The sequence below is a fragment of the Microcoleus sp. BR0-C5 genome (assembly GCF_036705045.1).
Taxonomy (GTDB): Bacteria; Cyanobacteriota; Cyanobacteriia; order Cyanobacteriales; family Microcoleaceae; genus Microcoleus.
In genome coordinates this window covers 27,655-85,325 of sequence record NZ_JAUBTR010000008.1, presented here as the reverse complement: position 1 = coordinate 85,325, position 57,671 = coordinate 27,655, and the positions used below count along the sequence as shown (strand labels likewise).

At 45.1% G+C, this 57,671-nt stretch carries 48 protein-coding genes and 1 pseudogene (1 of these 49 running past the window's edge); 21 read left to right on the top strand and 28 right to left on the bottom strand.

Features of this window, described 5'->3' with window-relative positions:
• On the bottom strand, window positions 1-437 hold the 5' end (the start) of the coding sequence (locus QUB08_RS05945; RefSeq protein WP_333223894.1) for a calcium-binding protein. It extends 925 nt beyond the left edge of the window; only the first 437 of its 1,362 coding nucleotides appear in the window; the start codon lies at window positions 435-437; its stop codon lies beyond the left edge, outside the window.
• Window positions 438-781: 344 nt separating this feature from the next.
• Here QUB08_RS05945 and QUB08_RS05935 point away from each other — a divergent pair, with 344 nt between their 5' ends.
• The 3 genes from QUB08_RS05935 to QUB08_RS05925 all read left to right on the top strand — a co-directional run bounded on the left by QUB08_RS05935 (window position 782) and on the right by QUB08_RS05925 (window position 3,466).
• Window positions 782-1,318 carry a GNAT family N-acetyltransferase gene (locus tag QUB08_RS05935; protein WP_333223893.1) on the top strand — a complete coding sequence of 179 codons (537 nt, stop codon included), beginning with the start codon at window positions 782-784 and terminating at the stop codon, window positions 1,316-1,318.
• A 436-nt stretch (window positions 1,319-1,754) separates the two neighbouring features.
• Window positions 1,755-2,501, top strand: coding sequence for a HEAT repeat domain-containing protein (locus QUB08_RS05930; protein WP_333223892.1), 747 nt, complete (start codon window positions 1,755-1,757; stop codon window positions 2,499-2,501).
• 41 nt (window positions 2,502-2,542) lie between these two features.
• Window positions 2,543-3,466 (top strand): Rpn family recombination-promoting nuclease/putative transposase, encoded by a 924-nt coding sequence (locus tag QUB08_RS05925; protein ID WP_333201841.1) that lies wholly within the window; start codon window positions 2,543-2,545, stop codon window positions 3,464-3,466.
• Between the two features lie 110 nt (window positions 3,467-3,576).
• Here QUB08_RS05925 and QUB08_RS05920 read toward each other — a convergent pair whose 3' ends face one another.
• The 8 genes from QUB08_RS05920 to QUB08_RS05885 all read right to left on the bottom strand — a co-directional run bounded on the left by QUB08_RS05920 (window position 3,577) and on the right by QUB08_RS05885 (window position 8,841).
• Window positions 3,577-4,350: a class II aldolase/adducin family protein gene (locus QUB08_RS05920; protein ID WP_333223891.1), complete on the bottom strand. Its 774-nt coding sequence runs from the start codon at window positions 4,348-4,350 to the stop codon at window positions 3,577-3,579.
• A 137-nt stretch (window positions 4,351-4,487) separates the two neighbouring features.
• Window positions 4,488-4,832: a hypothetical protein gene (locus QUB08_RS05915; RefSeq protein ID WP_333223890.1), complete on the bottom strand. Its 345-nt coding sequence runs from the start codon at window positions 4,830-4,832 to the stop codon at window positions 4,488-4,490.
• Window positions 4,832-5,170 (bottom strand): hypothetical protein, encoded by a 339-nt coding sequence (locus tag QUB08_RS05910; RefSeq protein ID WP_333223889.1) that lies wholly within the window; start codon window positions 5,168-5,170, stop codon window positions 4,832-4,834. The genes QUB08_RS05915 and QUB08_RS05910 overlap by 1 nt, the downstream gene beginning before the upstream one ends.
• 174 nt (window positions 5,171-5,344) lie before the next feature.
• Entirely contained in the window at window positions 5,345-6,631 is a 1,287-nt protein-coding gene (locus tag QUB08_RS05905) for an NAD(P)/FAD-dependent oxidoreductase (protein WP_445300894.1), read from the bottom strand.
• Window positions 6,632-6,655: 24 nt separating this feature from the next.
• On the bottom strand, window positions 6,656-6,814 hold the full coding sequence (gene rd / locus QUB08_RS05900; RefSeq protein ID WP_333223887.1) for a rubredoxin: 159 nt from the start codon (window positions 6,812-6,814) through the stop codon (window positions 6,656-6,658).
• Window positions 6,815-7,237: 423 nt separating this feature from the next.
• Window positions 7,238-8,005 (bottom strand): ChaB family protein, encoded by a 768-nt coding sequence (locus QUB08_RS05895; protein ID WP_333223886.1) that lies wholly within the window; start codon window positions 8,003-8,005, stop codon window positions 7,238-7,240.
• A 174-nt stretch (window positions 8,006-8,179) separates the two neighbouring features.
• Window positions 8,180-8,551, bottom strand: a complete 372-nt coding sequence (locus QUB08_RS05890; RefSeq protein WP_333223885.1) for a DUF5615 family PIN-like protein — start codon at window positions 8,549-8,551, stop codon at window positions 8,180-8,182.
• A complete protein-coding gene (locus QUB08_RS05885) occupies window positions 8,548-8,841 on the bottom strand; it encodes a DUF433 domain-containing protein (RefSeq protein ID WP_333106892.1) in 294 nt (97 codons plus the stop codon). Before QUB08_RS05885 ends, QUB08_RS05890 begins: the two co-directional genes overlap by 4 nt.
• 80 nt (window positions 8,842-8,921) lie before the next feature.
• On the opposite strand from QUB08_RS05885, the gene QUB08_RS05880 reads away from it, so the two are divergent.
• The 3 genes from QUB08_RS05880 (at window position 8,922) to QUB08_RS05870 (ending at window position 12,203) form a co-directional block, all read left to right on the top strand.
• On the top strand, window positions 8,922-9,596 hold the full coding sequence (locus QUB08_RS05880) for a polysaccharide deacetylase family protein (RefSeq protein WP_333223884.1): 675 nt from the start codon (window positions 8,922-8,924) through the stop codon (window positions 9,594-9,596).
• A gap of 2 nt (window positions 9,597-9,598) precedes the next feature.
• The gene (locus QUB08_RS05875) at window positions 9,599-11,266 is read left to right on the top strand and encodes an S-layer homology domain-containing protein (protein ID WP_333223883.1); all 1,668 of its coding nucleotides are present in this window, start codon (window positions 9,599-9,601) and stop codon (window positions 11,264-11,266) included.
• A 262-nt stretch (window positions 11,267-11,528) separates the two neighbouring features.
• Window positions 11,529-12,203 carry an acetoacetate decarboxylase family protein gene (locus tag QUB08_RS05870; RefSeq protein ID WP_333223882.1) on the top strand — a complete coding sequence of 225 codons (675 nt, stop codon included), beginning with the start codon at window positions 11,529-11,531 and terminating at the stop codon, window positions 12,201-12,203.
• A 361-nt stretch (window positions 12,204-12,564) separates the two neighbouring features.
• On the opposite strand, the gene QUB08_RS05865 is transcribed toward QUB08_RS05870, so the two are convergent.
• The gene (locus QUB08_RS05865; protein ID WP_333157866.1) at window positions 12,565-13,041 is read right to left on the bottom strand and encodes an orange carotenoid protein N-terminal domain-containing protein; all 477 of its coding nucleotides are present in this window, start codon (window positions 13,039-13,041) and stop codon (window positions 12,565-12,567) included.
• Between the two features lie 288 nt (window positions 13,042-13,329).
• Here QUB08_RS05865 and QUB08_RS05860 point away from each other — a divergent pair, with 288 nt between their 5' ends.
• Complete coding sequence (locus tag QUB08_RS05860; protein WP_445300892.1) at window positions 13,330-13,479, top strand: hypothetical protein; 150 nt, start codon at window positions 13,330-13,332, stop codon at window positions 13,477-13,479.
• A 90-nt stretch (window positions 13,480-13,569) separates the two neighbouring features.
• Here the strand turns inward: QUB08_RS05860 and QUB08_RS05855 are convergent, their stop codons facing one another.
• From QUB08_RS05855 to QUB08_RS05840, 4 genes and pseudogenes are all read right to left on the bottom strand, one after another.
• Window positions 13,570-16,704, bottom strand: a complete 3,135-nt coding sequence (locus QUB08_RS05855) for an MFS transporter (RefSeq protein ID WP_333223881.1) — start codon at window positions 16,702-16,704, stop codon at window positions 13,570-13,572.
• 369 nt (window positions 16,705-17,073) lie between these two features.
• Window positions 17,074-17,403: pseudogene (locus tag QUB08_RS05850) on the bottom strand (hypothetical protein); the annotation flags it as partial.
• A gap of 12 nt (window positions 17,404-17,415) precedes the next feature.
• Window positions 17,416-18,357 (bottom strand): hypothetical protein, encoded by a 942-nt coding sequence (locus QUB08_RS05845; protein WP_333223880.1) that lies wholly within the window; start codon window positions 18,355-18,357, stop codon window positions 17,416-17,418.
• 127 nt (window positions 18,358-18,484) lie between these two features.
• Window positions 18,485-18,799: a hypothetical protein gene (locus tag QUB08_RS05840; protein ID WP_333223879.1), complete on the bottom strand. Its 315-nt coding sequence runs from the start codon at window positions 18,797-18,799 to the stop codon at window positions 18,485-18,487.
• Window positions 18,800-18,884: 85 nt separating this feature from the next.
• Here QUB08_RS05840 and proS point away from each other — a divergent pair, with 85 nt between their 5' ends.
• The 3 genes from proS to QUB08_RS05825 all read left to right on the top strand — a co-directional run bounded on the left by proS (window position 18,885) and on the right by QUB08_RS05825 (window position 26,308).
• Entirely contained in the window at window positions 18,885-20,795 is a 1,911-nt protein-coding gene (gene proS, locus QUB08_RS05835) for a proline--tRNA ligase (RefSeq protein WP_333223878.1), read from the top strand.
• Window positions 20,796-21,158: 363 nt separating this feature from the next.
• Complete coding sequence (locus QUB08_RS05830; RefSeq protein WP_333223877.1) at window positions 21,159-24,131, top strand: adenylate/guanylate cyclase domain-containing protein; 2,973 nt, start codon at window positions 21,159-21,161, stop codon at window positions 24,129-24,131.
• A 110-nt stretch (window positions 24,132-24,241) separates the two neighbouring features.
• Window positions 24,242-26,308, top strand: a complete 2,067-nt coding sequence (locus QUB08_RS05825; protein ID WP_333223876.1) for an adenylate/guanylate cyclase domain-containing protein — start codon at window positions 24,242-24,244, stop codon at window positions 26,306-26,308.
• Window positions 26,309-26,387: 79 nt separating this feature from the next.
• Here QUB08_RS05825 and rpmB read toward each other — a convergent pair whose 3' ends face one another.
• From rpmB to rppA, 5 genes are all read right to left on the bottom strand, one after another.
• Window positions 26,388-26,624 (bottom strand): 50S ribosomal protein L28, encoded by a 237-nt coding sequence (gene rpmB, locus QUB08_RS05820; protein WP_333052889.1) that lies wholly within the window; start codon window positions 26,622-26,624, stop codon window positions 26,388-26,390.
• A 244-nt stretch (window positions 26,625-26,868) separates the two neighbouring features.
• Window positions 26,869-28,857, bottom strand: coding sequence for a molecular chaperone HtpG (gene htpG / locus QUB08_RS05815; protein ID WP_333223875.1), 1,989 nt, complete (start codon window positions 28,855-28,857; stop codon window positions 26,869-26,871).
• Window positions 28,858-28,981: 124 nt separating this feature from the next.
• Entirely contained in the window at window positions 28,982-30,313 is a 1,332-nt protein-coding gene (gene rppB / locus QUB08_RS05810; protein ID WP_333223874.1) for a two-component system sensor histidine kinase RppB, read from the bottom strand.
• A 183-nt stretch (window positions 30,314-30,496) separates the two neighbouring features.
• Window positions 30,497-30,721: a hypothetical protein gene (locus tag QUB08_RS05805; protein WP_333223873.1), complete on the bottom strand. Its 225-nt coding sequence runs from the start codon at window positions 30,719-30,721 to the stop codon at window positions 30,497-30,499.
• 160 nt (window positions 30,722-30,881) lie between these two features.
• A complete protein-coding gene (gene rppA, locus QUB08_RS05800; protein WP_333223872.1) occupies window positions 30,882-31,571 on the bottom strand; it encodes a two-component system response regulator RppA in 690 nt (229 codons plus the stop codon).
• Window positions 31,572-31,777: 206 nt separating this feature from the next.
• Here rppA and QUB08_RS05795 point away from each other — a divergent pair, with 206 nt between their 5' ends.
• From QUB08_RS05795 to QUB08_RS05785, 3 genes are all read left to right on the top strand, one after another.
• Window positions 31,778-32,782 carry a multicopper oxidase domain-containing protein gene (locus tag QUB08_RS05795; protein WP_333223871.1) on the top strand — a complete coding sequence of 335 codons (1,005 nt, stop codon included), beginning with the start codon at window positions 31,778-31,780 and terminating at the stop codon, window positions 32,780-32,782.
• Between the two features lie 164 nt (window positions 32,783-32,946).
• Window positions 32,947-34,167, top strand: a complete 1,221-nt coding sequence (locus tag QUB08_RS05790; protein ID WP_333223870.1) for a helix-hairpin-helix domain-containing protein — start codon at window positions 32,947-32,949, stop codon at window positions 34,165-34,167.
• 87 nt (window positions 34,168-34,254) lie between these two features.
• Window positions 34,255-35,199, top strand: a complete 945-nt coding sequence (locus QUB08_RS05785) for an FTR1 family protein (protein WP_333223869.1) — start codon at window positions 34,255-34,257, stop codon at window positions 35,197-35,199.
• A gap of 114 nt (window positions 35,200-35,313) precedes the next feature.
• Here the strand turns inward: QUB08_RS05785 and QUB08_RS05780 are convergent, their stop codons facing one another.
• From QUB08_RS05780 to QUB08_RS05770, 3 genes are all read right to left on the bottom strand, one after another.
• A complete protein-coding gene (locus QUB08_RS05780) occupies window positions 35,314-35,793 on the bottom strand; it encodes a hypothetical protein (protein WP_333223868.1) in 480 nt (159 codons plus the stop codon).
• A gap of 39 nt (window positions 35,794-35,832) precedes the next feature.
• Entirely contained in the window at window positions 35,833-38,946 is a 3,114-nt protein-coding gene (locus tag QUB08_RS05775) for an efflux RND transporter permease subunit (RefSeq protein ID WP_333223867.1), read from the bottom strand.
• Window positions 38,947-39,400: 454 nt separating this feature from the next.
• Entirely contained in the window at window positions 39,401-40,642 is a 1,242-nt protein-coding gene (locus tag QUB08_RS05770) for an ABC transporter substrate-binding protein (RefSeq protein ID WP_333223866.1), read from the bottom strand.
• A 373-nt stretch (window positions 40,643-41,015) separates the two neighbouring features.
• On the opposite strand from QUB08_RS05770, the gene QUB08_RS05765 reads away from it, so the two are divergent.
• From QUB08_RS05765 to QUB08_RS05755, 3 genes are read left to right on the top strand one after another with little or no spacing between them, the layout of a single operon-like run.
• Window positions 41,016-41,753, top strand: a complete 738-nt coding sequence (locus tag QUB08_RS05765) for a TIGR04255 family protein (protein WP_333223865.1) — start codon at window positions 41,016-41,018, stop codon at window positions 41,751-41,753.
• Window positions 41,753-42,046, top strand: a complete 294-nt coding sequence (locus QUB08_RS05760) for a hypothetical protein (protein WP_333223864.1) — start codon at window positions 41,753-41,755, stop codon at window positions 42,044-42,046. The genes QUB08_RS05765 and QUB08_RS05760 overlap by 1 nt, the downstream gene beginning before the upstream one ends.
• Window positions 42,043-42,579, top strand: coding sequence for a hypothetical protein (locus tag QUB08_RS05755; RefSeq protein ID WP_015177548.1), 537 nt, complete (start codon window positions 42,043-42,045; stop codon window positions 42,577-42,579). The genes QUB08_RS05760 and QUB08_RS05755 overlap by 4 nt, the downstream gene beginning before the upstream one ends.
• Window positions 42,580-42,621: 42 nt before the next feature.
• Here the strand turns inward: QUB08_RS05755 and QUB08_RS05750 are convergent, their stop codons facing one another.
• From QUB08_RS05750 to QUB08_RS05740, 3 genes are all read right to left on the bottom strand, one after another.
• On the bottom strand, window positions 42,622-44,568 hold the full coding sequence (locus tag QUB08_RS05750) for an efflux RND transporter periplasmic adaptor subunit (RefSeq protein ID WP_445300893.1): 1,947 nt from the start codon (window positions 44,566-44,568) through the stop codon (window positions 42,622-42,624).
• 202 nt (window positions 44,569-44,770) lie between these two features.
• Window positions 44,771-44,968 (bottom strand): hypothetical protein, encoded by a 198-nt coding sequence (locus QUB08_RS05745; protein ID WP_333223862.1) that lies wholly within the window; start codon window positions 44,966-44,968, stop codon window positions 44,771-44,773.
• A 345-nt stretch (window positions 44,969-45,313) separates the two neighbouring features.
• Window positions 45,314-46,042 (bottom strand): DUF305 domain-containing protein, encoded by a 729-nt coding sequence (locus QUB08_RS05740; protein ID WP_333223861.1) that lies wholly within the window; start codon window positions 46,040-46,042, stop codon window positions 45,314-45,316.
• Window positions 46,043-46,313: 271 nt separating this feature from the next.
• Here QUB08_RS05740 and QUB08_RS05735 point away from each other — a divergent pair, with 271 nt between their 5' ends.
• The 4 genes from QUB08_RS05735 to gloA all read left to right on the top strand — a co-directional run bounded on the left by QUB08_RS05735 (window position 46,314) and on the right by gloA (window position 49,686).
• Window positions 46,314-46,559, top strand: coding sequence for a heavy-metal-associated domain-containing protein (locus QUB08_RS05735; protein WP_445300891.1), 246 nt, complete (start codon window positions 46,314-46,316; stop codon window positions 46,557-46,559).
• A 36-nt stretch (window positions 46,560-46,595) separates the two neighbouring features.
• The gene (locus QUB08_RS05730; protein ID WP_333223860.1) at window positions 46,596-48,851 is read left to right on the top strand and encodes a heavy metal translocating P-type ATPase; all 2,256 of its coding nucleotides are present in this window, start codon (window positions 46,596-46,598) and stop codon (window positions 48,849-48,851) included.
• A 95-nt stretch (window positions 48,852-48,946) separates the two neighbouring features.
• Entirely contained in the window at window positions 48,947-49,183 is a 237-nt protein-coding gene (locus QUB08_RS05725; RefSeq protein WP_333223859.1) for a hypothetical protein, read from the top strand.
• A 74-nt stretch (window positions 49,184-49,257) separates the two neighbouring features.
• Window positions 49,258-49,686 carry a lactoylglutathione lyase gene (gloA, locus tag QUB08_RS05720; RefSeq protein ID WP_333223858.1) on the top strand — a complete coding sequence of 143 codons (429 nt, stop codon included), beginning with the start codon at window positions 49,258-49,260 and terminating at the stop codon, window positions 49,684-49,686.
• 279 nt (window positions 49,687-49,965) lie between these two features.
• Here the strand turns inward: gloA and QUB08_RS05715 are convergent, their stop codons facing one another.
• From QUB08_RS05715 to QUB08_RS05705, 3 genes are all read right to left on the bottom strand, one after another.
• Window positions 49,966-51,741, bottom strand: coding sequence for a hypothetical protein (locus QUB08_RS05715; RefSeq protein WP_333223857.1), 1,776 nt, complete (start codon window positions 51,739-51,741; stop codon window positions 49,966-49,968).
• Between the two features lie 281 nt (window positions 51,742-52,022).
• Complete coding sequence (locus QUB08_RS05710; protein WP_333223856.1) at window positions 52,023-53,012, bottom strand: DUF459 domain-containing protein; 990 nt, start codon at window positions 53,010-53,012, stop codon at window positions 52,023-52,025.
• A 5-nt stretch (window positions 53,013-53,017) separates the two neighbouring features.
• On the bottom strand, window positions 53,018-54,433 hold the full coding sequence (locus QUB08_RS05705) for an MBOAT family O-acyltransferase (protein ID WP_333223855.1): 1,416 nt from the start codon (window positions 54,431-54,433) through the stop codon (window positions 53,018-53,020).
• Window positions 54,434-54,708: 275 nt separating this feature from the next.
• On the opposite strand from QUB08_RS05705, the gene QUB08_RS05700 reads away from it, so the two are divergent.
• The gene (locus tag QUB08_RS05700; RefSeq protein WP_333223854.1) at window positions 54,709-57,657 is read left to right on the top strand and encodes an AAA family ATPase; all 2,949 of its coding nucleotides are present in this window, start codon (window positions 54,709-54,711) and stop codon (window positions 57,655-57,657) included.
• Window positions 57,658-57,671 lie beyond the last annotated feature (14 nt).

Genomic DNA, 57,671 nt, shown 5'->3' with positions numbered 1-57,671 from the left:
GTAAAGATATCGCCGGTCAGAGATGTGTATTCGGTTGCTACAATTTGAGCGACTGCTCCGCCCCAACTGTGTCCGATGACATCCGGCAATAATTTGTTGGGGTTTTTACCAGTATTTTGACCTATTTCTGTCAGCCAATTTTTGATATTATCTTTGTTCTTTTCAAATTCAGGTAAACCAATGTCCCGCGAGTCGGAAAAGATAGCGTCGCCGTCGATGAAGTCTGTACCTTTAAATACGAGGGCGGGCGGGTTTTCGGGATTGGATGAACCTAACCCGATCGCATAAAAGTTGGTTTCTTGGTCGTCGAATATGCGATCGATATAGTAGCCATTAGTATCTAGGAAACTAGAAACTTCATTTTGCGCGCTCGGCTTTTGATTCAAAAAAACAATTGATTTAGCTAGAGCTTCATAAACAGCAGGCGAGGCACTCATAATATTAGATTTTCTGTTTGTTGGTATTTGCGATCGCTCTCTTCTTGAGCTAATTGTCCAATGGCAGCCATTATAGCTGACAAGATTTGTATGGTACACTTGATAATATCAACTCAAGAATTAAGTTTTTGCGGTTATGGGTATCATTCGTCAATACATTGCTCCATTAATAGCGGTATTAGTATTTTTCGCAGCTCTGGTAGCAGTCAGTGCTCGCATCTTTTTGCCGGGTGACATGGCTGCCCCGGCACCGATTGAGGAAGCGATCCCCCAAAAGCAAGCGGCAGTAGTGAACCCAATTTTCTTGGGGCTAAATTATTCCGCTTTCCGTGTCCGCTGAGCTGATGTCTGCTCAACTAATACCGGGCTACTGGCTGCGATCGGGATCGGGACTCGATCGGGCAAAACTGGTAAAGTTTATGCACCGGACTTACCAAGAGCTTTACCCGGAGCGGGAATTGGGGCATTTGGCTCAAACTGTCGAGCAGTATTTTTCTAACCAGACGCCGGTTTGGTGGGTAGAGTGCCAGAAAAACACCCAGGAAGAGGCAGAAATTTTGCCGGCGCTTGCCTCGCAGTATCTCAATCCCCAATCTCAAGCCCAAAATCTGACATCGGTTGTCGGATGTTTGTGGTTGGGAAATGCGATCGACCAAACCACCGGAGAACGCTACGCTCACATTTTTTTGCTGTACGTAGCACCGGAACATCGCCGTCTAGGAGTCGGTGCAGCTTTAGTTATTCATGCTGAAAATTGGGCGCGGGAAAGGGGCGATCGGCAAATTGGTTTGCAAGTATTTCTGAGCAATCAGCCTGCTGTGAATCTCTATCAAAAATTAGGCTATCAAACTCATTCCCTCTCGATGCTCAAATCCCTTTGAAATATAAATTCTACTGGTTTGGAATCAGGGCTAAAGTCCTGATTCATCCCAATTATGAGGACTTCAGTCCTCACTACCAACTTAAGTAACAGCAGAGATATCCGTTTGTAGTAAGGATTTTAGTCGTAATTCATCCAAATTATGACGACTGAAGTTCTCACTACAAACTTAGGTGACAGCAATTATGAGGACTGAAGTCCTCGCTACCAACTTAGGTGACAGCAAAGGTATTTGTTTGTAGTAAGTCATATGTTGCACCATTCTCAATTAGCCTTTTAGGAACAGGCTTTCCGGCCTGTTCCACAAGAAAATTTATCTGTTGTGGAACAGGCCAGAAAGCCTGTTGCTGACAAGCGCCCCCTACAATTATTGACTGCTGACTGCTGACTGCTGACTGAGTTGCTTAGGAGCATCCTCTGTGCGGTAAAGTTTTTTTATGAACAATAACGACTACTCCAACGCCCTTGATACTGACACGGAACTGGAAAGCCCTTTGGATCAAATTTATGAATCCGAACCCCCGCTGCCAGATCCCGATGAAATGCTGCCTTTGCTGGAATCCCCGGAACCTCAGCACCGGATGATTGCGGCGCGGGCTTTTTGCGAACTGCAGGACGATCGAGCAATTTCGCATTTAATTAATTTGTTGAGAGACGGTTGCCCCTTGGTGCGGGTAAGCGCGGCCTATGCTTTGGGGCGAAATCCGAGTCCCGATGCTGTGGAACCGCTGATTCTTCAGCTTAACTGCGACTGGAACGGTTACGTTCGCAAAGGGGTAGTTTGGGCCTTGGGAAATTGCAGGGACCACCGCGCTTTGCCATCTTTAATTGATGCTTTGAGAAGTGATATTTCGGCGGTGCGTTTGTGGGCGGCGAGTTCTCTGGGTCAAATGGCAAAAGTTGGTTACTATGTGGTGATTGCGGCGATTCCGCCGTTGATTGAAGCGCTGCGGGGAGATGCTGTGTCTGCTGTGCGAAGTAATTCCGCTTGGGCGATCGGGCAACTGGCGCGGGAATTGCCGAATAATGTAGTGTACGCTGGGGCGATCGACGGTTTGATTGAAGCTTTAGAAGAAGATGAAGATATGGGCGTGCGGGAAGATGCTAAATCTTCACTTTTGCGAGTCGGCGACCCGCGCGGCTTGCAGATAATTGAAGATTTAGAAATGGAAGGACTTTTGTGATATAATTATCACATTAAAACACCATTTGCTAATTATCAATTATGAATTTCATCAACCCTAAGACAGATTTTGGTTTCAAAAAAATCTTTGCTTCGCCCCAGAGCAAAGAAGTTTTGATTAGCTTCCTCAATGCTATGCTCTACAACGCAGAGCCGACAATTAAAGACTTAGAAATCATCGATCCCTACGCCGCGCCTAGCGTTACTGGATTAAAAGACACTTACCTAGATGTCAAAGCAAAAATTACGGGCAACAAAACTGTAATTATCGAAATGCAGGTCATCAATGTAGAAGCTTTTACTAAGCGCGTCATATATAATGCAGCCAAAACCTACGCCACTCAACTCAAACGCAGAGAAGGCTACTCAAAATTAAATCCTCTCATTGCTCTCACAATTACGGATTTTATCCTGTTTGAAAATACCGAAAAGTTTCTCTCACATTTTGTATTTAAAGAAGTCGAAGAAAACTTCGAGTATTATAGAGAAATAGAGTTAGTTTTTGTTGAACTACCAAAGTTTAACAAAAAATTAGAACAAGTTGAAAATCTGATTCAAAGCTGGATTTATTTTATAAAAAATGCTCCTGAACTGGAGGAAATACCGGATAAATTGGCGTCAGTACCCGAAATTCAAACAGCTTTTAACATTGCTAACAGGTCTACCTTAAACCTTGACGAGTTAGCATCATTAGAAAAGCGGGAAATGTTCTTTGAAGACCAACGCGGTGCTGTTATTAAGGGGATGCAAGAAGGTCGCCAAGAAGGTCGCCAAGAAGGTCTAATTGAGGGGCAAACAGCATTAATTCTGCGTCAAATCGCGCGGCGCACTGGCGAAATCCCACCAGAAGTTCAAACTCGCATCCAGCAGTTATCTCTCGAACAATTAGATGATTTAGGAGAAATCTTGTTAGATTTTACCAGTCAAGAGGATTTGATAGCTTGGCTGGAATCCGTGTCAGCATGAATTTATAAATTTTTCACTTCTGATACTAAATCCGGCTTTAATACCCCTTCATTCTTGATTCGCCACAGGCGGACTGTGTTTGTGTAGTAGCGGTTTCAACCGCCTAGTTCCTAATCTAATAAGTCAGGTTCCCGGCGCACAATCATGTCATAAAGCGGTTGAAAGCTAAACCATCCCATGCGGTGAGACCCTACTTGCTGCTGTGTCAAACGCGCACATTCTGGCTTGATGAGAATGGGTTTTCCCGCTGCTTCGGCCATTAACTGCGCTTGACAAGAACGTTCCATTGCAATAAACCACCAAGCCGCTTCATCTACTGTTTGACCTACTGTTAACAGTCCGTGATTTTGTAAAATAATCGCTTTTTTTTCACCTAAAGTTTTGGCTATGCGTTTAGCTTCTTCGATTTCCAAAACAACTCCGGTGTAATCGTCAAATAAAGCTTGGTCTTCATAAAAAGAACAAGCATCTTGCGTCAGCGGGTCAAGCAGGCGGCCCAAACTCGACCAACTTTTGCCGTAGGGAGAATGGGCGTGCGCTGCTGCGATTACGTCGGGGCGGGCGCTGTGCACTTGGGAATGAATGGCAAAAGCTGCTTCGTTTACGGGTTTATTTCCTTCAACAACTTCGCCTTTGTGGTTGACTAAAATTAGGTCGCTAACTCGAATTAAACTAAAGTGCATTCCAAATGAATTAACCCAGAAATGGTCGAGGTATTCGGGGTCGCGGACTGTGATGTGTCCGGCAATTCCTTCGCTGAATCCGAAGCGGGCAAATAATCGGAATGCGGCGGCTAAACGTTGTTTGCGGTGGCGGCGTTCTTCTTCAACTGAGTTGAATGTGGGGGGTTGAAAAGTGACTTTGGGGATTTTTATTGCAACCATAGATTTGGGAATTGGGCATGGGGCATTGGGCATGGGGCATTGTTGACTGTTAACCGTTGACTGTTGACTGTTGACTGTTAACTGTTAACCGTTAACTAATGACTACTGACTAATGACTACTGACTACTGCCAACTGACTACTGACTACTGACTTTATCTTCGCTGAGGCGCAAACCTGCGATGTTTTTGCAGTCAAAGGTGGCGTTGTTGCCGGGGTGGCGATCGATTAATTCGATGATTTGTCCGGCGGGGTTTTGCAGAAACCACTGGGTTAATGAGCCGTAGTCTAGAGGACGCTCTGATAGCGGTTTAAAGTTTTTATTTTGCCATATTTTAGCAGCATTCTGCACGTTTTCGACTCGAATCGCGACGTGGTGAACTGCTTCTAATCCTCTTTCTTGCTGAAAGCGGTTTTTTTGGTCGCCGGCTGCGTGGGGCGCATCTAATACTACTAAGCCGCCCGCTGGCATTAATAAGGTCATTAAATGCAGCCACAAATCGGAGGGAACGTTAATGTTTGTCGAACAAAAGTTAATCGGGAACAAGTCGGGGCCTTCAACTGTTTTGACGCCGAAGGGGCGGAAAGATGCGGCGTAGTTTTCGAGTTCGGTGCGGCTAGGGAATGTGAGGACAAAGTGGTCGATCGCAACGCAACTTGTTCGTCGTACAGGTGTGTTTCAAACGTCCAGGCTGTTAAAAATTCGGGAGTGATAAATTTGGGGTTGAATTCCAGCAAGCCATTTTTTTCGATGAAAGGTGAGTCAAGATGGCCCTCAAGGTTGCGATCGAACTTTAGGGTTTGTAGATTCAAGTTTTTCATGTATCTCACCCGATGTTGAAGGACGCAAAACTGCGAATTGTGTCTACAAGCTGAAGTTGACACACATTTGGTGCGCCTTAATTCAAAAATAACACAAAACTTAATATTGGCAAGCCGATCGCCCGATCGCAACTCCCAAACCTTTACACAGCAAGTATTCCCCAATCTCAAATCTCAAATCTCAAATCTCAAATCGGATGGTTTGCCGATCGCGTTCCCGGCCAACCACGCCGTAGTCCAAGCACTTTGGAAGTTGAAACCGCCCGTCACGCCGTCGATATCCAAGATTTCGCCCGCAAAGAAAAGTCCGGGACAGCGGCGGCTTTCCATTGTCTTGAAATCAACTTCTTTGAGGTTGACACCACCGCAGGTGACGAATTCTTCCTTAAATGCGCCTTTTCCGGCAATCTGATATTCGCCTTGAACGAGTTCTAGCAGGAGGCGATCGAGGATTTTATTCGATAAGTCGGCCCAGCGTTTTTGCTCATCAATGCCGATCGAACTTGTCAAACGTTCCCAGAGGCGGCGCGGCACCGGAAACGGACAGCTAGAAACAATCAATCGGTGCGACAACTGCGACTTAACCGCTAGCAGTTGCTGCCGCAAAACTTCCGCATTGTACTGGGGAAGCCAATTAATCAGCACAGATGTTTTATAATGGCGATCGTGCAAAAATCTCGCACCCCAAGCCGAAAGTTTGAGTACAGCAGGCCCACTTAAACCCCAGTGAGTAATTAGCAAAGGCCCGCTTTGTTCTAATTTAGCTCCCGGCAATTTCACCTTAGCATTAGGAACAGAAATTCCGGCTAAATCTTTGATTCGGCTGTCTGAAATATTAAAAGTAAATAGAGAAGGAACGGGCAGTTCTACAGTATTACCTAACTCTTTTGCCCACTTATAACCCGACGGATTGCTGCCTGTAGCGAGAAGAATGCGATCGCACTTCAATACCTCCCCCGACTTCAACTCAATTTCAAACGTAGGGGCGGTGCCCCCGTGCCCGCCCGAACCGTTTTCGCCCTCTGCGTTATTCCCGGTTAATTTCTTTACTGAAACTACTGCATCGCCGGTGCGAATTTTTACGCCTGCATCCTCAGCAGCCCGGATCAAACAGTTAACAATTGTCCCCGAATCGTCTGTGATCGGAAACATTCGCCCGTCTTCTTCTGTTTTCAACTTCACACCGTGACCGGCAAACCATTCTACAGTATCGCGCGGTTGAAATCGAGTAAAAGCACCGCGCAGAGCTTTCCCACCTCTGGGGTAATTCTGCACTAAAACACCAGGGTCAAAACAAGCGTGAGTCACATTGCAGCGCCCGCCGCCAGAGATGCGAACTTTTGCCAGGAGTTGCCGGCCAGCTTCTAGTAAAGTGACGCGGGCCTGCGGGTAGGTTTTGGCACAGGTAATTGCACTAAAAAAACCCGCAGCACCGCCGCCAATGATTGTAATTTTGAGGATTCGATCGGACAAATTTTTTCTCGCTTATTCTGGTTCAAAATCGGATTTTGCCGCCCCGCAAGTGGGACAAACCCAATCGTCGGGGATATCTTCAAAGGCAGTACCGGGAGCTATGCCTCCGTCGGGGTCGCCTAGTTCTGGATCGTAGACGTAATTGCAAACTGTACAAACGTATTTTTGCATTTGCTTAACTCAATTTTATATTGTAAGCTTATAGATTGTAGTTTATAACGCAACCTAGTGCAATACCGATTTCCCAACGTAATGCGACTTTCGGCCATTCCCAAATTATTAAAAATTAAATTTTGCACAGTTATAAAATCTCAACTATAATTAATACCAGTTCTCGCCTGGTCATGCAACAATCATGAGTGTTGGGTTTGTTTCCTGACAGAGTGTATGCACCGGTGCGTCGCTGCGATATAGTCGCTCTTTTTTAGGATTAGTGAATAGCGACGCACCCTACAGCTACTGTTGCATGACTTTTTGGAAGTGCTATAAGTCTTGCACAAATCTCAAATCTCAAATCTCAAATCGTCAAAGCCTCTAGAATCACAGTTCTAGAGGCTCGATCGTATTTTTTATTAGTTTGCTGCGATTGCAAGACTAGACTTTGGCTAAAGGCTTAGTCCAAACGCCGTTTTCATCTTCTTCGTATTGCTGGTGAATCGCGTTCCAAGCGGTGTGTTCCGCTTGTATCGAGTCGTTGCTTTCGTCAAATGCGGCGTTGTAGGATTCCATAAAGGTTTTTTGAGCAGCTTCCGACAGGTGCGATCGCACTTCTGGAGATAAGTCTGCCGGACTGTTGCAGCGACCTTTGACGGCGCGCGGCAGCGTCATTTCGCTAACTGAAACTTCTTCGCCACCTGCACTTTCTAGCAAGAGTTGAAATTCGCCCGAACGGTCGGCGGCGACTTCTGCCATCACGAGAAACTCGCCTGCTTCAACGCGGGTTTGATAGATAGTTGCTTTGTCTTCCGGCATTCCCAAGGTGACTAAAGCAGAAACTAGACCCGCACCGGCCGAACCTGCGATCGCGCCGCTAGCTGCACCCAACAGTACCGCACCCAGCGGGCCTGCCGATACTACTGCACCGACAAAGGGAATAAACAGCACGCCGACGCCTGTTAGCAAACCCAAAAAAGAACCGAATAAGGAACCAAAAATCGCCCCGCTTCGCAGACCGCCTAATATCACATCTTTTTTAGTAATAAAGCCGGCAATTTTAGTTTTAGATTGAAAGTTTTTTCCCATTACTGAGATGTGGTCGCGGGAAACTCCGCGATCGAGCAACCGCCGAATTACGCCGTCTAATTGTTCTTCTTCCTTAAATACGGCTGAAACTGTTCGTTCGGCTAAATATTCCTCTGTCATTGTTCCTCCTTGATGGTTTTTCGATTAGTTATGCTGGTTTTCAGTATAGGAGGACGCTGTAGGGCGATCGCATCGACCGCGAGATAGAGGTCGATCGACTGTGGCTAGATTCAGTCTATATCAAAGGAGTTAAAGAGGCTGGTAGTTTCCGGTGCAATCGGTTATTTCAAGCTTTTATTCATATCTAATGTACTCAACTAAAAACACCAATTGATTTATCATTTCTTCGGCTGACTTAGCAGCAATCAAGTTAAAAAACCCCCGCAACTGATCGCCAATCGAGTACCGCTGTTGCACTCCCATAATAATTCCAGCATGACCGATATTTTGGGCAATAAAGGTACTGTGCAAACGACAAAAATCTTTAGTGTTGAAACTGTATATGGCACGCCCTTGCTCCGCTGCCCAGATCAGTTGTTCCTCATCTGAACAGCTAAGCTTGTTAGCGTCCGAGGTAGTTATTACGTCTACATCAGAGGTTCGCAGAGCGAGTATCAGCGAGCGTTGGAGAATATCCTCATCCATGTATAAACAAATTCGGCTCACGATAGCTTACCTGCCATATATTCGGCTTCCAAACGGTCATACTCTTCGTAGTAAGCTGCTATTTCGGCGTCCGTTGCTTCCTTGTTCGCGTAATAGTAAGTGAGTGCTGCATAAATTTGTGCTAAAGTCAAATGCGGTATTTCATCAATTATTTGCTGTGGAGTCATCCCGGCATTAAAATCAATAGCAATATTCTGTACCGTAATTCTAGTTCCTGCAATTCGCGGGCGACCACCGCAAGTTCCCGGCGTGCGGACAATTAGCGTTCCAATATCAACGGCAGTTGTCATATTTACCTATATTGAGTTAACTTTATTCTATTGTAACGCAGCTTCATTTCTACCCGATCGCACTTTCGCAACATTAACCAATGCCATTAGCACCCCTGTTTCCTGTCGTTCATCCCATTCTCAAATCTGCTTTTCCCAGATGTCTGTGGACGGGAGATATCAACAGCCGAGAGATTGCCCTCACATTTGACGACGGGCCGCACCGTCAGCACACACCTCAACTGTTAAAAATTTTAGATAAATACGACATCAAAGCTAGTTTTTTCTGGCTGGGTTTTTGCGTGGACAGGCATCCAGAAACGGCTAAAGAAGTGTACGATCGCGGACACTGGATCGGTCTCCACGGCTATCAGCATATATCGTTTCCCAAACTCAAAACCCACGAACTAAAACAAAGTTTAGAAGACACGCAAAAAGCAATTGCCAAAGCTTGCGATTTAGATCCCAAATTAATCCTGGACGTGCGGCCACCCAACGGCATTTTTACGCCGCGAACATTAGAGTTATTGCAACAGTGGGAATATCGCCCTGTAATGTGGAGTGTCGTCCCGGAAGATTGGGTGCGGCCGGGGGTGAGAAAAGTTATTAGTCGCGTCGTGCAGCAAACTGAAAACGGATCAATTATTGTACTGCACGACGGATATTGCGGTGGCGAAGATGTTGCAGCTTCTGCTGATAAAATAATTCCATTGCTTTTGTATAAAGGTTACAAATTCGTGACAGTCGATCGACTTTGGGAACAAGTTTCTGCCTGATTGTGTCACTGCAATCCCAAGCGCAGCAATCGCCAAGCTTTGAAATTGCTTCGCAATCCTCGGAATCACTGCGCGGCTGTGAAGGCGCTACTCATGAGTATGTTAAGAGAAACAGGTTAAAATACCTGCTATTCCATAAAATTTGCTTCGGTTTCGATCGCCAATTTGTAAGTAGAGGAGTCTGTTCTATGATTCGATCGCACAGATGGCAAGCTATCATCGGTTTACTGGTAGCCCTGGGGATAATCATCGGGAATTTAGTGTTTCCGGGCATGAATGTAGCGCCGGCATTTGCTCAAGCCAAATTTAAGGATGTTAACGACCATTGGGCGCAAGCTTGCATAGAGGAGTTAGCGCAGAAAAAAATCATCAGTGGCTACTACGAAGACGGCACTTTTCGGCCGAATCGCCCCGTCAGCCGCGCTGAGTTTGCGGCGATGGTTCGCATGGCTTTTCCAGATGCCAAAACCGTCCGCGCTCCGATCGACTTTGCAGATATTCCCACGAATTACTGGGGTTTTAAAGCAATTCGAGAAGCTTATCAGACTGGTTTTATGTCTGGATACAGTGGCAGTATTTTTAACCCGACTTTGAATGTTACCCGCTGGCAGGTTTTGGTAGCTTTAACCAGCGGCTTGAAATATACACCTGCAGGGCCGGCGGCTGAGATTTTGGATGCAACTTTTGAAGATGCGCGGGACATTCCCGAACTGGCCAGAAGTGCGATCGCCGCCGCCACAGAAAAACAACTTGTGGTGAATTATCCGGCTGTTAAACAGCTAGAACCTACTCGGAATGCTACTCGCGCCGAAGTAGCAAGTTTTTTCTGTCAGGCGATCGCCAAACCCGGCCAAACTGCCTTAGTTCCTGCCCAATATATCGCCCAAGTTCCGCCGAATATCGGCCCGCCGAGAACAACAGAAACCTCGGAAGCGGGAAAAGTTCGGGCGGAAGTTTCTTTCGTAAAAGAGGCAGAAAATGCTAAAAATCTCCGCATCAGAATTATCCGGGACGGTAAAAGTTTATTAGAAGAACCAGTGCTGATTCCGACTCGTTCTCTAGTAGATAACCCCGACCAAAGAGCCAGCGAAGAAATATCAGAAGGACGTTTTTTATCGCTGCGAATCCGTGATTTGGACGGGGACAAGGAACCGGAAGTGCTAGCAGATTTAGTGTCAATCAAAAGCGGCGTCCGCTGCTGCAATTATTCGTTTATTTACCGCTACGACTCTGCGGCTAAAAAATACACTCATCTCAAGCATTTTTGGGGCAATGTGAGTTACGAAATTGTCGATTTTGGCAAAAATGACATCCCAGAGTTCAAGAGTCAGGACGGGCGATTTTCCGAGGCTTTTACAAATTACGCTGATTCTCGCTTCCCGCTGCAAATTTGGCAGTACCGTCAAGGTAAAATGCAAGATGTTAGCAAAGAGTATCCGGTGGAAGTATACACGAACTCTGCTGAACTTTGGCTGGAATCTAACAAGCGTCTGAGTGAAGATGGGGAGGTGAAGGGGGTGTTGGCGGCTTTCATGGCGAACAAGTATGTCATGGGCCAGGATGCGGAAGGTTGGCAGTTGTTGGAGAGGGTTTATCAAGGACGCGATCGCACTCAATTCTTTGGGAAGTTGCGGGAGTTTTTGGTAAGTACGGGTTATGCTAGTAAGTAGATGGGCAGGTTTTTAACCGCAGATTAAAGCGGATTAACGCGGATTAACGCTGCTGATAATATCTGTAGGGGCGGGTTTTACGAATAATATCTAATTCCTACTAACAATATTACTAAACCCGCCCCCCTACAACAGATAACCCACGTCAACTATTCATCAAATTTATCGTCACTAACAACTTGTGAAGAAATACCAAAAGTTGTTGCTTTTTGAAGCGCCAAGCTAAAATAAATATAAAATATCAGACATTAAATCACTTAAAATGGTATATCCACCTGCACCTTGGAATCTGCAAGGTTATGCTGTTGGGACTTTACAATTGGTAGATGTGGCACGAGTGCGCCCCTTGGTTCCCTCTGAGTTAGAAATTGTCTCTTTATTGCCAGGAAAAACCCTAGCTGGCATTTATATATCCTCCTATGGGTTGGGTTCGGTGATGGAGTACAATGAGTTAATTGTAGTGAGCGCGATCGCCAATTATGCAGGAAAATGGGGCGCTTGGATTTCCCATATTTACGTAGACAATCCTAACTCGGTAGCCGGCGGGCGCGAAATTTGGGGGCTTCCTAAAGAATTAGCTCAATTTAGTTGGGAAGGCAGCGATTCGGTAAAAGCAGCACCGCTAGGCTACCGCGTCACAGTTAGCCAAGAAAACCGTCAACTGTGCAGCCTCAATTACAGCCAGCAAACTTTAGCTTTACCGATGCCTTTTAGCGGAAATGTTTTCAGCGCTGACCGCAGCAATTTGCTATTATTTAAAGGAGAATTTGGCTCTAGAATCGGTTTGATTAAAGGCGAACTAGAAATACCTGAAGAAAGTCATTTTGCCAATTTAAACTTAGGTCAGCCCTTGCTAACAGTTGCCTGCGAAGATATGCGTTTAATTGCAGGTGCGCCGGAAGTTGTGGGAAACATACCTGCTGAATTCAGTTATTAGCTGTAAAGTGCGGATATTCGCAGTAAACCTAAAAAAACAGAACAGCCAGAAACCCGGTTCAAGAAACCGGGTTTATGGCGCGGCGTATTAGTTTGAGCTACTTAGGATGGCGAATTAAATAATTTACACAAGTTTGTGGGAAGTAGGGGTTGGGCACTCTTAGCCCGCCCTTTCTGGACGGGCGGGACGCCCATCCCACAAGAACCATCAAAATTCTAAGTTATTTAATTCTCATTCCTTACTAATCTTTTTGAGGACTTACGCATCAAACGGCGCTAAAAACCCGGTTTCTTCTTAGATGCGTCGTTGCAGCCCCCAATATTCTCCGAGAAACCGGGTTTTTTTGTCGTAAGTCCTATTTTTAAATGCCAGCCCCCGGAGCGGCTTCAGCACCCATTTCTAAAATTGTCCCGCGAAGGAAATCAATTTGCTGCTGGAAATCCATACCTTCAATCTTTCCTAATAAAGCTTTTCCTGCGTCGGGAAGTTGATAGTCTGGAGGCACAGGAATAATAGTTCCTTCGTCCATTCCTACCGCTAGGAAATACCAAAAAGCCAGCTTGGTTTCAGGACTCATCGAGCCGTACATCCGGCTGATTTCAGTATTGGCTTTTGAGGCAATGTCCCGCATTACTTGTAGTTGTTCTTGATGGGGCAGAGGCTTGACTTGCTCGAACAAACCCTGAGCGATTTCGGAACCGGAAGCACCGGGAGCCGCTGGCGTTATTGACTTGCCCATTTCGGTGTAAACAAACCACAGCAAACCTAATTGGTCGTCTACACTCAACTGCTTAATATCTGCTTTTCCTTGGTCGTAAGCACTGGTAGTAAAGGTCATTCAAGCCTCCAAAATAATATGTATTGCTCAGTTTTCTTATTTGTGAGAAAACTTTTGTTTGCTACTTAAGTTAAAGTACCTAATAAATAGTGATGCGAGAATCTTGCTTAAGACAGAGATGATCCCGGACATAAGTTGGGGGAGTAAATTCACCAAAATTGGGAATATTTGCAACCAAAGGATGAGGAAAATTTGACAATATTGTTGTTAGGGGATCTCATGATTAGCATTGTTTAGCCGATCGACGATCGCCTATAATCGCAACATACCTGTATTGAGGTGGCTGTTATGTCGATCGCAACTGCAAAACGCTTCACCCTAGCGGAATATCACCGCCTGACAGAACTGGGGTTCTTTAGTGAGGACGATCGAGTTGAGCTGATCGAGGGAGAACTTGTGAAAAGGGCTGCTAAAGGTACCGCCCACTTTGAATTATAAAAAACTTTGATATCATTCATTCCAAAGAAAATAGGCTGGCAAAGAGCCAGCCTAGAATCAGGAGAACTTTATTTCAAACTCGTTGAAAATCTAGCTAAACAAACCCGAAATCCCGTTGACTGCTATGGCTCCAGCCAAAGCCGAAACAACCACAGAAGTCAGAGCCGTACCAAACAGCCACCAAGCTGCGGCTGCTGCCGCTTCGCGCGCATCTTCTGCTTGCTGCTTGGTCTTTTTCTTGAGTTCTTTGATGCGTTTTTTGGCTTCAGATTGCAGGCGTTCCGAGCGCAATAAAACGCTGTCCCGGGCTCCTTCCATTTGGTCAACAATTCGGTGCGCGTCAGTCTCGGAAATATCGGAACGAGAACTCAGCAGGGCAACTAAAGTACCGCGATCGAACTCACCTAAACGCTCCTTAATCGCGTCAAATCCGGCCTGCGGGTCATCAAACACTTTGCGGAAGTCGCGCTTGATGCCTTCGTAGTTGAGCTCTGGTCGATCGAGCGAATTGAGATAATCCCGGATTTTCCCGAAAATACCATCCATTGCTGACTGAAACTTGTCCTGAACCATTTGAACTTGTTCGACAATTTGGTTGCGGACAGATTCAATTTGGTCGGCAATTCTGTTAGCTTCCTCGGAAGAGATGTCTTCACGCTGCGACAGGAATGCTACTAGAGTATCGCGGTCAAAGTGCTTCAGGCGATCGCCCAAACTTTGCATACCCATTCCCGGCTCGCTAAACAGCAACTGCAAATCGCGTTTGATGCTGTCAGGATTGAGTTCTTCCTTGTCCGTATTCCGCAAGTAATTTTCCAAACTTCCTTGGAAATCCCGGACTGTTTTTTGAGCGCGAGATGCCAAGCGGCGGGGCGATTTCACGATGCTGCGAATCGAATCTTGCACGCGATCGATCGTCCGATTGATCTGTTCTTCGCTCAAATCTTCCCGCTGTGAAAGCAACTTGACTAAAGTTTCGCGATCGACCTGAGAAAGTCTGTCCCGAAGTGCCAAAGCTCCCTCTTTCGGATTTTCAAACAATTTAGTCAAATCCCGATTGATGGCTTCTGGATCGAGTTCTTCCAGGTTTGTATTCCGCAGGTACTCGCCAATTTTTGCAGTAACTTCCTCGTACTGTTGCTTAGCTCTATCTGCAACTATTTGCGGCGCGTGGATAATGTTGTCGCGCACAGATTCGATCCGGTCGATCGCCTGATTGATCTGTTCTTCGCTGAGGTCTTGGCGCTGTGACAGCAACTGCACCAGCGTATCGCGGTCGAATTGAGATAAGCGTTCTCTCAGCGCTTTGAATCCGGCTTCCGGGTCGCTTAACAGCGTTTGAAACTCGCGCTCGATCGCTTCAGGATTGAGTTCTTCCTTATTAGTATTGCGGAGATAGTCTTCTACCTTTTGTCGCAATTCTTGCGCTTTCGATTTCGCTTGCTCTTGCAATTCTTGAGCTCTAGAAATCACGCGATCACGCGAACTTTCGAGCCGCCCGATTAACTGATCGGCTTCCTCTGGACTGAAATCTTCCCGCTGACCCAGCAACTGCACCAAAGTATCGCGATTAAACTGCGAAAGGCGATCGCGCAAAGCCTCAAAACCAGCATCCCGATCTTCCAAAAGCGCTTGGAAATCCCGCTCGATACCTTCAGGATTCAATTCCTCCTTGCCGGTCGATCGCAAATAATTCTCAATCCGACTCCGCAAATCTTGAGACTGTTCTTCACCAGCAGCAGCTTGCACAATTTCCAACACTTCTTGTCGGACACCTTCAAGCTGTTCGGCAATTTCCGTCACCTGTTCAGGAGCAAACCCCTCACGGCGGCTGAGAATCCCTACAAAATAATCTGGATTAAACAGCTCTAACTGGCGCAAAACGGCCCCAGGAGAAGCTTCCGGGTCATAAATAACATCCCTAAATTCCTGCTTGATTGTCTCCCGGTTGAGATGCCACGGTTGGGCATTCATCAAGTAGTTTTCCACATCAGCCTTAGCTGTATTGAAAGGCAGCGCAGGCACTTTATCGCCCACCTGAGAAGCAAAAGATTTAGCTTTTTGAGTCCCTTGTGCTGTCAGTTGCTGCAACTGACCAGAGATTTTTTCAACATCCAAATCCGACAAATCCGTCCGCGACAAAACAGTGCCCACAAGAGCTTCCACACCCAACTGCATCGCTCGCTTCATGCCGCTGCTGGATTCCGATTTGTTTTCCCTACTTTCCAAAATTTGAGACAGCTTGGCGTTGAGTTCGTCAGACTTCAGCAAATCGGGAGCCGCAAACTTGAGAAAATCTACCAACTCTAAATTCGGGTCTTTCTGCTCTTGCTGCTTGCCGAAAGTTTGCTTCCAAACGCCTTCGAGTTGGTCAGCAACTTGAGTTATTTCCTCTTGAGAAAAGTCGGTGCGACTCTTAACTAAATCCACAAAAGTCTGGCGGTTAACATTCTTCAGAACGTCGCTTCCCGCAAAAGATTTGATATCTGCATCGCCCAGCAACTTTTCAAATTGACCGCGAATTTCCTTAACATCTAGTTTCGGTAACTGCAAAGAACCCACATAATCTTGCAGTGTTTCGCGAATGCTATCCGGGTCTACCGCCGAACTCAATTCGCGGCGGACAGCGGCAACAGATGCCTCTACAGTATTGACCATTTGGTCGCTGGCCATCTTGCCGCCGATCGCTGCACCCGCAGTACCCATGATGCCTTGAACACCCGAAAAAGCGGTTTTTATCAAGGAACCGATCATAGAACCGACGGCGCTAGAACCGAGCCACACCAGGGTTAAAAAGTACGCTGCCCAGATGACCACACCAATAATTGCCGCTCCGTCTACGCTGGCAATTGAAGTTAGTTTGACTGCCAGAAAACAAGCCACAAATAAAGCCAGGTTAACCGTGACTAAAATCCAACCCCCGACTAAACCTTCGATTTTCCGAACTTTCTTGCCTAAACTTTCGGACTCATCATCATCATCGTCATCGTCGGGTAAAGCCTCGTCCCAATTTGAGATTTTGGCGGCGATCGAGAAATTTGTTAACAGGAATTGGAAGCCGAAAGCCATAATGACTCCGGCGATTAAGGCTACGAAAAACTGAGGGCTTAAAAACATCAGCCCTCCGATATCGGGGTGGTCAAATGGCACATCTATTTCTACTGGCATTTGGCCCTTATTGAGTGTGGGAGTGTACAGCGACATTAATAACTCGCTTTGAAACATAATTGACCTCCTAAATTTTTATGCCTAACTCGGCATAGCGAAAAGTGTCCCCAACTTTTTTATAGGGGATTTTGTAATCTTTAGATGATGGTTTGTTTTGGTTCGACTTTATCTTACGGAAGGCCTTATTAAGTGAAATTGGGATGAGTAGTAAATCAGTTCTTTAGTTATCTCATCCTTACTGCTTATTATGGCTGTGGAAGCTAAAAAATAAATCCGTCTAAAGTCAGAAATCAGTCTTAATGGGACTGATAGCAGCCGAGTCCGCCAAAAGTTTTAAGTTGGAGGCGGGGGGCGATCGCCACCAGTTATAAATAGTAGTAAAGTGCGATGTGGTGCACTCTACATATCGTAGAGTGCGCTAGTGAGTTAGGATTCCGTGGGATTTTCAGGCTCAAAACGAGCGAGTAATTGCGATCGATCGAGCTGCATACTCAGTCGCGTGATTTCAAGAGGTTCTAGTTGAATCAAAGGATCGATTATTTGGGCTAATTCTTCATCAATTTCGCCAAATCTTACTTGTAATATACTCTCAACAATCTGGCGTTTACTTTGCTGAATACCTTGCTAAATACCTTGCTGACTCGCATCCTCAAGCCGTTGCAAGTAGAGATGTGGCAATTCCATAATTAACTCCCTATCTTCTCGATATCTAATAAATAGTAAAGTGATATTTAGCGCACCATACAGATTGTATAGTGCGCTGCCAACCTAGGATTTCGGTGGATTTTTATCTTCAAAATGAACTAGCAATTCAGTGCGATCGAGTTGCCTAATTAGTCGCGTGCGATCGAGGGGTTCTAGCTGAATCAAAGGCTCGATTATTTCGGCTAATTCTTCATCAATTTCGCCAAATTTTACTTGTAGCATACTCTCAACCATCAGGCGTTGAGCGCGCTGGATACCTTGCTGGATACCTTGCTGGATACCTTCCTGAATACCTCGCTGAGTTGCATCTTCAAGTCGTTGCAAATAGAGGGGTGACAGTTCCATAATTAACTCCCGATCTTCTCGATCTATGTCTTGGCGAACTTCTAAAATTGTTCGCAAGTTGTACAACAATTCTAACGCATTCAACCGAAAGACATTATCTGAGGGTAATTCTCTCAATTCGGCAATAGCTTGCTTCTGCACGTTTCCCTTCCCCAAAACTCTCAGCCACAGCGTTGCTGGAGTACGGGGGAGTTGGTGAATGGCAATGATTGCTGCTTTCAGAGACGCACCCATAAAATAAACTCCACTTCCCCAATTTTCCGGTTCGGGAATGGCTCGAAATCCAGCTAGCAGCGGATCGGAAACCGTCGGCGACAGTATCCAGAGTTGGGGCAAGTCTGCCTCTGCAATCCGGATATTTTCTCTGGTGGCGACTCGTTCATATTCGGCGTGGATATCAAAGAGTTTTCCCAGACAACTACGAATTTCTCCGATTTGCACTGGACTGCGGAATGGTTCCAATACAGCGGGTTTTGCTGCGATTTGACCTAGGAGACCGAGGACTGTTGGTTCGACATCAGGTTCCGCTTTTGGGGCAAAGAAAACGTCAATCTGCCTCACTTCTCCAGCAATGTCGCGGCTGGTTTCGACATTGCCGAGAGGGGTTAATAGTTCTTTGAGATACTGTTTGGCAAATTGGTCGTGGATGAATCTGGTCATGATAATTTTTAGCTATCAACTGTTTAAAAACCTCGCCATCAACTGTCAACTATCAACCCAACGACTGGGATCTTCTGGCAAGCTGTCAACTGTCAACTGTCAACTGTCAACTGTCAACTGTCAACTGTCAACTGTCAACTGTCAACTGTTTGCAGCATTTACCCTCACAGTTGCGAATGCTGCGAATACAGCCGTACTCCTCGAAACGTTGACTGTGTTTGCGAACAGTAGGATAGGCCAGTAAATATAAGGGAATTCCGATTAATTTGTAAAGCAATCGACCAGCAGCATGAACAATATCCCAAATCTCGCTTAAATTAGGTTCTCGAACAAATTCTCCTATTTCATCTTTTAAGGCAAGCCACTGAGATTGCACAGTAGGAAAGTGACAATTATCAAAGACTACCATACCTTTTTCATAGTTTTGCCAAATTTTATTCATATATTTAATCAAATCGGGCTTAGTTCTGATAATATCAGAAGTTGATCTAAAATTACACTCATCCGGTATTTTAAGGAAATCAGCTATGCGACTCTCTCAAATGCTTTTTGTCACCCTGCGCGAAGACCCCGCAGAAGCAGAAATTCCCAGCCACAAACTATTACTCCGTGCCGGATACATCCGGCGCATCGGTAGCGGCCTTTACGCTTATCTCCCTTTGATGTGGCGAGTTCTCAAAAAAGTCTCTCAAATTGTGCGCGAAGAAATGGACGCTACCGGCGCTCAAGAATGTCTCCTTCCGCAACTGCAACCGGCAGATTTGTGGCGGGAATCTGGCCGCTGGGACACTTACACTCAAGCGGAAGGTATTATGTTTTCCATGACAGACAGGCAGCAGCGAGAATTGGGACTGGGCCCAACTCACGAAGAAGTAATTACTACAATTGCTAAAGATATGATTCGTTCCTATCGGCAATTGCCTTTACATCTTTATCAAATTCAAACTAAGTTTCGCGATGAAATTCGCCCGCGTTTTGGGTTGATGCGCGGTCGCGAATTCATTATGAAAGATGGCTATTCTTTCCATACAAACGAAGAAAGTTTGAAAAAAACTTATCAGGATATGGCTCAAGCTTATAGCAATATGCTGCGCCGATCGGGATTGCAATTCCGAGCAGTAGATGCTGATTCGGGAGCAATTGGTGGTTCGGGTTCTCAAGAGTTTATGGTGTTGGCTGAAGCGGGAGAAGATGAAGTTCTTTATACTGAAGATGGTCAGTATGCAGCTAATGTAGAAAAGGCTGTATCGATGCCTGCTGATGTGGAACCGTCGCCTTTTGCAACGTTTGAAAAGCGGGAAACGCCGGGAACTGAAACAATTGATAAACTTTGCAAGTTTTTGAAATGTTCTCCGACGCAAGTTGTCAAAAATGTGCTTTACCAAGCTGTTTACGACAATGGCATCACAGTCTTGGTATTGGTAAGCATTCGCGGCGACCAAGATGTGAATCAGGTAAAGTTGCTGAATGAGTTGACGAAGTTAGCGGGCAATTATCAAGCTAAAACTGTTTTATTTTTGACTGTTCCCGATGCGGAAGCTCAGCGGAAATGGGCGGCTAAATCTTTACCTCTGGGTTATATGGCTCCGGATCTTGCTGATGATTATATCGCCTCCAACCCCCCCCAACCCCCCCTTACCAAGGGGGGGCAAGAAGACTCAAATCCCCCCCTTACCAAGGGGGGGCAAGAAGACTCAAATCCCCCCCTTACCAAGGGGGGGCAAGGGGGGGTATCTCCCAAGTTTTTGCGTTTGGTCGATCGCACTGCAGTTGACCTGACAAACTTTGTCACTGGTTCAAACGAATCAGGATACCACGTTGTCGGGGCTAATTGGGATAAAGAATTTCCGCTACCAGCAACGGTTGTAGGTGTCAGAACAGCTAAAAAGGGCGATCGGGCAGTGCACAACCCCGAACAAACCTTGCAAAGCGCCAGAGGCATCGAAGTGGGTCACATCTTCCAATTAGGCACAAAATACTCCCAAGCAATGGGCGCTACCTACACCAGCGAACAAGGCGAAGAAATGCCCTTTGTGATGGGCTGCTACGGCGTCGGCGTGTCGCGGCTAGCTCAATCGGCCGTAGAACAATCCTACGACAAAGATGGGATAATTTGGCCAGTGGCGATCGCCCCGTATCACACCATCATTAGCATCCCCAATATTTCCGACGCCCAACAAGTAGAAGTCGCCGAAAAACTCTATGCAGAACTCAACCAATCTGGCATTGAAACCCTACTAGATGACCGCGACGAACGAGCCGGAGTTAAATTCAAAGATGCTGATTTAATCGGCATTCCCTATCGCATTGTTCCGGGTCGTTCTCTGAAAGCAGGCAAAGTTGAAGTTGTGGAAAGAGCAACTCACAAATCACATGAAATTCTCATTGATGAAGTAAATTCAACTTTAAAACAGTGGATTGAAGCCGCCATCACCTAACCCTTTTTAATTGGTAAGGTGCGCGCTGCACCTACATTTAGGCTCGCAATGTGCGCGGTGTAGACCCTACATTAGCTCCCCTCTTGGGAGCATCTCACTGTTGCAGCCAAGCTAGGAATAGGAGTTTGGAGGCAGGAGACAGGAGACAGGATGCAGGAGGAAAGAGGAAGAAAGAAGGAGCCAGAAGAAGTGTTTTTACCAATATGAGATGCTCTTCTCTCTTCCCTGTTCCTTCTTCCTTTTTCCCTGTTCCTTCTTCCCTCTTCCTGACATCCATTACATCCGTTACATCCGTGGAGCGAATCCGTTGCCGAACTTCCCTCTTCCTTGAGATGTGAAATTCCCTAAAACTTAAAACTCGGTATGAATCTGAACCTAAATCAGTTTCTGCGATTCCCTCAATCCCGAATTGGGCGGTACTTAGCTCAAGTAACTGTCGTTGCTGTCGCTTACGCCGTGGGGGCGAGGCTAGCAATTTCAATTCAAGGTGTCAATCCTTTTGCTGCCTCGGTGTGGCCACCCGCAGGAATTGCACAAGCCGGACTTTTATTGTTTGGGCGTAAAGTCTGGCCTGCCATACTTTTGGGCACATTTTTGCTCAATTTGGTTAACCCAAGTGAACAGATATTTGCACTTTGGCTGGGAGGAAACGCCGGGGCAATTCTGCAAGCGGTTTTTGCAGTAACTGCCCTGAGCTGGTTCCGATTTCGTCCCTCTATCGAGCGCTTGAAAGATGTAATTAATTTAATCTTGTTTGGCGCTTTAATTGCTACTCAAATTAGTTGCACTATTGGCGCGTTTTCTCTAGTTTTAGCTGGCAAAATAGAGTGGAGCGAATATTGGTCTACTCGATGGAATTGGTGGTTGGGAGACACAATGGGAGTTTTAATTATAACTCCATTAATTTTAATATTAACTCGTCCTCAAGTAACCGCCGATAATTTAAAAATACAAACAGAGACAAAGAAAAATTATTTAATTGAGCGGGGAGTATGGTTAATATTATTAATTGGGGTGAGCTGGCTGGTTTTTGAGTCTAAACATCAAGCTTATATTGCTCGTTATCCCCTGGAATATTTGCCGTTTCCTTTGATAATGTGGGCGGCGCTCAAATTCGGTCAGCGAGCCGCTGTTCTAGCATCGTTTATTGTCTCAATAATCGCAATTTTTGGCAGTTCTCATGGAGGGGGGCCCTTCACAGCCAAAGCCGACAATATTAATCAGGCTATCTTATTTTTGCAAGCTTTTATGGCTGTAGTTACAATTACCTCGCTGTTATTAGCAGCGACGGTAGCTGAACGGACAGCAGCGGAGTATTCTTTACGACAGAGCGAAATTAAATATCGAGAATTGGTGGAAAATGCTAACAGCATTATTCTGAAATTGGACGCAGACGGCAATATTACTTTTTTTAACGAATTTGCAGAAAATTTCTTTGGTTACAAGGAGGAAGAAATTCTGGGAAAAAATGCCTTGGGAACCATTATTCCACGGACGGACTGTGCAGGAAATAACTTAGAGTTGGTTTATAGTCAAATTTTACAAAATCCCGCTCGCTTTACCAGCTATGAAAATGAAAATATGCGGCGCAGTGGCGATCGCGTTTGGGTATCTTGGGCAAATAAACCGCTGGTTGATGCAGCGGGCAAACTTTTGGGCATCCTCTGCATCGGGACAGATATCACCGATCGCCGAAAAGCTGAAATAGCGTTGCAGAAGCTCAATGAAAAGCTGGAAATCCGAGTTGAAGAGCGGACAAATGCCCTGAAACAAAGCGAACTTCAGCTACAGAAACAGAAATGGGCATTAATTGATTTAGCCAAAAATAAAGCGCTGAATCAAGGCGACTTAACAAAAGCGCTTCAAGAAATAACTGAAACTGCTAGCCGTACTCTGGAAGTTACCCGATCGAGCGTCTGGCTGTACGATCGCACTAAATCCAAGATCGAGTCCCTGGATTTGTTCGATCGCACTCTCAACCAACACTCAGACGGTTTGGAATTAGCAGCAGCAGATTATCCTGTCTATTTTCAAGCACTGCGAGAAGAACGCGCAATTGCTGCCTTTGACGCACAAAACGATTTTAGAACCCGAGAATTTACCCAATCTTACCTAATTCCGCTCGGCATCACTTCTATGCTAGATACGCCGATTCAAATAGGCGGAGAAACAGCAGGAGTTCTCTGTTTAGAACACGTAGGAAGGCTACGCTATTGGACGATTGAAGAACAAAGTTTCGCTGTTTCTCTAGCAGACTCTGTAACTTTCGCAATGGAAGCGCGAGAACGCCAGCGGGCTGAAGAAGCACTGCGGCAAGCTGAAGAAAAATACCGCAGCATCTTTGAAAATGCGATAGTCGGCATTTTTCAAACTACCCCAGATGGGCAATATCTCAGCGCCAATCCTGCTTTGCTTCGGATTTACGGTTACAGTTCACGCGAGGAATTGGTGGCCACACTAACTGATATTAGCCAACAACTTTATGTTGACCCCGATCGCCGCGCCGAGGTTGTCCGCTTAATAGAAGAACAAGGCAAAGTATCGGATTTTGAATCTCAAATTTACCGCCGAGATGGCAGCATAATTTGGATTTCCGAAAATACTTATACCGTGCGCGATTCCTACGGAAATTTGCTTTATTACGAAGGTACTGTTCAAGATATCACCACTCGCAAACAAGCTGAGGCCGCTTTGCGCTTAGAACAAGAAAAATCTGACCGTCTCCTACTCAACGTTTTACCGCAACCGATCGCCGAAAGACTCAAACAAGACCAAAGCATCATCGCCGATACTTTTTCCGAAGTAACAGTATTGTTTGCAGATATAGTCGGTTTTACCCAAATTAGTTCCCAAATTTCTCCGTCGGAATTAGTTTCCTTGCTTAACGATATTTTTTCCACATTCGATCGCCTAGCAGAAAAGCACGGATTGGAAAAAATTAAGACTATTGGCGACGCCTACATGGTAGTAGGAGGGCTGCCCATGCCCCGCAGCGATCATGCAGAGGCGATCGCAGAAATGGCCCTCGATATGCAGCAGGCAATTACTGACTTCAGCAATCTCCACAATCAAGATTTTAGCATCAGAATTGGGATTAACACCGGCCCTGTCGTCGCCGGAGTAATCGGTATTAAAAAATTTATTTACGATTTATGGGGAGACACCGTTAACACCGCTTCCCGCATGGAATCCCACGGCTTGCCGGGGTGCATTCAAGTCACGTCTGCAATTTATGATATATTGCAGGACAAGTATGTATTTGAAAGTCGCGGCGCGATCGAAGTTAAAGGCAAAGGCGAGATGAACACTTATTTTCTTACAGGCATCAATTTATAGCATCAGGAAGAAAGAAGGAAGAAGTAATATAAGAAGTCATGTTTCAGAATTAAGCATTTCCTAATCTTCGGGCGCGGTTGCTATAGTTAGTTAAAAATATAACACTCAGTATGATTCCCAAAAAAAATCAGTTCCTGCGATTTCCTCAATCGAGAACTTGGCAATACTTAGCAAAAATAGCTGCCATTGCTTTTGCTTACGCTTTGGGAGCAAAAATAGCAGTTTCAATCCCTGGCATAAATAAATTAGCTACTTGCGTCTGGCCGCCCGCAGGAATTGCACAAGCTGCAATGTTATTATTTGGTAGCCGCATTTGGCAGGGAATAGCTTTAGGCGTATTTTTTTACGAGACTATTAACCTTGACGTATCTTTAACACTTGCAGTAATTAGTGCTTTTTGCGCTTGTTTACAAGCTTTGTGTGCATTTACTTTGCTGCAACAGTTAAAGTTTCGGCCCTCACTCGATCGGCTAATCGATGTAGTCAATTTAGTTTTCTGCGGTGCTGTAGTTGCCACTCAAATCAACTGCACTCTCGGCACGCTGCGCCTCTGTGTAACTGGTTTAGTTGACTGGAGCGAATATTGGCAAATTCGATGGAATTGGTATCTCGGAGATACATTAGGAGTTTTAATTTTTACTCCCATGCTGTTGATTATATACCACTACAAACAAGCGCAAAGCCCTTCACCAAATACAAGTTATCAAACAATTGTAAATCGCATCGGTGCCGGAATATGCCTGCTGTTATTAGTAACAGTCAGTTGGCTAGTATACAACTCAAAAAGTGAAGGTAATCTCTCCGGTTATCCCCTCGAATACTTGCCATTTCCCTTAGTAATTTGGGCAACCATTCAATTCGGCCAGGGCGGGGCTGTTTTAGCATCTTTCATTGTATCCAGTATCGCCATTTGGGGCGGTTCTCAGGGAGGCGGCCCTTTTATTGCCAAAGCGGAAAACATCAATCAGGCCATCTTATTTTTGCAGGCTTTTATGAGCGTAATTGTAATTACATCTCTGCTGTTGGCCGCCACTGTAGCCGAACGTGCCTCAGCAGAGGATTCGCTGCGGCAAAGCGAAATTAAGTATCGGGAATTAGTGGAAAATGCTAACAGCATTATTTTAAAACTAGATACGGAAGGAAATATTACTTTTTTTAACGAATTTGCACAGAAGTTTTTTGGTTACGATGAAAAAGAGATAATTGGCCAAAACGCAGTGGGAACAATTATTCCCCAGAGAGATACCACAGGAAATGACTTGGCAGCAAAGTTGAGAGATATTTTGCAAAACCCAGAACAATACACGCGAAATGAAAATGAAAGTATCCGGCGCAGCGGCGAGCGGGTTTGGGTATCATGGGCAAATAAACCGCTGTTTGACGCGGTAGGAAAGTTCGCGGGAATGCTGGCAATCGGTACGGATATCACTGACCGTAGGCGGGCTGAAATGGCGCTTTACAAGCTGAATGAAGAGTTAGAATTTAGAGTGAAAGAACGAACTAATGCTCTGAATGATACTTTAAGTGCACTGCGAGTTCAACAGGAACAATCAGAACGCTTGCTGTTGAATATTTTGCCTGAAGAAATAGCAAATCGGTTAAAGCGGGGAGACAGTACGATCGCAGACACTTTTGCTGACGTTACTGTCTTGTTTGCGGACATAGTAGGCTTTACTCAACTCAGTTCCCTAGTTTCTCCAACGCAATTAGTAGCCTTGCTGAATGACATCTTTTCGACATTTGACAACCTAGCAGAAAGGCACGGTTTGGAAAAAATTAAGACGATTGGCGACGCTTACATGGTAGTTGGAGGGCTGCCAATTCCTCGCCCGGATCACGCAGAAGCGATCGCAGAAATGGCCATCGATATGCAGCAGGCAATTACTGACTTCAGCAATATCCACAATCAAGATTTCAGCATCAGAATCGGCATCAACACTGGCCCGGTTGTCGCCGGAGTCATCGGTATTAAAAAATTTATTTACGATTTGTGGGGAGACACCGTTAACACCGCTTCCCGCATGGAATCTCACGGCAAGCCAGGGAGTATTCAGGTAACAGAAACAACTTATCAGCAGTTGCGAGAAAAGTATTCCTTTGAAAACCGCGGCGCGATCGAAGTTAAAGGCAAAGGCGAGATGACTACTTATTTACTGAAATGCCGAAAATTGCTCTAGTAAAGGTTTTTCTCTAAAAGTAAGGGCGATCGCACTCTCAAGCGTGCGATCGCCCTTACTTTTACGCTAGCCAAGTTTTTTAAAGCTTGTACAGGTTAATTCCAGCTTCCTTCGCCATGATTTCCAAACCCTTGTTTTGCAAGGTTTTAATCGCCTTTGTAGAAAGGTGCAATTTTACCCAGCGCTTCTCCTGCGGCCACCAAACCCGCTTCCACTGCAAATTTGCCTCTTGCAACTTGTGAGTGCGGTGGTGCGAGTGAGAAACCGCAAAACCGTTATTCGCCTTTTTCCCCGTTAGCTGACATTTCCGTGACATATTTCCCTCCAGATTACCGTTTTTTTGCGTGCAGCATTTCATTATATCGCAACAGCGCAGAACCCCCCTAGCCCCCCTTGTTAAGGGGGGGACAAGAAAACCCCCAATCGCCCGCTCAGCAAGGGAAATAAACTCTTGCTCCCCCTTTACCAACAGAAATAAACTGATTAGGTAAAGCTCCTGCTCCTACTAACAAAAATAAACTCTTGCTCCCCCCCTTAGCAAGGGGGGGTTGGGGGGATAATTACATTGCACGTTCCGTCAATTTTGTCAAGACTTGATTCGATCGCTCGACAAAATCCTTCATCCCTTCAGCATCGAAACCCTTCTGGGCCATCAAAGCCAAGTCGTAAACGTGGTGACAAATCATACTCGCCAACTCAGCCGACGGAGACTCCCCGCCGCCTTGAATAATCGCACCCTGACTCAAACTCGCCAGATTTTGAATCAGCGGATGAGACGTATTCACCAGCAAAACGTGTTCTTCGGGGAATTCGGCCGCTTGCTGCTGCAAAAGCGCCGTCATGTCCCGCATCCGGCGTAAAGCTTCCGGCAAAAGTACGATCGCAGGTGGCGTCGCCTCTGCTGAGTCAGACTTCAAAGCTTCTGTGCGAATGTTCACTTTCGGCTTATTGAGAGCTTTTTGGAACATTTCTTTAACTTGTTCGCTGCGAGTTTTATTCGTCGCCGGATCGACAATTTCCGCTTCTTTCTCTTTGTCAATTAGCGTTTCGTCGATGTCGGAATCAACCCGCGAGAATTTGACATCTGAGTGTTCTCGTTCCAAGAAACTAATAAAGTGCGTGTCGATGAAAGAATCCATAAACAGCACTTCTAAACCTTGGCTTTTGTGCATTGCCACGTAAGTTGCTTGAGACGCAGGTTCCGTACAGTAAAAAACGCGATTTTCGTGACGTTTTTGATTGCGTTCCAAATACTCTTTCAGCGTCGTGTAAGGCTGCGTCGAAGTAGAAGTTTCCGACTTCGGAGTGACATCTTGCCACAAATCTCCTTCCTCAGTTTGCACCTGAACTTCGGGCGTTACAGTTTCTGGCTTCTCGGCTGTTGGTTCGTAGGTGCTGCGGTAGATTAAAATATCTTCGACTTGCTTTTTGAACTTGTCATCGTTGAGAGTTCCGAACTTGACAAAAGTGCCGATATCTTGCCAGCAGCGGATGTATTCGTCACGGTCGTCGCGGTAGAGTTCTTTCAGGCGATCGCCCACTTTTTTCGCAATATAATCAGCGATTCTCCTGACTGTGCGATTGCTTTGCAAAGAACTGCGAGAAACGTTCAGGGGAATGTCGGTACTGTCAATGACTCCCCGCAGCGGCATCAAGAATTTAGGGATAATTTCTTCGCAGTGGTCGCTGACAAAAACCTGGTTGCAGAATAGCTTAATATTGCCTTGGGTAACATCGACATCCGGCCGCAGTTTGGGAAAGAAAAGAATCCCATTGACAATAAAAGGATAATCTGTATTCAGGTGTACCCACAGCAGCGGCTCGTCTTGGAACGGGTAAAGGTAACGGTACAGTTCTAAGTAATCTTCTTTTTGCAAATTGCTGGCTGATTCCCGCCAAATTGCTTTGTGCTTGTTGAGTTCCTCTCCTTCAAATTTGATGGGAACGGGCATGAAATCGCAGTAAGTTTTGATTAACTGCCTAATCCGACTGGGTTCTACATATTCTTGTTCTTCATCTTGGAGAGTAAGAGTAATAGTAGTGCCACGTTCCGTGCGGGTGGATTCTGATAGTTCAAAAGCGGGGGAACCGTCGCAAGACCAGTGTACTGCTTGGGAGCCTTCTTGGTAAGAAAGAGTGTCTATATCTACTTTCTGAGCGACCATGAAAGAAGAGTAGAAACCGAGACCGAAGTGACCGATAATTGCGTCGTCGCCACTGCCTTGGTATTTTTGAATAAATTCTTCAGCGCTGGAGAAAGCGACTTGATTGATGTATTTTTTTACTTCGTCGGCGGTCATGCCGATGCCGTTGTCGGTAATTGAGAGTGTTTTGTTTTCTTTGTCGATCGCTATGTTGATTTGCGGTTCGCCCATGTCGCCGCTGTATTCGCCGGAACGAGAAACCATTTTGAGTTTAGCAATGGCATCGACGGCGTTAGAAATTAGTTCCCGCAAGAAGACTTCGTGGTCGGTGTATAGCGACTTCTTGATAATCGGGAAAATATTTTCGGTATGGATTGAGATTGTTCCCTGTTCTAAAACTGTCATAATTTTTCTCTGTGATGACTGCTAAGTGCTTAGAAATAGCTATTTAATGATTTTCGGCGATCGCGCTATCTTCTGCAAAAGGGATTACCCTAAAAAGACGATTCGGTTTCCCTCACATAGTAGCTCACAAAGGCAACTGCAGGAGAAAGGTGCTGCCGGAACCCAATTGGCTGCGGGCGCTGAGGCTGCCGCGGTGGGCGCGGGCTATGGTTTGGGCGATCGCCAATCCCAGTCCAGAACCGCCAGTATGGCGCGATCGATCGCTGTTGACTCGGTAGAATCGATCGAATATTCGCTCTAAATCTGCCACCGCGATCCCAATACCAGTATCTTGAACCTGAACGATCGCCTCGATGTGATTGCAATCTAAAATAACTGTTACTTTCCCGCCCGCCGGAGTGTATTGAATGGCATTAACAATTAAATTAGCAACTAAGCGATAAAGTTGGTCGGAATTGCCGACAACATTTAATTGCTGCTGTACGCGCATTTCGGATGTTAGCGCTACCTTAGAAGCGATCGCCAAAGCTGCCAATTCCTCTACTAAATCGCTAACAAGGTCATTCAAACAACATAATTGAGGGCGATCGCGTATCGCTTGATTATCCATGCGAGCCAGCAGCAGCAAATCAGCCACTAACTGAGTTAATCGTCGGTTTTGGCGATCGATCGTCCGCAAAATTTCCTGCGCCTCTTTTTCATCTAATTGAGGCGTCAACAGCGCTGATTCTACTGTCGCCTGCGAAGCCGCTAAAGGCGTCCGCAATTCGTGAGCAGCATCCGCTGTAAACTGTTGGATTTGTCGGTAGGAAGAATAAATTGGTTTCATGGCCAATCCTGCCAATAACCAACTAGCAAAGCCGATCAGAATCAATGCTGTAGGCAATCCTAATTTCAAAACCCATTTCACTGTACTGAGATAATCATTAAAGTCTTGCAGGCTCCGCCCAACTTGAAAATATCCCCAATCTAGCTGTGTTTGGGTGTGTAAAGCTACAGAAATTTGGTGATAAACATTACCTTTTGTGTCAGTTATTGTTTGCCAGTATTGGGAGTTAAATTCGGCTGGTAATTCTTCGGGATAAGCGCCGGCGGTAGCAATTAATTTACCGGAATAATCAAATAAACGAATATAGTAATAGCCTTGGTTGATCGCGCTTAAAATATGGCGGCTTGGCAACTGTTCTTTAATGCCTTTAACTCCCATTAGGCGGAGGTTGGGCAAAAGTTCGTTTACTATAGGCTCCAAGCGTCCGGGCTGCTGCAATTTGAGTTCTAGGCTGTCGTGTAGCGTCCCCGCTACCGATTCTAATTCCCGGTCTATGGCTACCCAGTGAGCGTGGGCGATCGCCTTGTATACGCCAAATCCCAACAAGCTTAAAATCAAACCCATTACAGCCGCATAGGAAATGGCTAATTGCCAGCGAGTCCGGTTAAATAGTTTATTTTGATTCATTTAAACTTAGATTTTATATAATTGTTAAAAACAGGCAAGATGCCTGTTCCACAAAATTCAATTTTACTCGTTACCAGGCAGAGCCTGGTAACGTATAGCTGGAGGCTCTGCCTCCAATTTTCCGGGAATCTATTCGAGGGACAGCCTCTGGAAATTGGCTTCGAGGCAGAGCCTGGGAACCAATTAGTTTTCATGTTTTAGGAGTTCTGCATATCCGCTCATTCCGAGCTCCGCAAGTTGTCGGTCTTCTTCGGCAAATTCGCTGTAGAGTGCAGCTAAGTTAGTTTCATCCATTGCTGGAATAGTAACTAATTTGGCACGAAATTTCAGGAAAGCAATAAAATCAAATACTTGTTTGAGTTGTTCTATATCGAGCTTTTCTAACTCTTGTTGGATTAAATCTTTCATGGCAGTTATTTTTCCGATCGAGTTTTCTATATTCTACGGGTTCCCAGATTCTGGCTGGGAACCCGTAGAATGCTTAAGAACAGGCAAGATGCCTGTTCCACAAAAATTAAATAAATTTTTTTGTGGGGAGGAGGGGTGGGGCCGGAGTTCCCGCCCTACTTTAATTTTTCATCCGGTATCCGACGCCGTGTACAGTTTCAATTAAATTCGCGCAGCCAACTGATTCGAGTTTGCGCCGCAGCAAGCGCACTTGAGCTGCTACCACATTGCTAAAGGTATCTGCACTCGCCTCCCATATCTGATTCCGAATTTGGTCAGTGGTGACAATTTGGTTGGGATGTTTCATAAAGTATTCTAGCAGTTGAAACTCTTTGTTTGTCAGCGAAATTATCTGATTTTTGCCGTGGGTATCGAGATGACAAGCTGTGCGATTTCCGCAGTCGAGAACGAGATTCCCTACCTGTAGCTGTTGCGGTTGAATTTGGGGCGATCGCCTTTGCAAAGCCCGCAATCTTGCTAACAGTTCCGCCATCCCGAACGGCTTGACTAAATAATCGTCCGCCCCGGCATCTAGTCCCGCCACTTTATCTTCCATTCGGTCTTTTGCTGTCAGCATCAATACGGGCAGTGCGCTATGTTTAGCACGCAATCTCCGTAGCAGTTCCAATCCTGACAATCCTGGTAGCAACCAGTCAAAAATAGCGAGGGTGTATTGCGTCCACTGGCTGTCTAAATATTCCCAAGCTTCATTGCCATCTAGGGCCCAATCAACTATATATTTTTCCTGCTTTAAGGTTCGCTCGATCGCTTTCCCTAAATCTGGCTCATCTTCAACTAGCAAAACTCTCATAACTCTAATTTATAGCGGTAAATCCTTATACATAGTTAGCGATCGGCAGCATCTACCCCAACATCTAACCTCACATACTGAGATGAAATCAGCATGAAATTTTCTAATTTCGCAGAAAAAGATGATAGTTGACAATTATTGACAACAAGCTAGAAATGTCTTATACTCAAACGCAATCAAATTTTTGAGAATATTTTTAAATAAGTATGACAGATTTATCCGATCGTCCCGGCATGAAAAAGCCGGGGCGCTGGAGTCGCCGCCAACTGCTACAGCTAGGAATAGCTGGTGCAGGGGTAGCGGGCAGCGCGATCGCACTTCAAAACTTGACTCGCAAACCGACATCAGTCGCGAGAATACCGCCCATCCCCGCAGATGCACTCACCGTCAGCAATATTAACCCGATGCAAATTGCGCGGGATTTTGATTACGGCACGGTGACGCGCGAAAACGGGCGCACGGTTCGGGAATTTCGCCTGGAAGCTAATACTTCGATCGTCCAACTTAACAGCGCCGTCACTTTCAACACCTGGAACGTCAACAATCGAGTACCGGGGCCAACATTGAGGGCAACTGAGGGCGATCGTATCCGCGTCATTTTTTATAACAAAGCCGGACATTCTCATTCGCTGCACTTTCACGGCGTTCATACCAGCGAAATGGATGGCGTTAAACCCGTGAAAAACGGTTCGGTATTTATTTATGAATTCGATGCCAATCCTTACGGATTGCATCTATATCACTGCCATATTGAGCCCGTAACTCGCCATATAGGTAAAGGACTCTATGGAATGTTCATCATCGATCCGCCAAAACCCCGCCCTCCTGCCGATGAAATCTTGTTAATCATGGGAGGATACGACGTAAACGACGACGAAAAAAACGAAATTTACGCTTTTAACGGGTTGCCCAATTATTACATGAACAACCCGATCCCTATTTACCGAAATCAGCTAATCCGGCTGTACGTTCTTAACCTAATTGAGTACGAAGCGGCAGTGACTTTTCACCTGCACGCCAACTTTTTTGACGTATATCGCACGGGAATGACTTTAACTCCTAGTGAAAGAACTGATGTCATCACAATGGGAGTAGCTGAAAGACATATCTTAGAATTTACCTACGGGTACACCGGAAAATATATGTTTCATCCTCATCAAGATGCGATCGCCGAAGCAGGCTGCATGGGGGTATTTGAAGTCATCACTTAAACCAAATCCTGCTACCACGGTGCGGCGATTCAAATAAAGAAAGTATGAAATTATTTGACAAGCTCGATCGCAAATAGGTAGAATGAATAGCTCGCAAATAATTGAGAATATTTCTTAATAACCTGTGAGTCCAAATGCACATAACGTAAAAATTAGCAACTGCCATGTTATCAACTTTTCGTTTATTACTCACATCTTGCACCATTCTTAAGAACAGGCAAGGTGCCTGTTCCACAAACAATGACTTTTCTTGTGGGGTGGGCATCCCCAAGAACAGGCAAGATGCCTGTTCCACAAACAATGACTTTTCTTGTGGGGTGGGCGTCTCGCCCGCCCGTAGCAGGGTTGTTGCAAATGTTGCAAGATATCGTTTATTACCTACAGCAACCGCTACAGCCATCCTCGTTGCTCTGACCGGTTGCGTTTCCACGCCCACAGCCAGCAACACCGACAGCACACCCTCACCTGCTGCTACAGCCAGTCCCGCATCCACAAGCGGTCACAGCATGAACCACGGCGGCAAAGGCGGCATCAACATCAATACTGCCATTCTTTCAGAGTTAGATAAACTCGAAGCCAAGTTAGGAGTACCGGCACTTTCTAACAAAATTCAAGCCAGCCGTCCTTACGGGAAAGTCGAAGAATTGGTATCAAAAAATGTCATTACTCAAGCCCAATTTGACCAAATCAAAGACTTGGTAACTATTGAAAATGTGGTGCTGACAGGCGAGCCCAAAGATGTAGACTACATGACTAAACTTGGCTTGATGAAAGGGCATCTTATAGTAGCCAAAGAACTCTTGGATCAAGGCAAACCCGACCAAGCCGAACCGCACATCGGGCATCCAGTTGAAGAAATTTATGCCGATGTGGAAGATCAGCTAAACGAGCGTAAAATTCCCGAATTTAAGACTACTTTAATTAAATTGCAGGATTTAGTTAAAGCGGGTGCAAAAGATCCGGCTCAAGTGAATGCGGAATTTGACACATCAATGCAAGCAGTTGACGGAGCAATTGCCGCCCTTCCCGAAGCGCAGCGCAAAGATCCGAAATTCGTGCTGCAAGTGATTAACGGCTTGCTAGATACAGCTAATTCCGAATACGGAGCGGCAGTTGCTAACGGCAAAATTTCCGCAATTATTGAATATCAAGATTCGCGGGGTTTTGTCATGTACGCGGAAATGCTGTACAAAGATATAGCCGAGCAAGTGGCTAAAACCAGTCCCGAAATTGACAAAGCAATTGTTGCCAACATGACTGAACTGAAGACAAATTGGCCAACGGCGATCGCACCCCCCGCCCCCGTCAAAACCACCGAACAAGTCAACCAGCTAGTTAAAACCATCGAAAGCGACAGCCAAAAAGTTCTCAAACCAGCATCCTAAAAACATCACTTTCATCAAGAGCGGTAATTGGTAAATAATCTGCCAATTACCTAGCTCCTTAACCACTCCCATTCCCACCATAAAAAAATGAATTTTGGCGAAGCATTGCCCACATTTGTAATTACTCTCCGCGAAGGAGTCGAAGCCGCCTTAGTTGTCGGAATCGTTCTCGCTTGTCTCAAAAAGTCGGGACAAAGTTATTTAAGCCCTTGGGTTTTCGGCGGTGTTGGCTTTGGACTTATTGCCAGCGCTTTGATAGGTGTACTTTTCGGCTGGACTATTCAAATTTTGTCCGCATCTAATCAGCCTTTTGCACCGATTATGGAATCGCTGCTAGAAGCAATCTTTGGGGTTATAGCAATAGCAATGCTGAGCTGGATGCTGATTTGGATGACCAAACAAGCGCGATTTATGAAAGCCGAAGTCGAAGGCGCAGTAAGTGCTGCCTTAACGCAAAACTCTCATGCGGGTTGGGGCGTATTTAGTTTAGTTTTTATTGCCGTTTTGCGGGAAGGGTTTGAAACTGTTTTGTTTGTCGTCGCCAAGTTTCAACAAGGCATTATTCCAGCCCTCGGGGCTTTGGGGGGCATTCTCTCAGCCACCGCACTTGGTGTCCTGCTGTTTAAATGGGGAGTCAAAATTAATATCCGCCTGTTTTTTAAATATATGGGCATTTTATTGCTCTTCATTGTAGCAGGCTTAGTGGTATCTACTTTGGGGATTTTTGACAGCGCGGTGAATATTTTATCGCAAACAAATCGCGAATCAGCAGCACTGTGTTTCTATTACGAAAGATTTACTAAAATCCACTCTTGCATTCTCGGGCCGATGGTCTGGAATACCTCGCAACTGCTTCCCGAAGAAAAGTTTCCAGGTTTGTTGTTGAGTGCGCTGTTTGGATACACGGATAAGCTCTATGTCGTGCAGGCGATGGCTTATTTCGTATTTTTAATTACCGTGGGCGGGATTTACTTTCAAAGTTTGGCAGGTAGAGTTTTCTTCCCATTCAAAAAAACACAGGTAATGAAATAGAAAATTAAGTGCGAGCGAAACGTGATCGGCTTTTTAATGGAAATGCAGGAGGCAGTTGTTTGTTGCTAATAACTAATGCGCCCATAAGTTAGAGCGCATTAGTAAATTACCTATCTATTGATTGAAGGTAAAACGACCGTCAACTTTTTCTCCGTTAATATCCGCAGTCACTTTCACGGGATAACTTCCTGCATCTTTGCCGGGAAACACCACAGCGTAATGTTTGCCCTCAGCATCATACTTGAGAGCTAGGGTTTGCTGCTTTCCATTCGGCAACTGCACTTGAGCCGTCACTTTGGCGTTAGGAACTGGTTCCTTTTTCTCCCCTTTTTGCAAAAAAACATCTAAATGAGTTCCGGTAGCTTCTTTTTCAGGTACAAACTCTAAATAGTAAGCTCCAGACTTTACAACTTGCCCTCCTTGAGTTGCTGTTGCAGGAGCGGTGGCGGGAGCCGAAGACGCAGGTTGAGAGGCGACAGGAGGGGATGCTGGAGTGGTATTTGGATCGCTTGCTTGGTCGCTTTTACTGCAAGCTCCCAAAAATAACAATCCGACACTACCTAAAATAATTAAATTTGACTTGAGCGATTTCATTGGTTTGACTCCTTGCTGACTGACAATAAGTAGAAAATATCATACATTAACTACCTTTCCGTCTTCAATAACTGGCTGAGGTTGTTGAGGTCGTAAAAAATGCCCAAATTGAGCATACAAAGCTGGCAAAACTAACAGAGTTAGTGCTGTAGAAGTAAATAACCCTCCTAAAACTACTACTGACAGCGGTTGCAAAATTTCCTTGCCCGCCCCGCCTTCAAAGACTAAAGGTGCTAAACCCAAAGCTGAAGTTAAAGCAGTCATCAGAATGGCGTTGAGCCGTTCCATCGAACCTTTAATAATTGCTTCCTTAAAAGGCATTCCCTCGGCAAATTTAGTGTTGTAGTTGTCTACTAATAACAAGCCGTTGCGGGTGGCAACGCCGAATAATGTGACAAAGCCAACCAGGGAAGCTACAGAGATGATGCCGCCAGTGAAAGCTACCGCAATTACTCCTCCCACTAATCCGATCGGCAAATTAATCATAATCATAGCAGTTGAAGGAATTGACTTGACGGACAAGTACATCAATACTGTAATTACCAAAAAGGCGATCGCACTAAATATCATAATATTTTGCGAAGCTCTTTGCTCGGCTTCAAATTGACCGCCGTACTGGATAAAATAGCCAAAAGGCAACTGTACCTCTCGTTTGACTTTAGCTTGAATTTCATTCACAACCGATCGCAAATCTCGACCTTTAGCATTCGCCGCCGCCACAATCAACCGGGAAACATTCTCGCGGTTAATAGTATTGGGGCCCGTACCGTATTTAACAGTCGCAACTTGGGCGAGGGGGATTTTGTTGCCACTGGGAGTATCAACCAGCAAATTTTGAATAGTTTCTAAGTTATTGCGGGCTTCAGGCTGCAACCAAACAACTAAATCAAAAGTTTGCTGCACCTCCAAAACTTGAGAAACAACCTTGCCATTCAAAGCTGTTTCAATTATTTCCGAAAGCTCTCCGATTTTCAAACCGTATCTACCCGCAGCTTGACGGTTAAAATTAATTTGAATTTGTGGCACTGGCACCTGGGGTTCGAGTTGCAAATCCACAAGGCCTTCCACTGTTTTCATTTGCTCTTCAACTTTGGCACCAATGCTGCGAAGTTTATCCAAATCCGAACCAAATATTTTAACAGCAATCTGACTCCTGACACCAGATAAAACCTCATCCATCCGGTGAGAAATAAAACCGCCGATATTTGGTGCAACTCCCGGCAATTTACCAAACTCCTGCCGCAGCGACTCCAAAGTTTGCGGCCTGTTTTTCATGCCCTCCTCGCTCAAACCGATATCAATGTGAGCTAAATTGACTCCCGCAGCATCCGCATCTCCCGGAGCCCTGCCCGATCGCACTTGCACGTATTCAAACCTGGTATCATCCTTAAGTGCATCTTCAATAGCAAAAGCCGCGCTATCTGTGGTCTCCAAAGACACCCCCGGATAAAGCATAATAGTATTCACCAAAGTTTGCTCCTGAAACTCCGGCAAAAACACCCGTCCAAAGGAAGGCAAGATAATTAATGTAGCCACCATGCTAGCAGCAGCTAAAGCTAAAATAATCCCCGAATAGCGCATTGACAAATTTATCGAAAAATGATATATGCGCTTGCACAATCTCGGCAGCCAAGGTTCCGCAGCACTCATGCGTTTGGTAGGCAACAAGATAGCACAAAGGGCCGGAGATATTAACAGCGATTCTAGACTAGAAATTACCACAACTACCAAATAAGTAATCCCCATCGGCGTAAAAATTCGACCTTCTACACCGGGCAAAGTAAAAATTGGCGAAAACACCACAATCCCAATAACAGTCGCCCCAATTAAAGAATCGCGCACCTCTTGACTGCCGTCAAAAATCACATCCATCACCGGACGTGGATGAAGAGAAGACGTATTTTCTCTCAAATTGCGGTAGGTATTTTCCGCATAGACGATCGCATCGTCGATCGCAGTGCCGATCGCCACCGACAAACCCCCCAAAGTCATCGTATTTAATCCCAGCCCCAGCCAATTCATCGCCAGCAGCGCCAAGAGCCAAGTCAGAAAGAAATCCAGCAAAACAACCGCCAGAGTGCGCCAATTCATCAAAAACGGGATGAGAATAAGGGTGACAATGATACTACCTTCAACTAAAGCCGATCGCACATTCTCCACCGAGGAATTAATATATTCTTCCTGTCGAAAAGTCACAGTAACTTTAATATCTTTGGGCAGAGCTTGCTGCACCTCAGCCATTGCTGCCTCAACCGCTTTCGTTACCGTCGGAGTATCAGCAACTGGCTGTCTGTTTACCATCACAATCACAGCTTTTTTGCCGTTAAAACTGCCATCGCCCCGCTTGATTGCAGCACCAATCTTGACCTCAGCCACATCACTAATTCTGACGGGTGTGCCGTGGCGAGAGTCGATCGCAGATTGCTGCAAATCTTCCACAGACTCAATCCGCCCCACCCCCCGGATTAAAGTTTCTCGATCCGGCGTAATTAAATACCCCCCCGGCGCGTTAACATTCGCAGCCGCTACAGCTTCGGATACTTGCTGCAACGACACATTAAAAGCTTTCAACTTGGCAGGTTCTACTAATACTTGATACTGCTTTTCTTCGCCGCCGTAAGCCACCACTTGAGCCACGCCAGTCACAGCTAGAAGGCGATTTGTGACTTGCCAGTCAACCAGGCGGCGCACTTCCATCAAAGGAGTAGTTTCTGATGTAAAAGCATAAGTAATAACAGTGCCCACAGGAGAAGTTGTCGGAGAAATTTGCGGTGTTTCTACCCCAGCCGGGAGTTTGCTTTGAGCTTGCTGCAACCGTTCTGTTATCAACTGCCGCGCTTGATAAATTTCAGTTCCCCAATCAAAGATTACCTTAACCGAAGAAAGGCCGACAGCGGAAGACGATCGCACTGCTGTTACCCCAGGAGTTCCGTTAATTGCACTTTCGATCGGCAGTGTTACCAAAGACTCGATTTCTTCCGGTGCCAGACCCGGTGCTTCCGTCTGAATTTCGACTTGCGGGGGTGCAAAAGGAGGGAAGACATCAAGGGACATTTGGGGGATGATATACAATGTCCAAAGACTAATAATAATGGTGGCGATAACGACTAGCCAGCGGCGGTTAATTACCCATCTAAGAATTATGCTGAACATTTTAGGATTTTATAGAAGTGATGACTACCAGCCACCGTTGGGCGATCGACTATTTAACAATAAAAATTAGCAGATATTAAAGGCTCCGGCAGCCGTAGCTTTTCCCGCGATTCCTTGGCTGAACAGTGTTAAATAGCCATTCTATTTAGCTTGACACCCAAAAATGAAATTAGGATGAAATCTTTTAACTTTCAATCCGGATTCATAAGTCATGTAAAATCTAAAATCTAAAATGATATAACCTGTCTTGCTATTTTTGACAATGCAGCTTACAATACTCACATCTTGCACCATTCTCAATTACTTGTTTAGGAACAGGCTTTTCGGCCTGTTCCACAAGAAAACTCATTCTTTGTGGAACGGGCATCTTGCCCGTTATTGACGATCGTAGAGCCTTTCTGGGTGCAGGTAAATTAATCAACTATTTTGCAAAATAGGGAGGCACCCTTTTAACTTACTTCAAAAAGATGAACTTGCCATTATTTCCATCTACATCCATCTTGATTTGAGCAATGTAAAACTGGCTCTGTACAACTTCACCTTCAGGGGTAAAGGCAATTTCACCGAGAGGGGTATTGTACTTTCCAGCTAGGATTTGCTGATTCAGCTTTGTGCGTAACTCTGCCAATGACAACGCGCTGAGTTTGGTTTTACTATCCAAAGCTTTCAAGGCTTCCACGAATACTTGTACGGCAGTGAAGGCTTGAGCGCTAAACTGCGGTGGTTCCTTCTTGTTTTGCTTTACATAAGCATCGCGGAAGGCAGCATTGATTTCGCCGGGGGCTTCGGGACTATAGGCTTGAGCAATGATAATACCATCGCAGAGTGCTTGACACACCGAGAAGATATTAGACGTGTTCAAACCATTGCCGCCAACGATCGTACCTTGATAACCCAGTTCCCGCAGTTGCCGGATCAAGTTACCTCCATCGGCTGCCAATCCTGAAATAACAACTAAGTCGGGTTTGAGAGCGAGTGCATTACCAATTTGAGCTTGAAAGTCCGTGTCAGTAGTTTGGAACTTTTGGACGGTGACGATATCCAGCCCTCGGTTTTTAATCGCTTGCTGGAAAATTTCTGTCTCCGATGTCGTGAAAGCGTCATTTTGAGCATAAAAGACAGCGACTTTTTTAATCTTAGGATTAAGCTTAAGCGCTGCCTTTACTGCATTGGGAGCTACAAGCGAAATAGGTGCAGAGACACGCGCAATATACTCACCAATCTCAGGAATCCCTTTGGCAGTATTCGATGCGCCAAGGACTGGCACTTTTGCTCGTTCTGCGATTGGATTGGCACTAAATGCCTGCTGAGAAGACGATGGCCCAACAATGCCAACCACTCGATCTTGATTAATTAGAGTTTGGAAGGCGTTGATGGCTCCTGCTTCATCTCCTCCAGTGTCTTGAAACACCATTTTAATAGGAGTACCATTAACACCTCCCCTGTCGTTGAAATATTTCTCAGCAATTTTGACACCACCCACTGATTCCTGAGCTAAAAGAGCATAGTTGCTGGTTTGCGAGAATGCTGCTCCAATTGGAAGGGCAGTTGCTGAATTGGGTGTAGCTGCTGCTGGTGTATTGCTCGGAGTATTAGTGGTAGTGGTGGTAGGTTGATTGGTTTGACTGCAAGCAACAACCAGTACAAAAGTGATCAACGAGGTAAGAATTTGAGTAAAGATACTTTTCTTAAACATCTTAGGACTTCCGCAGTGAGTATGTGCAACTACAATAGTCCTGAACATTTAGTTAGGTAATTGGTAATTGGTAATTCTATCTTACTCCGAACTTTCGCCAACTGGGATAAGGCGACAACAACTAGCCAGCGGCGGTTAATTACTCATCTAAGAATAGTGCTGAACATTTTATAATTTTATAGAGGTGATGACTACCAGCCACCGTTGGGCGATCGACGTTAAATAGCCATTCAATTTACGTTAACACCCAAAAATGAAATTAGGATGAAATATTTTAACTTCCAACCTTGATTAATAAGTCATCTAAAATTTAAAATCTCAAATGATATAACCTGTATTGCTATTTTTGACAATGCAGCTTACAATAGTTGGTATGCAAGCATCAAAAGACTACTCGCACGCCCCAATCACCGAAGCCGTGATTGATATACAAGTTAAACTTCCACCCGAAGTTAAACTTGACAATTTGGCGCAGGTGTACTCCAGCATTCAGGCTGAGTATCCTCAGTGTGAAGGAGTGTTACTTTTTCAGGGAGAAATCATGGCAGGTGCTAGTGTTGGGGCAACAGCCAGCCAATCTCCAATTGGCTATATAGCCTCCCGCAACGACCAAAAACAAATTCTTCAACTGCGTTTAGATGCTTTCGCATTCAGTCGGCTTGCCCCTTACGACTGTTGGGAAAATTTTCGGGATGAAGCAAAACGACTGTGGAATATCTATCAGTCACTGACAAATCCAGAAGCACTTGTTCGTTTAGCACTCAGGTATATTAACAGGCTAGATATTCCTTTACCGATTGGCGATCTCAAAGAGTATTTGAGGACATTTCCGGAAGTTTCCGCTGACTTGCCACAAGGATTAAGTGGCTACTTTATGCAGCTACAAATTCCGCAAGAAAACTTGGGAACAATGCTGGTTCTCAATCAAGCAATAGTTCCACCTCCCACACCTGATTTTGTTTCTATAATATTGGATTTAGATCTATTTATGGAAGGAGATATTCCTTCTAATGAAATAGATCTTTGGCACATTTTAGAACAAATGCACGAACAAAAAAACATAGCTTTTGAAGCTTGTATTACAGAACGCACAAGGGAGTTGATTAACTGATGCCTACAATTACCCCCCTACGTCCTAAGGGCGTTTCACAATCACCAAAATTGCTGGTGTTAGAGCCAAAACCCACAGCTCAATTACAAAGTCCTGAAGGCCGAAAACTTGCAGCACTAGCTGATGAAGTGTGGCGGAATTTAACAGTTGTCAAACAATACTTACAAACTCTAGAAAGCATTGGCGAAATAGACTGGCAGCCAGTACCGCCAAAGCGTTCGGAACGAGTAATGATGCGTGCTCAGTTCAAAGGGCGTAAAAAACCTCTGCCGTATATTTTCGATGAAGAATGAGCGTAGAGCCTTTCTGGGTGCAGGTCAATGAATCCACTCTCAGGCAAGGTGATTACCTGCCTGGGTGTCTCGTACCAATACCAGTATTTGACCCAACAAATTTTGGCAAAAACAGTGAAATTCAAGACGTACAAATAGAAGTTAATGAACTCGATTTAATTGTTCTCACCCAAAGCTGCGATCTGGATAATAAAAAAGTAGCTCAGGTAGTCCTGTGTGCAATTTACCATATTTCAGAATTTGAGGAAAATAACGAAGCATTTAAGAAAAAAGGAAAATGGAATGAAGTTTTAAGAGGGAGAACAGAAGGTTTGCACCTGCTGGCATCACCAACGAACCCAGATAATAACAAAGAATCACTGGTTGTAAATTTTAGAGAGATCCAAACCTTGCCTTACGAATATGTGTTGAAACACGCTAGTAATTTAAACGATCGCTGGCGGTTAAAATCTCCTTACCTAGAACACTTTTCTCAGGCATTTGCACGTTTATTTATGCGAGTTGGTTTACCATCGGCTATTCCGCCTTTTTAAGTCATTTTATGTATGTTATAATTGCTAGATTAAACAAAATTTTTAGTTCAAGCTCTTGGCTTCTGTCTCCTGACATTTAACGCGATGGTTGTCATCCCGCAGTGACAATTCATCTACTGTAGTCGCGTTTAATGTCGGTGCAGAGACAGAAAAATTATTGTTTCCAGAATCCGCTGCTATGGCTGGCAATTTGCGCCGATTTCCCCACAACACGCCGGCTGCAAAAGTCAGAGATGCGATCGCAACTCCTCCCCCTATTCCCGCCCACCATAAAGACACGGGTAAATTATTAAAATTAACCTCTGTTACCTTTGGAGTTGCCTTTTTCTTTTCCTCGTCTTGTGAGGGCTTGCTGGATCCCCGCAAAGATTGTGCGTAGAGTTGAGGTGCTCGCTGCGTTACTATCAAATCTCCCTCGAATAAACCCCTCTTCACTTCAACTAAATCTCCGGCCGTTTGACCGAGTTCAATATCAACAGCTTGATAAGCATTGCCATTTTGGACGTAAACGGTTTTTTTACCACTAACCTCCACTACCGCCGCACTCGGAATTGCTAAAATATTTGTTGCAGTTTTGTCGGTTAAAATCTCCAACTCAGCAAACAGTCCTGGCTTTAATTCACCGTTAATATTATCTAGTTCTGCTTTCACCGGCACAACCCGCGTTTCTCCTGACACGGATGACCCAATTAAGGCGATTTTTCCATTGAAAGTGCGATCGGGTAAATTAGCGACTTTTACCCTGACTTCCTGACCCTGTTTTACTTTATTCAGGTCTTTTTCGTAAATGTTGGCTGTGGCAAAAACGCGGCTGTCATTTAAGAGACTCATCAACGGTTTTTCAGCGTTTACTGACTCTCCTGGGGTGATTTCGCGATCGGCTACCGTCCCGGAAATCGGAGCAACTACGGTAACGAGTCCTCGATCGTTGGCAACAGTTCCTAATTGTTGGAGTCGCGCTTGATAGGCTGCGTCAGCCAAGCGAATTCGCGACTGAGCGACTTCGACAGCAGTTTTGCCGCGTTTGACTTGGTTCTCGGCTTCCAACACTTCCCGGCGGCTCTGAGCTCTGGTAAGTTGAGCTTTTGCTTCTGCTACTCTGCCTTGAGATTCCCGCAATTCCCGCATAGGGAGGTCTACTTCGGCTTGTTTAATTTCGGTTTCGGCTTTGATAACTTCAGGACGGCTTTTTGCCTTAGCAACAGTGGCTTTTGCTTCGGCGAAGTGGGCTTGCGATTCCAGCATTGTGCGCCGCGCGATCGCCCCAGATGCCACTAATTCTTTGTCGCGATCGAACTGTTCTTTGGCAACAGTTAATTCTGTTTCTGCCCGTGCTATTTCGGCTTGCGCTATTTCAACTTGACGCTGATAATTTTCTTTAGCGGCTTGCACAACTGAACGCTTGTTGACTAATTCTTGTTCTCGCTGGTACTGCTGAGTTACCGCTGCCAATTGGGTTTGGGCTTGGGCGATTTCTGCTGCGGATATTTGACTTTGGCGATCGTAATTTTCTCGTGCTAATTTGATATCGCCTTCCGCTTGCTGCAAATCGGCCTCAGCTTCGGCACGTTTCGAGAGAGATTCAACCCGCAATTGTCCTAATTCTGAACTCGATAAAACCGCAACGGGTTGACCTTTTGATACTTTGTCCCCAGGCTTAACCAGCAACTCTACTACTTTGCCAGCAACAGGAGCAGTCACTTCGACTTTTTGGTTGGGCAAAGTTTCAATTTGTCCTGTGGTTTTGATGCCGATATCTAGTCTCTGGCGGGCGGCAGGGGAGATTTTAATTCCTAACCGTTTTGCTGTTTCGGCATCCACAGAAATAGCAGCAGGAGTTTGAGGTGTTTCGCTGCTTTGGTGAAATTCATTTCCGTGGCCAGCGTGGGCAAAAACAGCGGCGGGAGAAGTTAGCAAAATTAGGCTGAACAAAATTCCCGAAAAGCTGCTAATAATTGCCGGACATTGAGCATATTTGTGGAATATCATCGTTGGCATTGTCCTTGAAATCAGGTTGAGTGCCACAGGTTTAGCAGTTGGTATTTTGCCAAGGTAAGTAAGTGATACCAATTAAGTAAACTTACTTATTAGCATTTTCCAAGAAGCGACCGCTAAGCAATGACCAAGAGCTAGAAATGCTCTACTCAACCTAGTATTTCACGGTCAAATGAAATTAGGATGAAATTTCGCATCAGCAGCCCAGATGCCCACCAGCTTCTAAAATACGAAGATAAGTTTCGCCTAATGACAAGCGATTGTGCTGTAGATTTTTTTCCGGTTTTTTTATCTCTGCTCGCGCTTCAATTTCGTTTGTCAATGCGCTCACTACCTCATCTACGGCTGCATTTGATTTATCAGTTGTGGTTAATTCCAAGCTGTTCAAGATCATGACCCTACCCCATCTATATAGCTTTTGGCTGAGCTATTTACTACTTTAGAGGTAGAGCCGAGCCCTTGTCTACAGTATTCTTACGTAACTTTCTACTACTTTAGAGGTAGGACGGTTCAATTATCTACAGTATGTGTAGGTAATCTCAGGAAACTGAGGTGGAGTCAGACAAATGCTTAAAGCCACAGTCGAGCTACATTACTTTGTCTACCAAGGTTGTCGCCACTTTTTCCTTTGCTCAATTTCTTGCTTTTGTGAACCAAGTATTTTCTTAACTCTTGAGCTACTGTGATTAAGGTCACTCATTTTCGTGATTTGGGTCACGTTGTGTTGAGGTGAGCTAAATTACTGTTTGTACCAAGCTTGCCGCCACTGTTTCATTTGCTCAATTTCTTGCTTTTGGGAAGTCAGAATTTCTTGAGACAATTTCTTCATTTCCGGGCGTTTTGACTTCTTCAAAGCATCTTGGGCCATCACTAAAGCTCCTTCGTGGTGAGGAATCATCGCATTGATAAATCGCAAGTCAAATTGGTCGTCAGCGGCCCCTAAATCCATGCTCATCATCATGCTTTGCATTTGTTCGGGAGTCATTGCCATCATGTGACCCATTGGAGCGTGATAAGCCATCGGCGTACTGCTGGCTTTGGGATACCAAGTTTTTCGCCACTCTTTCATTTGATTTATTTCGCGGTTTTGAGCAGCAATTATATCAGTGGCAAGTTTTTTCATTTCCGGGCGTTTGGATTGTTTAAGCACATCTTGAGCCATTTTTACAGCACCTTGATGGTGTACTGTCATGCCATCAATAAATCGCAAATCGTAGTCGGCATCAGCAGGGCCTAAATCCATTGACATATCGTGATTCATGCCATGATTCATGCCATGATTCATGCCACCCATGCCACCGCGTGCCACGTCTTGCTTGTTGTTTGCTTCGGTTGCAGCCGTAACATTTGGGGCGGGAGTTTCACTGGAAGGGGCTTTTGAACAAGCTGTAAGCACTCCACTGGTAAAAGCGGCTGTGGCGGTCAACATCAGCGCTGCAAAGCCTGTTTTCAATGAAATTTGTTTCATAGAGCTTATATCCTTAAAACGGCCATTTATCTTCAGGTTTTCACATATAAATGAAATTAGGATGAAATTTTTGAGTGGGAATTGTAAAAAATTATTGCTGTGCCCTCGATCGCACTCAAAGTTAAGATTTACAGAACTCACTTGAACCTAATTATGTAGGGTACACAGTGCACGCCTTACCCCTAGGGGTAGCGTGTCAAACCACTTTTTTCATAATTTCTGATTTATTTTGCAATTCCCCTTGACTCTCCAGCATACTGGAGACTTTACAATGGAGTTAATTCACTTATTGAGCAGAGTAGTTTCTGCTGAGGTTCAAATTATGACTTTACAGCTAAAAGTTCCTAAGATGGCTTGTTCTGCTTGTGCGACTACAATCACAAAAGCAGTCCAAGCCATTGACTCAGCCTCAACCGTTGAGGCGGATCTCAAGACAAAATTGGTCACGATTCAAACCGCTAAGTCGGAAAGTGAAGTTAGGAAAGCGATCGCATCTGCTGGTTATCCAACTATTTAAAGACAAAGAGTAAATGTCTCATTGAGGATGGCATCTATGGACAATCTCACACTTAAATTGCGGGGCATGAGTTGTGCTTCTTGTGCTTCATCTATCGAACAAGCAATTCAATCTGTTCCCGGCGTACTTGAGTGTCACGTAAATTTTGGGATGGAACAAGCAACCATCCAATACGACTCCAAGCAAACCAACTTAGAAACAATTCAATCGGCGGTTGATGATGCGGGATACCAAGCTTTGCCGCTTCAAGAAATGGCTGCGCCAGAGGATGATTCCGAACAAGCCGATCGCAAATCTGAATCTCAAAACTTGCAGCGAAAACTCTGGACAGCAGGTATCATCAGCATCCTGCTAGTTGTGGGCGCTATTCCAGCGATGACCGGCTTGCACCTGCCATTTATTCCCGCATGGCTGCACAATTTTTGGCTGCAATTAGTCCTGACATCCCCCGTACAATTTTGGTGCGGAAAATCGTTTTATGTGGGAGCTTGGAAATCCCTAAAACGGCGGGTAGCAACAATGGATACCCTGATTGCTTTGGGTACGAGTGCTGCTTACTTTTATTCTGTATTTGTGACAGTTTTTCCCGGTTTCTTCACGGCCCAAGGTTTGACTCCTAGTGTTTACTACGAAGTAGCCGCTAGCGTTATCGCCTTAATTTTGTTGGGGAAAACCCTAGAAAATCGGGCGAAGGGAGAGACTTCGGAGGCCATTCGCAAACTCATGGGTTTGCAAGCAAAAACTGCTCGGATAATTCGCAACGGGGAAGAATTAGAAGTGCCGATCGCCCAAGTGGAAATTGGCGACATCGTGCAGGTGCGGCCGGGGGAGCAAATCCCCGTAGACGGAGATGTTATTGAAGGCTCTTCCACGGTAGACGAAGCAATGGTTACGGGAGAAAGTTTGCCTGTCAAAAAGCAGCTTGGCGACGAAGTTATCGGAGCGACAATTAACAAAACTGGTAGCTTCAAGTTTCGGGCGACCAGAGTTGGCAAAGATACATTTTTAGCTCAAATTGTCAAGATGGTGCAGGACGCACAGGGGTCAAAAGCACCGATTCAAAAGTTAGCAGACCAAGTAACTGGTTGGTTTGTTCCCGCAGTAATTGCCATCGCTTTAGCTACTTTTATTATCTGGTTTAACGCGACTGGAAATATCACTTTAGCAACCGTAACAATGGTGGAAGTGCTGATTATTGCCTGTCCCTGTGCTTTGGGTTTGGCGACTCCGACTGCTGTGATGGTGGGTACGGGTAAAGGTGCAGAAAACGGGATTTTAATTAAAGGAGCCGAGAGTTTAGAATTGGCTCACCAAATCCAAATTATCGTGTTAGATAAAACTGGAACTCTCACAGAAGGCAAGCCGACTGTAACTGATTTTGTGACAGTTAGGGGAACGGCGAACAGCAATGAGTTAAAGTTGCTGCAATTGGCGGCGTCACTAGAGCGAAATTCGGAGCATCCTTTGGGGGAAGCTGTTGTGAGGTACGCTCAATCTCAAGAGGTTAATTTGACGGATGTTAAGGATTTTGAGGCGATCGCGGGGAGTGGTGTTCGCGGGGTTGTAGCCGGAAAGTCGATCGCCCTGGGAACGGTGAGGTGGATGCAGGAACTCGGCTGCGATACTGAATATCTGGAAATTCGCGCGAGAGCTTTGGAAGCTGCGAGCAAAACGGTTGTTTGGATGGCTGTAGAAGGCAAAATAGAGGCAATTCTGGGCATTGCGGATGCTCTCAAACCGTCGTCAGCGCAGGCGGTGAAAGCACTTCAAAAACTTGGTTTGGAGGTGGCGATGCTGACTGGAGATAATCGCGCGACTGCGGAGTCGATCGCCCAATCTGTCGGTATTACTCGCGTTTTTGCCGAAGTTAGACCCGACCAAAAAGCAGCTCAAATCCAAGCCCTGCAACGGGAAGGAAAAATTGTCGCAATGGTGGGAGATGGGATTAACGATGCACCGGCTTTGGCAGCTTCAGACGTGGGAATTGCGATCGGCACCGGCACAGATGTGGCGATCGCCGCCAGCGACATTACCTTAATTTCAGGAGATTTGCAAGGCATAGTTACAGCAATTAAACTTTCCCGCGCCACCATGCGGAACATCCGCGAAAATCTGTTTTTTGCGTTTATTTACAACATCGCTGGAATCCCGATCGCGGCGGGCATTTTGTACCCCATTTTTGGCTGGCTGCTAAATCCAATTATCGCCGGTGCAGCAATGGCTTTCAGTTCAGTCTCTGTAGTTACTAATGCTTTGCGATTGCGGAATTTTCAAGCCAAATCTAGTGCATAAATTATAATTTTTACCCAGCCTCCTGGTAAGCAATGCCCACCATTCACCGATTTATCAACAAAAATTTCTTGCATCAACTAGGATAAATTTAAAAAATGTTGAACCAACGCCAAATCTTAGGAAGCCTCGTAAGTTTAGGAATTATGCTCGGAATTGCATCGGGAGTTCGAGCAAATCAAATATCAATCCATCCTGCCCATTCAACCGCTAAATTTCGGCATATCGAACAGCCGTTAAGTGTGAAAATAGGCGTAACAGCAGGCGGATTGACATTAATTGGTTTAGAACTGTGGTGGTTTTTGTTCAGTAAAAAGCAAGCTAAAACCAGGTAAACTTTGCCGAGGCGGTTTTTTTCAGCAGGAAATCGCTAAAATTGAGGAAGCTTAAAAAATTTGGAGTGAGCTAAATGCAACTATTACACACGATGCTCCGAGTCGGCAACCTGGAAGAGTCCCTCAAATTTTACACCGAGGTTCTGGGCATGAGATTGCTGCGGAAAAAGGACTATCCAGACGGTAAATTTACTCTGGCTTTTGTGGGCTACGGCGATGAATCCGACACTACAGTTTTGGAATTAACATACAACTGGGGCGTCACAGAGTACAATTTAGGGGATGCTTACGGTCATATTGCGATCGGCGTTGACGACATTTACGGTACTTGCGAAGAAATTAAAGCTCGCGGTGGTAAAGTTAGTCGCGAACCCGGCCCGATGAAGCACGGTTCAACAGTCATCGCTTTTGTGCAAGACCCAGATGGATATAAAGTTGAATTAATTCAACTGGAAAATCAAGGTAGCAACACCCAGAAAGTAGCAGCAACAACCGCATCTTAGAGTTCGTCCTCTAGTCCTGGTATAGCAATCCTAAATGATTATACTCGTTACCAGGCTCTTCCTGGTAACGCAGATCCGGAGGAAGAGCCTCCATAGTCTGGGCCGAGGCTCTTCCTCGCTTACATCGGTTCCCAGGCAGAGCTTGGGAACCAGTTAACCAGTTATTGAAACTGATGCGAGGATTGCTATAGGGTGCGTCAGAAACAATTTTTTTGAGTTAAGTTGAAACTTTTTCTCTGACGCACCCTACTGAGGGGATTTAGGGGGTTTTTAACACTTTTAATGCGATCGCACCGATGGTACAAACTGCTGCAAATATATTTTTTGCCACAATACAGAAAAACTGCTCCCTATTTGGCTTAAGCTATCAAATTGAGGAATTAATTTAGATTCTCGGCGCTGGTCTAAAGCAGCGAGCGCCGAAAAAAACACAGCTAATACTAACAAAAATACCACCATTACACTAAATAAAATAGTCCAATAAACTAGAAATTCCCTTGTGTAGCTGACCGCGAATATCCAGTTAATCACTAAATTTGATAAATAAAAAAACAGCCCTACTGAAAACCCCACCTCGAACAATAGCCACGTCCAGCTAAACATATCTGTTGCCGTCTTGCTATTTTTGGATGCAGAAAGTTCTAACTCTCTAATTTGGCTGTTAATATTTGATGTGACTTCATACAACGTATACTGCAAAGAATCTCTGATATAATTGAGTTCATGGTCGAGGTTTATGCACTGCTCGGAGGTACTTTTATCCAAGCTCAGGTTTTGGATTTTCTTGCGGTGCGCCGCCAGTTTATTGTCTAGAGTGTAATCCCATTTTTCCAGCCGATCTAGCGTCAAATACAAAAGTTCCCTATTAGCATCTAACAAGCTCTGGCAATTTATGATTGACTTAACTAACTTGCTGAGATTGTTGATATGCTCCTCTAGAGTATGTTGGTATTCCCTTTGTTTAGCTGACAAGAAACTTGCGAGTTCGACATCCCGATCGCCGCACAGCGCCAAAGCCTCACAATACAAATCGTCAATTTCCATTTTACCGAAATACAGTGACACTTTGTAGTCCTCGATTTCGGAAAGAGTCAGCAATTCTAAGGGCTGATATTTTACCTTAAATTTATATAGGAGCGCTGTCAGAATCTGCGATGATTTTCGCTCCAGCTTGTCTTTGTAGGGTGCTAAAATAATGGAAACTAAATTTTGGACTTTCGCTTCGGGGTGATGCAGGAACTCAAAAATTTTGGCAAGTATTTTAGAGAATTCCAAGTCATTAAAATTATTGTCCGCAACTTCCAAAAAGTTTTTTACCGCTGGATCGTTTTCGGCATTCAATTTGTAGGAGTCCCTAAGTGCGATCGCCGCAAATACTCGATCGATCCAAAACAGATATTCCTCGCAATCCATTGGCAGGCTCGGCAGCAGCCAGCTAGGGCCGTACACCCAAAAATCGAGACAATTCTCATATTCCTTACCGCTGTCATTTCTGCTGCTGTCGTCCAAAGCAAATTTGTTGCTTGCTAATAGTTGAATTTGCTCTTCTACAACCTGCCGCTCAATTTCCCATGCATTGATTGTGAGATTTACACCACCTTCCTTGCCTTGCCCTTGCCCTGCTTCATTCGACCAAATTGACTTAATACTAACAGCCGCAGACCACCGAATTAAAGGATTCGCTCCCCCTCGTGCTTCCTGTTCTAACGCCGCCAGCAGATTTTTGCTAAAATTACTTGCTCTAGCCTTTCTCTCACTTGATATCAGCCCCTCTCGCACCTTCCCCAATGCCTGAATTGCCAAAGCGCGAAACAGCAAATTCGGATGCGGTTTTCTGACGGATGTGGGTATATTTTCTCTGAATATTCCGCTGTTAGGTACGCCCAAAACTTCAGCAAAAGGCTCGATCCCGCACTGTTGCAGGAATTTTTCAACTAGGTTTATTCTTTGCCAAGGTTGAGTATATTTAGTGAGAAGAAAGATTAGTGCTGTGCCGCTGCACCCCATTGACTCAGGGATGTTAGTGCGATCGAGTTTCCACAGATTGCTCGTCATAATTTGTCGCCATGACAATTGCTAGATATGGAGGCCGTTGTTGGATGCTGAATTCAGCATTACATTTACTGTGGCTTTTTGTCAATATTAGTCCTGAACGCATAGGGAATTTGAAACCTGGTTTACCGAGTAAATTTATTATAACTCAATCCTAGATTTTCCCGATAAACCTAGTTGATCAAGACCAATGTGCGTCCAGAACTAAATATATTATTTTGCATTGATCGGTGAAATGTCAAAATTTTTGGTTGAGTTGAGTCACGAAAACCAACCTACTATCGTCATTTCTTTGTCTGAGCTTTTAAGATTTTGTCGCTCACCATTTGGTCAACGATTAAGTCGCTGATAATTTGAGCTCCGTGGGATGTAAAGTGCAAGCCGTCATTATTTTTCACATAGCCTCGCTTACCCGATTTATTAGCAACTACTGGAACAAATTTTCCTCCTTGTGCAAAAGTATCCCAAGTAGAAATAAATTCGATTTTGGATGAAGATTTGCTGGCAGTTTTATAAATATTGTTCATGATGGGAAAAGCTTTGAGATACGAAGATTTGTTAGGCATCGATTGACCGACCCAATAAACTTTTCTCACGGATGACGAATCAAGTAAATTGGCATATTTTTCAACTCTTTCTTGATAAGCTTTTTGCCATTCTTTGGTCATAATTTTCCAGCCTTTTCCTTGAGAATCAATGATATTTTGACGGTCATTGGCTCCAAACAAAACTATCACTACATCCGGCTGGTAATTATTAATAATTTGTCTAGTTCTGGCATACCAGTCATAATAATCTATCCGATTTAATCCCGTGGACACCTTGTAGTCAATTTTCGTATCGGCGATATTGTATTTTTTCTTAAGACTGTACTGGAGTTGAATTCCTAAGTCGAACATTACGGAATCTCCAATAAATAAAAATCTGCGATAAGGTATGGTCAGTTTGGGTTTAGCTGGGGTTGTTTTTTTCCCTGGAGTTGGTTTTTTAGCATTAGCAGGCTTTGGGGGTTCAACGGCCGCTTTTTTTTCGGTTTGGACAGGAGGAAGTTCTGATTCTTTGGGGAGGCTATCGAAGTTAATATCTTTAATTTTGCTCCAAAAATCTTGTTCGGATTTTCGGAAACCGTCTATTTTTATCTGGCGCGCGGCTTGTTTAATTTCTGGACTTGCGAAAGGAGTTGAAGCAAAGCTTTTGAGAAATAATGATAAGTTTGAAAATATTAAAGTGACAATTACAGAAGTAACAATTAGCAAAAATTCCCGGTCTTTCATATTTCTTAGAAATTAAAGTAAATAAAAGGCGGCATGGTACTCGGCCCCAACATCAAGATAGTATACACGAGCAGCGAAACTAAGACAACCCGAAAGAAAATGTTTTTTAATGACAACACGGTTTGCAATAGTTGGGAGATGCGATCGCCCCACAAGTTGATCGCGCCAATGACTGCAATTACTAAATACAATTGCCAAAAGTTAAACTGAAAAGTTGTGACGGCAGGATGGACAATTCCTTCAAAAAAACTCACCGCAGTTTCCCAATTGGGAGTGCCAAAAAATACCCAGCTACAAGTAACAAAAGTAAATGTTAGCAGCCAACTGCAAAATTTAGCAAATCTGGGAAAGGCATAGTCTAATTTAAAGTGGATAGCTTGGGGGATATCTTTACATAAATGGTTGACAATTAATCCTAAACCGTGAATTGCTCCCCAGAAAATAAAGTTTAAACCTGCGCCGTGCCACAATCCACCGATCGCCATTGTCATCAGTAAATTTACGTACTTTCTCAACTTGCCGTATTTGTTGCCGCCAAAGGGAAAGTAAAGGTAATCCCTCAGCCACTCGGAAAGACTGATGTGCCACCTTTTCCAAAATTCTTGCAGACTGAGCGATCGGTATGGCATATTAAAGTTGGCAATGGGTTTAAAACCCAGCAAACAGGAGATGCCGTTGGCTAAATCCGAGTAGCCGCTGAAATCTACGTAAATCAAACAGGAATAGGAAATTGCCGCGAGGATTAAATCGATGCTGCTGTACTGCTGGGGGACTTTGAATGGCAAGTCAGTGAAGTTAAACAAAAAGCTCGATAAAGTATATTTTTTGAATAGTCCCGACAAAATCAAAACTATAACTTCTTCAATTTTATAGTCGTATTTTTCCGGTGAATTTAGCTGCCAGTAAAATTCGCGAGCTCGCGAGATTGGCCCGGAGGCAATTTGCGGAAAGTAGGTAATGTAGGCGGCGTAATCTACAAATTTCGGACAGGGGATTTTTTGCTGGTAGCAGTCAATTAAATGGGAAATCATTCTAAAAGTGTAGAACGACACGCCGACGGGGGCGATTATTTGCAAAACTGGAAAGTCGGCGGGAATTTGTAGCTGGTTCAGTACCTCAAATAAAGAAGTTACAAAGAAGTTGCAATATTTAAAGATGCCGAGATAGCCAATGTTTAAAATTAGACCGGAGATTAAAGCAAGTTTTTTATATTTACTCTTGCAGAGAACCCGGAGAATGATATAATTGTAGACTGTAGAGAAAATCAGGAGCAAGAGAAAGTCAAAGCTCCAAAAGGAATAAAATAATAAACTCGAAACTAACAAGACAATTTTATACAAATCGACTTGGGGTTTCACAGAGACGATCAGGCTAAAAATAATTAGGAAAAATACTAAAAATTGGTAAGTGGGAAATAGCATAAATCTCAGTCGCTAAAAAATCTTGTTTCGGGCAATATTTTTATAAGTACGGCCAGCGAACCTATCGCCAAGGGTATCGCCAGAGTCGGTCTGAACGCACCAAATATCGGGGTGGATTGCGGAGTGTAAGCTTTTGCAAGAGGTCAATTAGGTCACAAGTTCCGCCGTAGTTAACCGCACTCATAAATTCATAATCCTGTTTAAAGATTATGATGGTTGTGAGACGATGTATTAACGGATAACAACAGGAATCCCCTTGATTGCGAGGAACCAACGTGCAGCCAACAGACCCTAGCAAATTTACAGATCAAGCCTGGGAAGCCATTGTCAAATCCCAGGATGTAGCCCGCCGCTTTGCCAATCAGCAGCTAGAGGTTGAACATTTAGCCATCGCCCTTCTCGAACAGCTTGGCTTAGCAAACACCATTCTCAGCTTGGCTGGGGTAGATGCCACCCGCTTGGCGCAGCAGTTAGATGCTTTTGCCAAACGACAGCCCAGAGTTGCCAACGCTGACCAACTATACCTCGGTCGCGGCTTAGAAGTGATGTTAGATGTTGCCGAAGCCACCAGGGCGACTTGGCAAGATAATTTTATCGCCGTTGAACATTTATTAATTGGCTTAGTAGAAGACGAACGAGTCGGCCGCAGGTTGCTGACAAAAGGCGACGGCCCGCCGGGCCGCCCCGGTTACGATCGCAAACCCCCAGCCGGTACACTCGATCGACCAAAACTAGAAGAAGCAATCAAATCTTTCCGCGCCACTGCTAAAGCCCAAGAAAAAAAATCCGAAACGAAAGGCAGCCGCAGCAACGCTAAAGCGCAAGATCAAGATGGCGAAGCTAACTCCGACGCCCTCAGCAAGTACGGCCGCGATTTGACAGAAGCCGCCAAAGCCGGCAAACTCGACCCAGTAATCGGCCGGGATGAGGAAATCCGCCGCGTGGTACAAGTTCTTTCCCGTCGTCAAAAAAACAATCCGGTGTTAATTGGCGATCCCGGAGTCGGAAAAACTGCGATCGCCGAAGGTTTAGCCCAACGAATTGTCAACGGCGACGTACCGGAATCTTTGAAAAATCGCCAGCTATTTAGCCTCGACATGGGCAGTTTAATTGCTGGGGCAAAATTCCGGGGCGAATTTGAAGAACGATTGCGATCTGTTCTGCGGGAAGTCATCGATTCCGACGGGCAAATTGTCCTATTTATCGACGAATTGCACACGGTTGTCGGCACTGGTGGCGGTGGCAGTTCCGGTTCGGGAATGGATGCGGGAAATTTGTTAAAACCCATGTTGGCGAGAGGTGAATTGCGCTGCATCGGCGCTACAACTCTCGACGAATTCCGCAAGAATATTGAAAAAGATCCTGCCTTGGAACGCCGATTTCAACAAGTATTTGTCGGCGAACCCAGCGTTGAAGATACTGTTTCGATTTTGCGCGGATTGAAAGACCGTTACGAACGCCACCACGGGGTAAAAATTACTGATTCGGCCCTGGTAGCTGCTGCAACTCTGTCTTTTCGCTATATTTCCGATCGCTTTTTGCCGGACAAGGCGATCGACCTGGTAGATGAAGCTGCCGCCCACTTGAAAATGGAGATTACCTCTAAACCTGTGGAATTGGAAGGAATCGACCGCCGGGTGATGCAGTTGGAAATGGAAAAATTGTCGATCGAAGGTGAAGGAAAAGGTGCTCTAGCCCCTGGGCTCGGCTTCCGCGTCGAACGCATCACATCTGAGATTGACATTTTAAAAGTCAAGCAGGAAAAATTGTCCTCTCAGTGGTTGGGCGAAAAGCAGTTGTTGGATGCAATCAATAAATTGAAAGCAGAAGAAGACCAACTGCGAGTCCAAATCGAACAAGCAGAAAGGGCTTATGATTTGAATAAAGCCGCACAGTTAAAGTACGGCAAGTTGGAAACTGCGGTGCGCGATCGCGAAGCCAAAGAAGCGGAACTTTTGAAACAGCAAGCTCAAGGTTCTTCCCTGCTGCGCGAAAAAGTTACTGAGGGCGATATTGCGGAAATTGTCGCTAAATGGACGGGCATTCCGGTTAACCGGTTGTTAGAGTCCGAACGCCAAAAATTGCTGCAATTGGAAAAACACTTGCACCAAAAAGTCATCGGTCAAGAGGAAGCTGTAACAGCCGTGGCAGCGGCAATTCGGCGCGCTAGGGCGGGCATGAAAGACCCCGGAAGACCGATCGGCTCTTTCTTGTTTATGGGCCCGACAGGCGTCGGAAAAACTGAGTTAGCGCGGGCGTTGGCGGAGTTTTTGTTTGACAGCGATGATGCGATCGTCCGCATCGATATGTCGGAATACATGGAGAAACACAGCGTTTCCCGGTTGGTAGGAGCTCCCCCCGGCTATGTCGGTTACGATGAAGGGGGACAACTTTCCGAAGCAGTGCGGAGACATCCTTATTCGGTAGTGCTGTTTGACGAAGTGGAAAAAGCGCACCCGGACGTATTTAACATTTTGCTGCAAGTGTTGGATGACGGCAGAATTACCGATTCTCAAGGTCGAGTGGTTGACTTTAGAAATACCGTAATTGTGATGACTAGCAATATCGGCAGCGACCACATTTTAGACGTGTTTACTAAGAAGGAAAAAACCGTCAAAAAACCTGCGAGTCGGAAGCAGGAAACGAAAGATTTGTCAAGTCAAAAGACAGATTATAAAGTGGCGGCCGATGGTACTGTTGAGGTGTCGGCCCAGCGAGTTGAGGTTGATAGTGTAAGTAAGAGTGAAAACAAGACTGAAAACAAGAGCGAAAATGAAAATTTATTGACTCAAGACCGGGAGACCGACCAAGAGTACGAGCAGATGTTAAAACGGGTGATGACAGCGCTGCGATCGCACTTCCGGCCCGAATTTCTCAATCGGGTGGACGAGATAATTTTGTTCCACACTTTGAGCAAGGTCGAACTGCGGCAAATAGTCAGCATTCAAGTGAAGCGGATCGAGCGTTTGTTGGCAGAGCAAAAAATTACTTTGGAACTGTCGGATGCGGCGAAAAACCATATCACAGATGTCGGTTACGACCCGGTTTACGGTGCTCGTCCCTTGAAACGCGCTATCCAGCGGGAACTGGAAAACCCGCTGGCAAACAAGATTCTGGAAAATGCGTTTGTGGAGGGTGATACAATTGCGATCGACTGTGAAAATAACTCTTTGCAATTTCGCAAAAAAGAGTCTCGCCCAGCGCTAGCAGGTAACAGTTTGTAGTTGCCGAATAGTTA

What these genes read in the sequence shown, in the direction of transcription:
- QUB08_RS05755 (WP_015177548.1), top strand. Translation starts at nt 42,043, where the DNA reads ATGAGCGTAGAGCCTTTCTGGGTGCAGGTCAATGAATCCACTCTCAGG.
- QUB08_RS05860 (WP_445300892.1), top strand. Translation starts at nt 13,330, where the DNA reads ATGTCGATCGCAACTGCAAAACGCTTCACCCTAGCGGAATATCACCGC.
- QUB08_RS05765 (WP_333223865.1), top strand. Translation starts at nt 41,016, where the DNA reads ATGCAAGCATCAAAAGACTACTCGCACGCCCCAATCACCGAAGCCGTG.
- QUB08_RS05840 (WP_333223879.1), bottom strand. Translation starts at nt 18,799, where the DNA reads ATGAATAAAATTTGGCAAAACTATGAAAAAGGTATGGTAGTCTTTGAT.
- QUB08_RS05845 (WP_333223880.1), bottom strand. Translation starts at nt 18,357, where the DNA reads ATGACCAGATTCATCCACGACCAATTTGCCAAACAGTATCTCAAAGAA.
- QUB08_RS05895 (WP_333223886.1), bottom strand. Translation starts at nt 8,005, where the DNA reads ATGACAGAGGAATATTTAGCCGAACGAACAGTTTCAGCCGTATTTAAG.
- QUB08_RS05740 (WP_333223861.1), bottom strand. Translation starts at nt 46,042, where the DNA reads ATGAAACAAATTTCATTGAAAACAGGCTTTGCAGCGCTGATGTTGACC.
- QUB08_RS05825 (WP_333223876.1), top strand. Translation starts at nt 24,242, where the DNA reads ATGATTCCCAAAAAAAATCAGTTCCTGCGATTTCCTCAATCGAGAACT.
- rppA (WP_333223872.1), bottom strand. Translation starts at nt 31,571, where the DNA reads ATGAGAGTTTTGCTAGTTGAAGATGAGCCAGATTTAGGGAAAGCGATC.
- QUB08_RS05775 (WP_333223867.1), bottom strand. Translation starts at nt 38,946, where the DNA reads ATGTTCAGCATAATTCTTAGATGGGTAATTAACCGCCGCTGGCTAGTC.
- rpmB (WP_333052889.1), bottom strand. Translation starts at nt 26,624, where the DNA reads ATGTCACGGAAATGTCAGCTAACGGGGAAAAAGGCGAATAACGGTTTT.
- QUB08_RS05735 (WP_445300891.1), top strand. Translation starts at nt 46,314, where the DNA reads ATGGAGTTAATTCACTTATTGAGCAGAGTAGTTTCTGCTGAGGTTCAA.
- QUB08_RS05935 (WP_333223893.1), top strand. Translation starts at nt 782, where the DNA reads ATGTCTGCTCAACTAATACCGGGCTACTGGCTGCGATCGGGATCGGGA.
- QUB08_RS05920 (WP_333223891.1), bottom strand. Translation starts at nt 4,350, where the DNA reads ATGGTTGCAATAAAAATCCCCAAAGTCACTTTTCAACCCCCCACATTC.
- htpG (WP_333223875.1), bottom strand. Translation starts at nt 28,857, where the DNA reads ATGACAGTTTTAGAACAGGGAACAATCTCAATCCATACCGAAAATATT.
- QUB08_RS05750 (WP_445300893.1), bottom strand. Translation starts at nt 44,568, where the DNA reads ATGATATTCCACAAATATGCTCAATGTCCGGCAATTATTAGCAGCTTT.
- QUB08_RS05795 (WP_333223871.1), top strand. Translation starts at nt 31,778, where the DNA reads ATGACAGATTTATCCGATCGTCCCGGCATGAAAAAGCCGGGGCGCTGG.
- QUB08_RS05705 (WP_333223855.1), bottom strand. Translation starts at nt 54,433, where the DNA reads ATGCTATTTCCCACTTACCAATTTTTAGTATTTTTCCTAATTATTTTT.
- QUB08_RS05760 (WP_333223864.1), top strand. Translation starts at nt 41,753, where the DNA reads ATGCCTACAATTACCCCCCTACGTCCTAAGGGCGTTTCACAATCACCA.
- rppB (WP_333223874.1), bottom strand. Translation starts at nt 30,313, where the DNA reads ATGAATCAAAATAAACTATTTAACCGGACTCGCTGGCAATTAGCCATT.
- QUB08_RS05830 (WP_333223877.1), top strand. Translation starts at nt 21,159, where the DNA reads ATGAATCTGAACCTAAATCAGTTTCTGCGATTCCCTCAATCCCGAATT.
- QUB08_RS05915 (WP_333223890.1), bottom strand. Translation starts at nt 4,832, where the DNA reads ATGACCTTATTAATGCCAGCGGGCGGCTTAGTAGTATTAGATGCGCCC.
- QUB08_RS05925 (WP_333201841.1), top strand. Translation starts at nt 2,543, where the DNA reads ATGAATTTCATCAACCCTAAGACAGATTTTGGTTTCAAAAAAATCTTT.
- QUB08_RS05770 (WP_333223866.1), bottom strand. Translation starts at nt 40,642, where the DNA reads ATGTTTAAGAAAAGTATCTTTACTCAAATTCTTACCTCGTTGATCACT.
- QUB08_RS05805 (WP_333223873.1), bottom strand. Translation starts at nt 30,721, where the DNA reads ATGAAAGATTTAATCCAACAAGAGTTAGAAAAGCTCGATATAGAACAA.
- QUB08_RS05785 (WP_333223869.1), top strand. Translation starts at nt 34,255, where the DNA reads ATGAATTTTGGCGAAGCATTGCCCACATTTGTAATTACTCTCCGCGAA.
- rd (WP_333223887.1), bottom strand. Translation starts at nt 6,814, where the DNA reads ATGCAAAAATACGTTTGTACAGTTTGCAATTACGTCTACGATCCAGAA.
- QUB08_RS05710 (WP_333223856.1), bottom strand. Translation starts at nt 53,012, where the DNA reads ATGAAAGACCGGGAATTTTTGCTAATTGTTACTTCTGTAATTGTCACT.
- QUB08_RS05745 (WP_333223862.1), bottom strand. Translation starts at nt 44,968, where the DNA reads ATGATCTTGAACAGCTTGGAATTAACCACAACTGATAAATCAAATGCA.
- QUB08_RS05865 (WP_333157866.1), bottom strand. Translation starts at nt 13,041, where the DNA reads ATGACCTTTACTACCAGTGCTTACGACCAAGGAAAAGCAGATATTAAG.
- QUB08_RS05870 (WP_333223882.1), top strand. Translation starts at nt 11,529, where the DNA reads ATGGTATATCCACCTGCACCTTGGAATCTGCAAGGTTATGCTGTTGGG.
- QUB08_RS05880 (WP_333223884.1), top strand. Translation starts at nt 8,922, where the DNA reads ATGCCATTAGCACCCCTGTTTCCTGTCGTTCATCCCATTCTCAAATCT.
- QUB08_RS05730 (WP_333223860.1), top strand. Translation starts at nt 46,596, where the DNA reads ATGGACAATCTCACACTTAAATTGCGGGGCATGAGTTGTGCTTCTTGT.
- QUB08_RS05780 (WP_333223868.1), bottom strand. Translation starts at nt 35,793, where the DNA reads ATGAAATCGCTCAAGTCAAATTTAATTATTTTAGGTAGTGTCGGATTG.
- QUB08_RS05930 (WP_333223892.1), top strand. Translation starts at nt 1,755, where the DNA reads ATGAACAATAACGACTACTCCAACGCCCTTGATACTGACACGGAACTG.
- proS (WP_333223878.1), top strand. Translation starts at nt 18,885, where the DNA reads ATGCGACTCTCTCAAATGCTTTTTGTCACCCTGCGCGAAGACCCCGCA.
- gloA (WP_333223858.1), top strand. Translation starts at nt 49,258, where the DNA reads ATGCAACTATTACACACGATGCTCCGAGTCGGCAACCTGGAAGAGTCC.
- QUB08_RS05725 (WP_333223859.1), top strand. Translation starts at nt 48,947, where the DNA reads ATGTTGAACCAACGCCAAATCTTAGGAAGCCTCGTAAGTTTAGGAATT.
- QUB08_RS05790 (WP_333223870.1), top strand. Translation starts at nt 32,947, where the DNA reads ATGTTATCAACTTTTCGTTTATTACTCACATCTTGCACCATTCTTAAG.
- QUB08_RS05855 (WP_333223881.1), bottom strand. Translation starts at nt 16,704, where the DNA reads ATGTTTCAAAGCGAGTTATTAATGTCGCTGTACACTCCCACACTCAAT.
- QUB08_RS05910 (WP_333223889.1), bottom strand. Translation starts at nt 5,170, where the DNA reads ATGAAAAACTTGAATCTACAAACCCTAAAGTTCGATCGCAACCTTGAG.
- QUB08_RS05885 (WP_333106892.1), bottom strand. Translation starts at nt 8,841, where the DNA reads ATGACAACTGCCGTTGATATTGGAACGCTAATTGTCCGCACGCCGGGA.
- QUB08_RS05715 (WP_333223857.1), bottom strand. Translation starts at nt 51,741, where the DNA reads ATGACGAGCAATCTGTGGAAACTCGATCGCACTAACATCCCTGAGTCA.